The sequence below is a fragment of the Ponticaulis profundi genome (genome assembly GCF_042659465.1).
In the GTDB taxonomy this organism is placed as follows: Bacteria; Pseudomonadota; Alphaproteobacteria; order Caulobacterales; family Hyphomonadaceae; genus Ponticaulis; species Ponticaulis profundi.
Window position 1 is genome coordinate 1 of the sequence record NZ_JBHSSW010000012.1, and the last position, 57,671, is coordinate 57,671.

33 protein-coding genes (1 of these 33 running past the window's edge) are annotated in these 57,671 nt (G+C 55.3%); 22 read left to right on the forward strand and 11 right to left on the reverse strand.

The genetic code is table 11. From position 1 onward, the window contains the following. The 7 genes from ACFQDM_RS09465 to ACFQDM_RS09495 all read left to right on the forward strand — a co-directional run. Positions 1 to 13,570: tandem-95 repeat protein (locus ACFQDM_RS09465; protein ID WP_377378416.1), on the forward strand; the 13,570-nt coding region annotated here is incomplete at its 5' end. Between the two features lie 71 nt (positions 13,571 to 13,641). Further along, positions 13,642 to 15,066: a TolC family outer membrane protein gene (locus tag ACFQDM_RS09470; protein ID WP_377378417.1), complete on the forward strand. Its 1,425-nt coding sequence runs from the start codon at positions 13,642 to 13,644 to the stop codon at positions 15,064 to 15,066. A 13-nt stretch (positions 15,067 to 15,079) separates the two neighbouring features. Continuing rightward, entirely contained in the window at positions 15,080 to 17,200 is a 2,121-nt protein-coding gene (locus ACFQDM_RS09475; protein ID WP_377378418.1) for a type I secretion system permease/ATPase, read from the forward strand. After that, positions 17,197 to 18,483, forward strand: coding sequence for an HlyD family type I secretion periplasmic adaptor subunit (locus tag ACFQDM_RS09480; protein WP_377378420.1), 1,287 nt, complete (start codon positions 17,197 to 17,199; stop codon positions 18,481 to 18,483). Before ACFQDM_RS09475 ends, ACFQDM_RS09480 begins: the two co-directional genes overlap by 4 nt. Before the next feature lie 154 nt (positions 18,484 to 18,637). Beyond that, on the forward strand, positions 18,638 to 19,840 hold the full coding sequence (locus tag ACFQDM_RS09485) for an MFS transporter (protein ID WP_377378421.1): 1,203 nt from the start codon (positions 18,638 to 18,640) through the stop codon (positions 19,838 to 19,840). Positions 19,841 to 20,094: 254 nt separating this feature from the next. Beyond that, positions 20,095 to 23,010: a TonB-dependent receptor gene (locus ACFQDM_RS09490; RefSeq protein WP_377378423.1), complete on the forward strand. Its 2,916-nt coding sequence runs from the start codon at positions 20,095 to 20,097 to the stop codon at positions 23,008 to 23,010. Positions 23,011 to 23,031: 21 nt separating this feature from the next. Then, entirely contained in the window at positions 23,032 to 24,921 is a 1,890-nt protein-coding gene (locus ACFQDM_RS09495) for a PhoX family protein (RefSeq protein ID WP_377378425.1), read from the forward strand. A gap of 76 nt (positions 24,922 to 24,997) precedes the next feature. Here ACFQDM_RS09495 and ACFQDM_RS09500 read toward each other — a convergent pair whose 3' ends face one another. The 4 genes from ACFQDM_RS09500 to ACFQDM_RS09515 all read right to left on the reverse strand — a co-directional run bounded on the left by ACFQDM_RS09500 (position 24,998) and on the right by ACFQDM_RS09515 (position 30,202). Continuing rightward, positions 24,998 to 26,530: an acyl-CoA synthetase gene (locus tag ACFQDM_RS09500; protein ID WP_377378427.1), complete on the reverse strand. Its 1,533-nt coding sequence runs from the start codon at positions 26,528 to 26,530 to the stop codon at positions 24,998 to 25,000. 107 nt (positions 26,531 to 26,637) lie between these two features. After that, positions 26,638 to 27,876 carry an acetyl-CoA hydrolase/transferase family protein gene (locus ACFQDM_RS09505; RefSeq protein ID WP_377378428.1) on the reverse strand — a complete coding sequence of 413 codons (1,239 nt, stop codon included), beginning with the start codon at positions 27,874 to 27,876 and terminating at the stop codon, positions 26,638 to 26,640. Positions 27,877 to 27,880: 4 nt separating this feature from the next. Beyond that, complete coding sequence (locus ACFQDM_RS09510) at positions 27,881 to 29,080, reverse strand: acetyl-CoA C-acetyltransferase (RefSeq protein ID WP_377378430.1); 1,200 nt, start codon at positions 29,078 to 29,080, stop codon at positions 27,881 to 27,883. A 288-nt stretch (positions 29,081 to 29,368) separates the two neighbouring features. Beyond that, positions 29,369 to 30,202, reverse strand: coding sequence for an IclR family transcriptional regulator (locus ACFQDM_RS09515; RefSeq protein ID WP_377378432.1), 834 nt, complete (start codon positions 30,200 to 30,202; stop codon positions 29,369 to 29,371). Between the two features lie 652 nt (positions 30,203 to 30,854). Here ACFQDM_RS09515 and ACFQDM_RS09520 point away from each other — a divergent pair. From ACFQDM_RS09520 to ACFQDM_RS09590, 15 genes are all read left to right on the forward strand, one after another. Next, complete coding sequence (locus ACFQDM_RS09520) at positions 30,855 to 32,024, forward strand: acyl-CoA dehydrogenase family protein (RefSeq protein WP_377378433.1); 1,170 nt, start codon at positions 30,855 to 30,857, stop codon at positions 32,022 to 32,024. A 96-nt stretch (positions 32,025 to 32,120) separates the two neighbouring features. Further along, positions 32,121 to 33,029, forward strand: a complete 909-nt coding sequence (locus ACFQDM_RS09525; RefSeq protein WP_377378435.1) for an SDR family oxidoreductase — start codon at positions 32,121 to 32,123, stop codon at positions 33,027 to 33,029. A 274-nt stretch (positions 33,030 to 33,303) separates the two neighbouring features. Next, the gene (locus ACFQDM_RS09530; RefSeq protein ID WP_377378437.1) at positions 33,304 to 35,709 is read left to right on the forward strand and encodes a TonB-dependent receptor; all 2,406 of its coding nucleotides are present in this window, start codon (positions 33,304 to 33,306) and stop codon (positions 35,707 to 35,709) included. 176 nt (positions 35,710 to 35,885) lie between these two features. Beyond that, a complete protein-coding gene (locus tag ACFQDM_RS09535) occupies positions 35,886 to 37,049 on the forward strand; it encodes an acyl-CoA dehydrogenase family protein (protein WP_377378438.1) in 1,164 nt (387 codons plus the stop codon). Next, positions 37,049 to 37,882, forward strand: a complete 834-nt coding sequence (locus ACFQDM_RS09540) for an HpcH/HpaI aldolase/citrate lyase family protein (RefSeq protein WP_377378440.1) — start codon at positions 37,049 to 37,051, stop codon at positions 37,880 to 37,882. The genes ACFQDM_RS09535 and ACFQDM_RS09540 overlap by 1 nt, the downstream gene beginning before the upstream one ends. Beyond that, complete coding sequence (locus ACFQDM_RS09545; RefSeq protein ID WP_377378442.1) at positions 37,879 to 38,706, forward strand: FAS1-like dehydratase domain-containing protein; 828 nt, start codon at positions 37,879 to 37,881, stop codon at positions 38,704 to 38,706. Before ACFQDM_RS09540 ends, ACFQDM_RS09545 begins: the two co-directional genes overlap by 4 nt. Before the next feature lie 87 nt (positions 38,707 to 38,793). Next, complete coding sequence (locus ACFQDM_RS09550) at positions 38,794 to 40,788, forward strand: alkyl/aryl-sulfatase (RefSeq protein WP_377378444.1); 1,995 nt, start codon at positions 38,794 to 38,796, stop codon at positions 40,786 to 40,788. A gap of 69 nt (positions 40,789 to 40,857) precedes the next feature. Next, positions 40,858 to 42,213 carry a spinster family MFS transporter gene (locus ACFQDM_RS09555; RefSeq protein WP_377378446.1) on the forward strand — a complete coding sequence of 452 codons (1,356 nt, stop codon included), beginning with the start codon at positions 40,858 to 40,860 and terminating at the stop codon, positions 42,211 to 42,213. Between the two features lie 6 nt (positions 42,214 to 42,219). Beyond that, positions 42,220 to 43,233, forward strand: coding sequence for an NADPH:quinone oxidoreductase family protein (locus ACFQDM_RS09560; protein WP_377378448.1), 1,014 nt, complete (start codon positions 42,220 to 42,222; stop codon positions 43,231 to 43,233). Between the two features lie 53 nt (positions 43,234 to 43,286). Further along, positions 43,287 to 44,336: an alcohol dehydrogenase gene (locus ACFQDM_RS09565; RefSeq protein ID WP_377378450.1), complete on the forward strand. Its 1,050-nt coding sequence runs from the start codon at positions 43,287 to 43,289 to the stop codon at positions 44,334 to 44,336. Between the two features lie 274 nt (positions 44,337 to 44,610). Further along, entirely contained in the window at positions 44,611 to 45,570 is a 960-nt protein-coding gene (locus ACFQDM_RS09570) for a pectin acetylesterase-family hydrolase (protein WP_377379117.1), read from the forward strand. 185 nt (positions 45,571 to 45,755) lie between these two features. After that, a complete protein-coding gene (locus ACFQDM_RS09575) occupies positions 45,756 to 46,298 on the forward strand; it encodes an RNA polymerase sigma factor (protein ID WP_377378452.1) in 543 nt (180 codons plus the stop codon). Then, positions 46,285 to 47,319 carry a FecR family protein gene (locus ACFQDM_RS09580; RefSeq protein WP_377378454.1) on the forward strand — a complete coding sequence of 345 codons (1,035 nt, stop codon included), beginning with the start codon at positions 46,285 to 46,287 and terminating at the stop codon, positions 47,317 to 47,319. Before ACFQDM_RS09575 ends, ACFQDM_RS09580 begins: the two co-directional genes overlap by 14 nt. A 97-nt stretch (positions 47,320 to 47,416) precedes the next feature. Continuing rightward, the gene (locus ACFQDM_RS09585; protein WP_377378456.1) at positions 47,417 to 50,776 is read left to right on the forward strand and encodes a TonB-dependent receptor domain-containing protein; all 3,360 of its coding nucleotides are present in this window, start codon (positions 47,417 to 47,419) and stop codon (positions 50,774 to 50,776) included. Further along, positions 50,776 to 51,975 (forward strand): M14 family zinc carboxypeptidase, encoded by a 1,200-nt coding sequence (locus tag ACFQDM_RS09590; protein ID WP_377378458.1) that lies wholly within the window; start codon positions 50,776 to 50,778, stop codon positions 51,973 to 51,975. The genes ACFQDM_RS09585 and ACFQDM_RS09590 overlap by 1 nt, the downstream gene beginning before the upstream one ends. A 113-nt stretch (positions 51,976 to 52,088) precedes the next feature. Here ACFQDM_RS09590 and ACFQDM_RS09595 read toward each other — a convergent pair whose 3' ends face one another. The 7 genes from ACFQDM_RS09595 to ACFQDM_RS09625 form a co-directional block, all read right to left on the reverse strand. Beyond that, positions 52,089 to 53,456, reverse strand: coding sequence for an MFS transporter (locus ACFQDM_RS09595; RefSeq protein WP_377378460.1), 1,368 nt, complete (start codon positions 53,454 to 53,456; stop codon positions 52,089 to 52,091). 8 nt (positions 53,457 to 53,464) lie between these two features. Beyond that, positions 53,465 to 54,148, reverse strand: a complete 684-nt coding sequence (locus tag ACFQDM_RS09600) for a dihydrofolate reductase family protein (protein WP_377378462.1) — start codon at positions 54,146 to 54,148, stop codon at positions 53,465 to 53,467. 135 nt (positions 54,149 to 54,283) lie between these two features. After that, a complete protein-coding gene (locus ACFQDM_RS09605) occupies positions 54,284 to 54,937 on the reverse strand; it encodes an NADPH-dependent F420 reductase (RefSeq protein ID WP_377378464.1) in 654 nt (217 codons plus the stop codon). A gap of 9 nt (positions 54,938 to 54,946) precedes the next feature. Then, entirely contained in the window at positions 54,947 to 55,726 is a 780-nt protein-coding gene (locus ACFQDM_RS09610; RefSeq protein WP_377378465.1) for a carboxymuconolactone decarboxylase family protein, read from the reverse strand. 102 nt (positions 55,727 to 55,828) lie between these two features. Beyond that, positions 55,829 to 56,725: a LysR family transcriptional regulator gene (locus tag ACFQDM_RS09615; RefSeq protein WP_377379119.1), complete on the reverse strand. Its 897-nt coding sequence runs from the start codon at positions 56,723 to 56,725 to the stop codon at positions 55,829 to 55,831. Positions 56,726 to 56,869: 144 nt separating this feature from the next. After that, on the reverse strand, positions 56,870 to 57,325 hold the full coding sequence (locus ACFQDM_RS09620) for a (R)-mandelonitrile lyase (RefSeq protein WP_377378467.1): 456 nt from the start codon (positions 57,323 to 57,325) through the stop codon (positions 56,870 to 56,872). Positions 57,326 to 57,483: 158 nt separating this feature from the next. Next, positions 57,484 to 57,671, reverse strand: the 3' end of a protein-coding gene (locus ACFQDM_RS09625) for a (R)-mandelonitrile lyase (RefSeq protein ID WP_377378469.1). 271 nt of this gene lie beyond the right edge of the window; 188 of the gene's 459 nt are visible here — the last part of the coding sequence; the start codon falls outside the window, past its right edge — the gene reads right to left on this strand; it ends in the stop codon at positions 57,484 to 57,486.

A 57,671-nucleotide genomic window follows, 5' to 3' on the forward strand; every position in this document is an offset into this window, starting at 1 on the left:
CGCACCGGTCGGTACGGATGGCTCTGCTTCTGGTGCTGAAGACAGTGTTATCACTGGCGCAATCAGTGCCACCGACATGGACGGCGACACCCTCAGCTACACGCTGGCTTCTGGTCCGGCGAATGGCTCTGTGACGCTGACTGGGAATGGCTATACCTACACGCCAGCAGCCGACTTCAATGGCACGGATAGCTTTGATGTTCTGATCGATGACGGCAATGGTGGGACAGACACCGTCACGATTGAGGTCACGGTGACACCGGTGAATGATGCGCCGGTTAGTGTCGCCGACGGCTATTCTATCGATGAGGATGGCGTGCTGAGCGTGGCTGCGAGCGGTGTCCTGGCCAATGACACAGATGTGGATGGTGATGGGCTGACGGCTGCCTTGGTCTCCGGCACGTCGAACGGTTCTCTGAGCTTCAATGCGGATGGCTCCTTCACCTATACGCCGGATGCCAACTTCAATGGGACGGACGGCTTCACCTATCGGGTGAATGACGGCACGGATGACGGCAACACTGTCACGGTGACGCTCAATGTCGGCGCGGTGAATGACGCGCCGGTCGCTGTGGCTGACGCCGTTGCGACAGATGAAGACAGCAGCACGATCATTTCTGTATTGGCAAACGACGCGGATGCCGACGGCGACACGATCACTGTTGTCAGCGTAGACGCAGTCAGCGTCTCCGGCGCGACAGTCACGCTGAATGGCGATGGAACAATCACCTATGATCCGACCGGCTCTGCGATTATCCAGGCGCTGGCTGTCGGTGAGATGCTGACAGACACCTTCACCTACACGATTTCAGACGGCAATGGTGGCACGGATACGGCGACCGTCACTATCACTGTGACCGGCGCCAATGACACACCTGTTGTATCAGTGATCGACGCCGGCAGCGCAACCGAAGACGACGCGGCTCAAATTGTCGATCTGCTATCTGGTCAGACCGACCCTGATGGCGATGCCCTGTCCGTTTCGAACATCGCGGTGCAGGACGATCTCGGAAATCCGGTCGCTTTCACCAATAATGGCGATGGGACGATCTCGATTGACCCGAGCCAATATAACTCACTCGCTGTTGGCGATAGTCGGACGATCACAGTCAGTTATGACGTGTCTGATGGCACAGCCACAACAAGCAATACGGCAACCCTGGTCATCAATGGTGTGAATGACGCCCCGGTTGCAGGAGATGATAGCCTGACGCTTGGCGAATTCCAGGGGAATGAGTTCGAGCAGACCAGCCAGTATCGACCGCATGTGATGGCCCTCACCAATGGCAATTTCGTTATGGTGTGGGAATCTCGGGACGGTCAGCAGGAAGACCTCGACAATTACACGGTCAAGGCGCGTATTTTTGATCCGAATGGCAATGAAATTGTCAGTGAATTTGTCGTCAACAGCCTGACGACCTTTAGTCAGCAAGGGCCCGACATATCCGCACTGTCTGACGGTGGCTTCATCGTCACATGGTTCACGACCGACCCAACGCAGGATGGTGACGACAGAGCCATCAAGGCGCGGGTGTTCAATGCCGACGGGTCTGAGCGGGTCGCAGAGTTCCTCGTCAATCAGGTGCCGGATAATGATCAGATCTTTCCTGAAGTTACAGAACTTACCGACGGCGGATATGTCTTCACCTGGACATCGGCGGACGGGGGAGCCGATCCCGACGGCTTCAGCGTCAAATCGCGGGTGTTCAACGCGGACGGCACGCCACGAGACAATGAATTCCTGGTCAATCAGTTCGATGTGCGCGATCAGCAGGACCCCGACGTCGCTGCCCTGAGCGATGGTGGCTTTGTCATCATCTGGGCATCAAATGACAGGCAACAATCTGACACCGCTGGCGGCGCGATCAAGGCCAGAATCTTCAATGCTGATGGCACAGAACGTATCAGCGAATTTGTGGTGAATTCCGCCACCGCTTTAAACCAGCAGACACCGATCATTCATGAGCTGGCATCGGGTGGTTTTGTCGTCACCTGGGCGTCGAATGATGGCCAACAGGGCGACGCAAACGCCGCGATCAAGGCGCGTGTTTTCGACAATAACGGCAATGAAGTCATCGCCGAATTCCTGGTCAATCAGGTCACCGATAATGGCCAGGGGTATGCGGATGTTACCGAGCTTGCCGATGGCGGTCTGGTCTTCACCTGGGAGTCTTCGGACGGGATCTCTGACACAGATGCAAAAGGCATCAAGGCGCGGGTTTTCAATGCAGATGGCTCTGAGCGCATTGCAGAGTTTCTGGTCAACGAACTGATCACAGACGATCAGGCTCTACCGAGTGTCACCGGTCTGACAGATGGCGGTTTCGTGATCAGCTGGACGTCTGAAAGCGGTGACAGTGATGGCTTTGCAATCAAGTCACGTATCTTCAACGCAGACGGAACGGAGCGCTTTTACGGCGAAGACAGTGCACTCACATTTGCGTCCGAAGCACTGCTTTCAAATGACACGGACGTCGACGGCGATACGCTCAGTGTGACAGCCGTCAGCGGCACGAGCGCCAATGGCGCAACGGTCACGCTGAATGGCGATGGCACGATCAGCTATGATCCGACGGGCTCAACGACCATTCAGGCGCTGGATGATGGCGAGACACTCGACGATACCTTCACCTACACCGTGTCAGACGGAAATGGCGGCACGAACACCGCGACCGTGACGATTACAGTGACGGGCGCAAATGATGCGCCGGTGGCGTCAAGCGACAATTACGTTGTGGATGAAGACACGACCGGCAACGCAAGCGCCGCACTTGGGGTTCTCAGAAACGACACCGATATCGACGGCGACACATTGACGGCGGAACTGGTCAGCGATGTCTCCAACGGGACGCTGACACTCAATGCAGATGGGTCCTTCTCTTATACGCCTGATGCTAATTTCAATGGACAGGATACGTTCACCTATCGGGTATTTGACGGCTCAACCTACAGCAACACTGAAACGGTCACGATCACCGTCCGACCCGTGAGCGACGCTCCGGTTGCAGGGAGTGATACAATCGCAGCCGGGAGCGAATTTCTCGTCAACAGCCTGACGAATAATAGCCAGAGTGATGTCAGCGCCATCTCTTTCGCTGATGGCAGTTCATTCTTTGTCTGGCACTCGCGCGACGGCCAATCCGCAGACACTGATGGTGCCGTGAAAGGACGCTGGCTGAATGCCGATGGCACGGAACGCGTCACAGAGTTTCTGATCAACGACGAAGTTGATCAATTGCAGTCCGTTCCGCGGATTCTGCTCTTGCCCGATGGCGGCTTTGTCATCTCCTTGGTTTCTCAGGATCCGACACAGGACGGCGCTGGCAGCTCGATCAAAGCAAAAGTTTTTAACGCTGACGGATCCGAACGGGTCGGCGAGTTTCTGGTCAATTCGGTCACCGGCGGTAATCAGTCAATGGCGGAACTGACCGCCCTGGACGATGGCGGGTTCGCCATTGCATGGCAATCAAACGATACCCAGGCTGACCTTGATGGCTGGGGCATCAAAATGCGCGTTTTTAATGCAGACGGCAGCGAACGGATCCCAGAATTCCTCGTCAATTCCACGATGACGAATGGCCAGGAACTTCCAGACATCGCAACTCTGTCTGATGGTAGCATCCTTGCTGTGTGGCGCTCGGCTGATGGTCTCAACGACACTTCAGATACAGGCATCCTTGCGCGCATCTTCAATCCAAATGGAACAGAACGGGTTGCTGAGTTCCGCGTGAACACAGAGACTTTGAGCGTTCAGCAATCTTCTGTGGTCGCTGCCCTTTCCAATGGCGGCTTCGTCGTGGCCTGGAGCTCCTACGATCAACAGCAGGGCGACACTGAATTCTTCGCGATCAAGGCACGCATTTTCGATGCAAATGGCAGTGAAACTGTCGCCGAATTTCGTGTAAACGCCATCCCGGATGGAAGCCAGACCAATCCGGACATAACAGCTCTGGCGGACGGCGGTTTCGTGGTCGTCTGGGCATCGACTGATGACCAACAAGGCGATGTCAGCGGCTCTGGCATCAAGGCTCAGGTCTATAACGCTGACGGCACAGTGCGGGTTTCCGAATTCCTGGTGAATGAGGAGACGTACGATACGCAGTCCCGCCCAGCCGTCACGACGACAGCGGATGGCGGGTTTCTGGTGACCTGGCAGACACGCGATGGCGCTGACGACACCGACAACCTCGGTGTTAAGGCGCGCTATTACAACGCCGATGGCACACCACGCCACTCTAGCGAAGATGTCGTAACGACACTCGACGTCGACACACTGCTTGCCAATGATACGGATGCTGATGGCGATACGCTGACCATAACAGGCGTGAGCGGTACCAGCGCGAATGGCGCGACCGTGACACTGAACGGCGATGGCACGATCAGCTATGACCCGACAGGCTCTGCCACCATTCAGGCGCTGGCATTCGGCGAAACCCTGGACGACACCTTCACCTACACGATCTCTGACGGGAATGGCGGCACAGACACGGCAACCGTGACCTTCACGATAAGCGGCCAGAATGACGTACCCGTTGCCGTTGATAATTTGCTCGCGCTCGCACCCGAGGCCACAAACGAATTCCTGATCAATAGCTTCACAGGTGGCGATCAGGTTTCACCGGCTGTCGGGCAACTGGCCGATGGCGGCTATGTTTTTGTCTGGACATCAGCGGACGGCGCACAGGGCGATAACGATAACGCCATTAAAGCGCTGATTCTGAATGCTGATGGTACCGTCCGCGTCAGCGAGTTTTTGGCAAACAGTCTGACGAACAACGCACAGACCGCCCCCGATGTGACCACGCTGGCCGATGGCGGATTTGTCCTGTCATGGCAGTCGCGGGATAATCAGCCTGACGCTGACGGCATTAAAGCACGCATTTTCAACGCTGACGGCACCGAACGCGTGGCAGAGTTCCTTGTCAATGAGACGACGCGATATCTGCAGACCAGCGTTTCCATCACCGCGTTGGCAGATGGTGGATTTATTGCCACCTGGTCGTCTGACGAACGCGCCGGAGACCCCGACTTCGGTATCAAGGCACGGATTTTCAACGCTGATGGTTCGGTTCGGATCAGCGAGTTTCTGGTCAATGATGAGGTAGCTGGAAATCAAAGCGCGCCCGACGTTTCAGCGCTCGATGATGGCGGCTTCATCATCACCTGGACAACGCAAAACGCCAGCGATGATGGAAGTGGCTCGGCCATCAAGGCAATGGTCTTCAACAATGATGGATCGGTTAGGATTTCGGAATTCTCTGTCAATGACAGTGCCACCGGCGACCAGATCAACCCGACGATCGCAACACTTCAGGATGGTGGCTTCATCGTCACCTGGACAACCTTTGACACCTCTCAGGATGGAAGCGGATCGGCCATCAAGGCGCGGGTTTTCAACGCAGACGGCAGCGAACGTATCGGCGAGTTTCTGGTCAATGAACGAGCATCGGCTGGACAGGAGACATCTGATGTCACGGTTCTGGCTGATGGCGGGTTCGTTATCACCTGGCTGAACGGTGATACCACGCACGATGGTTCATCTTCTTCGATAAGTGGACGTGTTTTCAACGCAGATGGCAGCGTGCGTGTTGCTGAATTCCTGGTGAATGATGCCGGGCTGAACACCCAAGCCCAGCCAAACATTACCGCGCTAAGTGATGGCGGGTTCGTGGTCACCTGGTCATCCAATGATGGACAGGCGGATACCGATGGCTACGGCATCAAAGCCCGTATCTTCAATTCAGACGGCACGCAGCGAAACTATAGCGAAAATAACGTCACGACGATCTCAACAGCGGGCCTTCTGGGCAATGACACAGATGCGGATGGCGATACGCTGACAGTGACGAGCGTGAGCGGGACGAGCGCGAATGGCGCAACCGTCACGCTGAATGGCGATGGGACGATCAGCTACGACCCGACTGGTTCGGCCACGATCCAGGCGTTGGCTGTTGGCGAAACGCTGGATGACACCTTCACCTACACCATTTCAGACGGAAATGGCGGCACAGACACCGCGACTGTCACGATCAGGGTGAATGGCGCGAATACGGCGCCAGTTGCCAATGATGTGACGCTGGCTCTGATACCTGAACGAACCGGCGAGTTTCTGGTCAATGAAACAATAGCAGGGGGCCAGTATGAGCCGTCAATGGTCACACTAAGTGATGGCGGCATGCTCTATATGTGGACTGATAACCTGCTGGATGGCAGTTCGTACGGGATTGCGGCACGCGTCTTGAACGCGGATGGCAGCGTTCGTGTTGCTGAATTTCTGGTCAATCAGAGCACTTTCAACTCGCAGGGCTACCCGACAGCCAGCACGCTGAGTGATGGCGGCTTTATCATTTTCTGGGAAACGATTGATGGCTTCAATGTCATGGGCCGCATCTTCAACGCTGACGGCACTGAGCGTGTCAGCGAGTTTGTTGCTACTGAAGTGTCTTCCGGCATGCAGTCCTATCCGGATGCAATAAATCTTGATGATGGCAGCATTCTTCTGACATGGAGCTCCTCCGACGGTCTTGCTGACCCGAGCTCATTCGGCATCAAAGCCCGGATTATCAATCCTGATGGCACGACGCTTGTCAGCGAATTTTTGGTCAATCAGGAAACCGATAGCGCTCAGCTCTACCCGTCTGCGACGGTGCTTGCGGATGGTAGCTTTATTATAACCTGGCAGTCTGCTGATGGCGCCGATCCTGATCAGGCTGGCATAAAAGCTCGCCTCTTCAACACAGATGGCAGTGCGCGCAGCGATGAGTTTCTGGTCAATTCCCTCACAGATGGAAACCAGACCACCCCCGTGGCAACGGCGCTGGCGAACGGTGGATTTGTTATCACCTGGGAGTCTACCACCCCACAACAGGGAGATAATGACGGAACGGGCATCAAGGCGCGCGTGTTTGATGCCGATGGCAATGAGATTGTGTCTGAGTTTCTGGTCAATCAGTTCACGACCTCAGCGCAGAACTACCCCAGCGTAACCGCGCTGGCCGATGGCGGTTTCGTGATCACATGGTTTTCGTCAGACAGGGAACAGTCCGACCCGGATATTGGCATCAAGGCGCGGATCTTCAACGCAGATGGAAGCGAACGCGTCAGCGAATTCCAGGTCAATAATCTGACGAATGATGTTCAGATGGACACGCATGTCCAGGCGCTGGCTGACGGTGGTTTCGTAATCACATGGTATTCTCAGGATCGCATCGACGATCCAGATGTTTCGGGCATTAAAAGCCTGATCTTCAACGCAGATGGCACGCAGCGAAACTATAGCGAAGATAACGTCACAACGATCTCAACAGCAGGTCTTCTGCGCAATGACACCGACATTGATGGCGATGCGCTGACAGTGACGAGCGTGAGCGGGACGAGCGCGAATGGCGCAACCGTGACTCTGAACGCCAATGGCACAATCAGCTATGATCCGACAGGGTCGGCCACCATTCAGGCGCTGGCTGCTGGCGAAACGCTGGACGACACCTTCACTTATACGATCTCCGACGGAAATGGTGGCACAGACACCGCGACGGTGACGATCACGGTGAATGGTGCGAATGATGTACCGGTCCTCGCAACCGTTCCGACAGGTGGTACGTTCACTGAAGTCGCAGATGCCTCCGCGCAGGATTTGTCGACGACAGGGAGCCTGACTGTATCGGACGCTGACATCGGCGACACGCTGAGTGCGAGCGTCAACGGTACGCCGACGATAAACTGGAATGGCGGCACGCTGACAGCTGGCGAGGAAGCTGCACTGCTGGCTGCGCTCGGGACAGGAAGGCTCACATTCGACGGTAGTATCACGGCGGACGGGATGTCCCAATCGCTGGGTTGGACGTGGGATCCTACGGCGGCTGACCTCGACTTCCTCAATCAGGGTGATCAGCTGACGATTACCTATAATCTTTCGGTCAGCGACGGCACTGCGTCGGCGGCTGGCGAGTCCATCGTTTTCACGATTATCGGGGCCGACGACACCCCGACCGCCGTTCAGGACAATGCCAGCATGACCGAGGACGACGGAGCCACAAGCTTCGATGTCCTCGCCAACGACACACTGGATGCTGACGCAGCGGCGTCAAACGCATTGTCGATCAATTCAGTCTCTGTCTCAGCGAACAGCTTGGGCATAGACGCGAGTGATCTCTCGGTCACAATCGGCTCAAATGACCAGATTTCTGTCGAATTGCTCGGCTCTGACTGGGATGCGCTTTCTGTCGGACAAAGTCTCAATCTCACGGTCCGGTATGACCTTGCAGGTGACAATTCGACATCGACCAACGCGCTCCGTCTGACCGTGACCGGGGTGAATGATGCCCCGACAGTAAATCAGGCAATTGCACTGACCCAAAGCGTAGAAGAAGACGCCGGGCCGCCTTCGGGCGCCGTTGGTTTTCTCGTTTCAGATATTGCGGACCTTTCGTCTGGCGGCGGAACCAACAATATCGTCGATGCGGACGGTCTGATTACAGGTATCGCCCTTTCCGGCACTGATACGAGCCAGGGAACCTGGTATTGGTCGCCGAATGATGGCGCCAACTGGATCTCTGTAGGGTCCGTCTCCGAAGCAAATGCGCTGCTTCTAATTGGGTCTTATCGTCTCTATTTCGAGCCAAACTCTAATTATTCTGGTACGTTGGCTGATGCATTGACCTTCCATGCCTGGGACCGCAGCAGCGGCACACAGGGCCAGAAAGTTGATGTGACCACAAATGGTGGCTCAACACCATTCTCGAGCAATACCGGCTCGGTTGAGATGGTTGTGAATGCAGCGAACGTCGGGCCGGTTGCGAGCGATGATATGCTCGGCAATGCCCCTGAAGGCGAATTCCTCGTCAACACACAAACTTACAGCACCCAGCAATATCCGCTGACCGCAACTCTGGCAGACGGACGTTTTATCGTCGTCTGGGCAAGCCTGGACCTGGTGGATGACAATGACGGCCTTGGCATCAGGGCGCAGATCTTCAATGCTGACGGCAGCCCGTCCGGCAGTGAGTTCCTGGTGAACACCCTGACAGGTGGCGCTCAGAGCTACCCTTCTGTCGCGGCGCTGCCAAATGGCGGCTTCGTGATTGCCTGGGACAGCGAAGACGGGGTGGACGACACCGACAGCGAGGGCATCCGAGCCCAGATCTTCGGTGCGAGCGGCAATCCGGTCGGCAGCGAATTCCTCGTCAATACCGAAACGACCAGCTTTCAGTACGCCCCCAAGATTGCCGTGCTGTCCAATGGCGCTTTCGTCATCACCTGGGAAAGTGAAGACCAGGTGGATGATATCCATGGCTATAGCATCAAGGCGCAGATGTATGATGCCAGCGGCAATACAGTCGGCGGCGAATTCCTCGTCAACAGCCGGATGATGGATGACCAGACGGATGCAGAAATCACGGCGCTTGACGGGGGTGGCTTCGTTGTCGTCTGGGAAACCTATGACGGTGTCGATGACCTTTCCAGCTCCGGCGTCCGGGCACGGATTTTTGATAATTCCGGAAACCCTGTCGCCAATGACTTTCTGGTCAACACGGAAACCTATAGCGCACAAGGCTCTCCGGATGTCACAGCCCTGGCGAGCGGCGGCTTTGTTGTAACCTGGCAGAGCTACAGTACACTAGATGATAGCAGCTCCGGCGGCATCAGCGCCCAGATGTATGATGCCAGCGGCAATACCGTAGGCAGTGAATTCCGGGTCAATACCCAGACAACGAATAACCAATCTGCCCCGCGCACAATAGCACTCACCGGTGGCGGCTTTGTCATCGTGTGGTCAAGCTATGATGGCGTGGAAGACGCCTCGAACTCAGGCATCAAGGCGCAGATGTTTGATGCCAGCGGCAATACCGTAGGAAGTGAATTTCTGGTCAATACACTGACGGATAACCTGCAGATGCAGCCGGATGTTGTGGCCCTGAATACTGGCGGCTTCGCCATCGTCTGGACCAGCCTTGACAATGTCGACGATACGTCGGGCTCTGGTATCAAGGCGCAGATTTTCGACGCCAGTGGCAACCCGGCATCCCCTTCAGGCTTTGATGAGGACACGCCGATCACGATTGCGGCCGCCGACATCCTTGGCAATGATACCGACGCTGACGGCGATACGCTATCGGTTACGGGCGTCAGTGGCACGAGCGCAAATGGCGCGACGGTGACGCTGAATGGCGATGGCACGATTAGCTATGACCCGACGGGCTCGGCCACGATCCAGGCGCTTGATGACGGCGAAACGCTGGACGACACCTTCACCTACACAATCTCCGACGGAAATGGCGGCACCAGTACAGCGACCGTCACAATCACGGTGAACGGCGCGGATGACAATACGGCACCTGTCGCCAATGATGACGCCATCGGTACATTTTACAGTGGCGATTTTCTCGTCAATCAGGCGGTTGCAAACAATCAGATACGGTCTGAATCCGTTGCCTTTGCAGATGGGAGCGTCCTGTTTGTCTGGCAGTCTGGCGATGGTGAGGCGGATACCTCCGGCGATGGCATCAAGGCACGCTGGATCAACGCCGACGGCACGGATCGGATGGGTGAATTTCTGGTCAATCAGGAAACTGACGCAACTCAGGAGCTTCCCGAAGTCACCCTGCTGGCCGATGGCGGTTTTGCCATCGTCTGGGAGACCGAAGATGCGGCTCAGGATGGAGATAGCGGCGCAATCAAGGCCCGAGTTTTCAATGCCGACGGCAGCCAACGCAAGGCAGAGTTTCTGGTCAATGAAGAAGCGGCCAGTGGACAATTCTGGCCAACGATTACGGCGCTGAATGACGGTGGGTTTGCGATTGTCTGGCATTCCAGGGATGGCCAGGATGATCCAAATGGCTTCAGCGTCAAAATGCGTATATTCAATGCAGATGGCTCAGAACGCGATGGGGAACTCCTCGTCAATGATGTCACCACTGGCCATCAGGATTATGCGGACGTCGCAACCCTGAGCGATGGCCGGCTCATTATCATCTGGCGCTCAGCCGACGGCACAACCGATGCCGACGGAACAGGTATTCGAGCCAGAATTCTGAATGCGGACGGCACGGAAAGCGTCGCGGAGTTCCAGGTCAATCAATTCACCAATACAGACCAGCGTTCGACTTATGTCACCGCGCTGGCAAATGGCGGATTTGTTGTAAGCTGGACATCGAGCGACCAGCAGCAGGAAGACACGGCCGCAGATGGCATCAAGGCACGCGTGTTTGACGCCAATGGCAATGCTGTCACAGCCGAGTTTCAGGCCAATAGTCTGACGGCTGGGAGCCAGTACAGTTCCGAAATCACCGCTCTTGCGGATGGCGGCTTCGTGATTGCCTGGGAATCTTCAAACCCTCAACAGGGCGACACATCAAGTGTCGGCATCAAAGCGCGCATTTTCAATGCTGATGGAAGTGAGCGCGTTGCAGAATTCCTGATCAACGCAACGATCGAAAGCATGCAAGCCGACATTAACATCGTAGCGACACCAGATGGTGGCTTCGTGGCCAGCTGGGGATCCTATGATGGTATAGACGATCCGAGTTCAGGCGGAATTCGCGCCCGCTTCTTCAACGCGGATGGGACGCCTCGCGGCTATAGCGAAGACAGCGTGGCGACGATCGATACAGCAACACTGCTGGCAAATGACACAGACAGCGATAGCGATACGCTTGAAATCACGGCGGTCAGCGGCACCAGTGCGAATGGCGCGGCAGTCACCCTGAATGGCGATGGCACGATCAGCTATGACCCGACCGGCTCTGCAACCATTCAGGCGCTCGGCGTTGGTCAGACTCTGGACGACACCTTCACCTACACGGTCTCTGACGGCAATGGCGGCACAGACACCGCCACGGTGACCATCACTGTAAATGGCGCAAATGATGCACCTGTTGCGACGCCCAACGGCGAGTTGACGAGCGAGGATAATTCCGTCGTCATAAGCGTGCTGGACAATGATTCCGATCCTGATACGGGCAGCACACTCACCATTTCCGACATAGCTGCCATAAGCCCGAACGGCGCGACGATTACCGTCAACGGCGATGGCACCATCACCTATGATCCGTCCACGTCTCTGACGCTTCAATCACTTGCCACCGGCGATATAACCGTGGACAGGTTCGACTATACGATTTCGGACGGAGATGGCGGCACGGATACCGCAACAATCTCGGTGGCGGTGACCGGCGTGAACGACGATCCGGTGGCGGTAACGGACTTGAGCGCCACGGATGAAGACAGCTCGGTCATCATCAGCGTTCTCGGCAATGACAGTGACATCGACTTCGGCGATAGCCTGACTGTGACTTCAGTCAGCACCACGGGCACAAACGGCCTAGTCACGCTGAATGGTGACGGCACGATCAGCTACGACCCGAATGGCGCATATGACTATCTGGCGACCGGTGAGCAGGCAACAGACAGCTTTACTTACACAGTCTCAGACGGGAATGGCGGCACCGATATAGGCACCGTGACAGTCACAGTAACTGGCCGGAACGATGCCCCGAGGATCACCTTCGGTGGAGGAGGAATTTCGGCAGATGTATATGTCGTTGAAGGGACGACTGCCGTTGACACAATCACCGCGTCGGATCCTGACGATAGCGCAATAACCTGGTCCATTTTTGCGGGGCTGGATGGATCACGCTTCACAATCAACCCCTCCAACGGATATCTCAGCTTCGTTTCCACGCCGTCATATAATCTGCCGAGCGATTTCGACGGTGATAACGTCTATGAGGTGACCATTGCAGTTGAAGATGGCAATGGCGGATTTGACACCCAGAACATCGACGTCATCGTTCAGGAGTTCGTGACGCCGACACCTTCCATGTCATCCAGTTCTGCGCCAACGCCATCACCTGTGTCAGACAGTTCAGACACGATCTTCGCACCAGAGACACGATCTTTGCTGATGGAAGTGGAGCTTAACGGCAGTGGCGGGCTGAATGTGTCGGGCGAGGGTGAGCAGAACCTGTTGGAAGCTACGCCAATGCGTGAGCCGGATGCGTCCAGAGATGGGCAGTCGGCTATGGCCAAGCCGGGATCGAACGACGCATCCTTTGGTGTTGCTGTCACGCAAACCGATGTTGAACCTTTGATCGAGGCACCTTCTGATCCAACCGAGCAAACTCATGCGACGCTGAGTATTGATCTCATCGAAGATGATCTCTCCGATCTTCTGCCAAACGACGATGCTGCGTCTGATATCGTCATCAGCGGCACGAGCTGGCAGCGGGATGGTTCGCGAGACGATAGCGGTGCATCAATGCTCGAAGGCGAGGAAGGCCTGTTATCGGGTCACAATCACGCACTCTTCGATGTGGCAGTTGGAGAGCTCCTCACGGGTGATGAAATCGGCGGTGGCGACGATGTGGATGCGTCGGACATCACAGCACTGCTTGATGCCTTTCTGGGGGCAGAATCTGACGTCAGTGCTACATCATCCGAACCACTGGCCTCACCTGGCTACGTCCAGGGGGAGGAGCCGGGCGTCGGCGATGTGCAGAGCCCGCAATTCACTATAACCGGCCTAGAGCTCCTTTACTCAGATGCCGATGAGCCAGTGGAGGCGTCTCTATGATGCGTCGGCCCGATTTCCAGAGCGCTTTTCGGCGCGCATCCCGTAATTCAGTCTTAGGAAACAGTATCAGCATGTCCAAGATCTCTTCTCTATTCCTGACCTGCGCATTGTCTGGCCTTGCTGCTGCAGCGCTTCCATCTTCTGCGATGAGCCTGACTGAGGCCGTCGAAAAGACGCTGACGACGAACCCGGAGATTCTCCAGGCTGGAGAGAACCGCGAAGCAACCGAGTTTGAGCTTCGGCAGGCAAGAGGGGGCTATTTGCCGAGTGTCGGTCTCGAAGCCGGTTATGCCAAACGTCGCCTTAAGAGCCCGACCACAGGTGGTCTCTACCGCAATCTTGAGCCGGCTTATGCGTCGGCAACACTCAGTCAGACACTGTATGACGGTGGCGTGTCTCAGGCCGAAATTCGGCGTTCTGCGGCTCGCGTTGATAGTGCTGCCTTCCGCGTGCAGGAGCGTTCAGAAGTGCTCGCGCTGGAAACCGTTCAGGCCTATCTTGAGTACCTGCTGCAGTCCGAAGTTGTTGCGATATCGGAAGAGAACAGAACCTTCCACGAATCGTTCCTCTCAGATATTGACGCCGCGATTGAAGGCGGCGCGCTCACGGACGCAGATCGTCTTCAGGGGCTTGAGCGTTATGAAGCGGCAAATTCGCGTCTGGTGCAGGCACAGGAGGACCTCGATAGTGCTGCTATTCGTTTCGCGACGCTGGTCGGCGAGCCGATCGGTGAAACAAGCATGCCTGTCTCGATCTCCGGTGCGATCCCATTCACATTGGAAAATGCGATCGCCGTGGCGCATCTCAATAATCCGTCTGTGAAGGCAGGGCGCGCTGATATCGATGCAGCTGATGCCGCCGTCAAAGGCGCGCGCAGCGCATATCTGCCGACAATCGGTCTGAAACTGAGTGCTACTGCCGGTGAGGACACCACCGGTTTCGAGGGTGACAATGAATCGTTTGAAGCGGGAATTGTTGCGCGCTGGAAACTCTATGACGGCGGCGTTCGCGCAGCCAATGAGCAAGAGAAAATCCGCCGGGCCAGTGAAAGTCGCTTCGGGCTTGAGATCGCATATCGTGAAATCGAACAGTCTGTCCGCATGGCCTGGAGCGAACGGACAAATCAGAAAGAGCTCAGCGAGACCCTGCTGCGCCAGTCCAATGCAAATGACCGGCTTGTTTCGTCCTATCAGGAACAGTTTCGTGTTGGCCGTCGCTCACTTCTGGATGTGCTCGATGCCCAGAATGCACGCCTGAATACCGCAACGCTCGCAAAGACGTCTGAATTTTCAGCCATGTTTGCAGAGTACAAGATCCTTGCGGCGATGGGGGAGCTGACAAATATTCTCGAAGGCCAGATGATTTCTCAGGCTGAGCCTTATGCTCGCAAGGCCTTTAATGTCGCTGAGACCGATGAGGACAAGATCTACAAACGTAAGTCGTCTGAACAGGCACCACTTCGCTTTGGCCTTCAGCCAAAAGCGCAAGGGGAATAGGACGAGCTAACGCATGGATGCCACTCTTGTCGTCCCGCCAGTCCCGGACGCGCCAAAAACAGACGGTTTCAAGACTGCTTTTCAACAGGTTGCGCGGTGGTTTGAGCGGCCGACATCTGAAACGGTCCTGTTCTCGGGTTGTCCAGAAGAAACGCTGACAGGACAATCGACTGAAGACGTCGAACGTCTTGCAGAGCGTATTGGGTTGGACGTCGAATTTCTGACGGCCCGCGACTGTCAATCCGGGCGGTTTGAGGCGCCTGCGATCTTTCTTTTTGAAGACGGCGACGCCGCCGCGTTTCTCGAAGACGAAGCTGATGAGGTAGCTGAAACAACGCAAATTCCCGAGGGACGCAAACCAACGCACGGGTTCGCGTTTCGCAAGCATTATGCAGATCACGCCGAGGATATGACTGTCGGGCAAGCGGGCCGTATTGACCGTCGGCACTGGCTCGTTGCCTGCCTTTTACCTTTCTGGCGCAACTACGTGAGAGTGGGCATAGCCGCTCTGTTTATCAACCTGATCGCGCTTGGCTCACCTCTGTTTGTGATGAATGTGTATGATCGCGTCTTGCCAAATAACGCTATTTCTACGCTCTGGGTTCTAACAGCCGGCATCTGTATTGCCTTCCTGTTCGATTTTGCTCTCAAGACAGCCCGTGCAGAGCTGATCGATCACGCCGGACGCCAGGCAGATCTGCGGCTTTCGCATGTGCTGTTTGAAAAGGTGCTGAACACATCGCTGAGCAATCGCCCGCTTTCTACCGGGGAGTATGCGAGCCGCATCACGCAGTATGAGTTTGTGCGGGAGTTTTTTACGTCCAACACCATCAGCGTCCTTATCGACAGCCTGTTCATTTTTATCTTTCTGGCGGTGATATATCTGATCGGTGGATGGTTGGTCATTATTCCGGTCATCGCACTTATCATTTCAATTCTGATTGGCTTTGTCGCACAGGCTCGCATTGGAAAGCGCGTCAACGCAGCAGCAAATGAAAGTGCCCGCCGTCAGGCGCTTCTGGTCGAATCGATCTCGACGATCGAAACGCTCAAGAGTCTGCGTGCAGAGAAGCTGATGCTTCGGCGTTGGCGTGAGCTGTCTTTGAATGCGAGCAGGACATCTGAACAGATCAAACAGATTTCGTCCAATGCGACCCATGCGACAAGTTTTGTTCAGCAGATGACGCGCATTGCCATCATTATTGGGGGCGCTTACGCCTTCGCGGAAGGCAATATGGCGATGGGCGCAATCATCGCGACAGTGATGCTGGCCAGCCAGGCGAGCGCGCCAATGTCACAGATTGCCATGACGCTCGCACGTCTGCGTCAGGCGCTTCTTTCGCTGCGTATCATGAACGGCATTATGGAACTCGAAGAAGACACGCCGACGACAACGGGTTTTGTTAATCGTGAGGTGAGGCAGGGCGGTTTCCGGTTCGACAACGTGTCTTTTGAATACCCGGGCGCAGAACACGCCGTCATTGATGGGTTTTCGTTGTCGGTGTCACCGGGCGAGCGTGTTGGTATTATTGGCAGGATCGGCTCTGGTAAGACGACCATTGGTCGCCTGCTGGGAGGGCTTTACGTTCCAACCGGGGGGCATCTGCTGATCGATGGCGTCGACAGTCGCCAGTATCATGTTGCGGAAATCAGGTCTGCTGTGTCGATTGCGGGGCAATCTTCGGATCTGTTTTCCGGAACCGTGAAGGACAATCTGGTCCTCGGACGCGCAGATGTCAGCGATGAGGAACTTCTGGAAGTTTGCGCAAAGACAGGTGTGGACCAGTTGATTGAGTCCCATCCGCGCGGCTTCGATATGCCGGTTGGAGAGCGGGGCAATAATCTGTCGACCGGGCAAAAGCAGAACCTCACCATCGCGCGGCTCTTACTGTCGCAGCCTAAGATCGTCTTCCTTGACGAACCATCCGGCGCGATGGATCTGGCAAGTGAGCAGCAATTGATCCGATGCCTGAAAGACGCCTTCACGCCTGAAACAACCCTGATTATGGCGACGCACCGCCATTCCATGCTGGAACTGATTGACCGGCTTGTGGTGATGGATCGTGGCAAAGTGGTTGCTGATGGACCGAAGCGGGATGTCATTGCCGCGATGAAGCGGGGAGGGAAGGGATGAAGAAGCCTGAGCCTGCTCCGTTTTTTGCGCGGTTTATTCTGGTGTTCGCAGGCCTCGCGATCACCAGTTTTCTGCTCTGGGCTGCCTGGGCGGAGGTCGATGAGATCGCGCGCGGCGCAGGGAAGGTCATTCCCGTTTCAAAAACGCAGATTGTACAGACATCTGAACCCGGAATCGTTCAGGAAATTTCAGTGCGCCTTGGCCAGGCGGTCAGCAAAGGTGATTTGCTGGTGCAATTGGAGAACGTCACCACACAGTCCACATTGGGCGAGGCCGCTGCCAGGGGCAGGGCTTTGGAAGCTCAGCTCGCGAGATTGTCCCTGAAGGAAGCGGGTCAGTTGGATGCGGACTTTAAGTGTCCGGAGCAGATTGAGGCTATTGATCCATCTGTATGTTTGAATGAAGCCCAGCTCTATAACGCAGACCGTGAAGCCTATTATAACGACGTTGGGGTGCTTCGGACGCGTGTTTCTCAGAAACGCAGCGAGCTCTCCGAGGTCCAGGCCAATATCACGCGCTTGCAGGACAATATCGCCGGCGTGGAGCGCCAATTGGAACTGTTCGCTCCTTTGCAGGCCAAACAGCTTATCGCGGAAAGCGAAGTCCTTCAGACAGAGCGGGAGCTGACCGACCTCAAGGGCGAACTGAGCGTCTATCGGGAAAGCCTGCCGCGTATTCGCGAAGCTATCAACGAAGCTCAACTGACTGCCAACAATGTGATGATTGAACTGCGTCAGGAAGCGCTGGCTGAAAAGGCTCAGGTCCTTGCTGATCTGTCCATTGTGAAGAACACAATTGAGGGCGCTGAAGATCGTGTGCGTCGAACCGACATCCGCTCTCCGGTGGACGGGGTGGTGAACACTTTGGACATCAATACGATTGGTGCCTATGTCGAGCCTGGCTCTGTGTTGGCCGGTGTCGTTCCAACGGCAGATACCTTGCTTGTTGAGGCCCGCATTTCACCGCGTGATGTTGCTTTTGTACGTGCCGGTCAGAAAGCCATTGTGAAAATCACGGCATATGACTTTTCGATTTTCGGCGGCCTTGATGGCGAAGTGTCCAATGTCTCTGCTGATAGTCTCGTTGATAAGGAAAGCGGTGAAGCTTTCTATATCGTGCAGATCGAGACAGACCGGTCTCAATTGATGCGAAACGGACAGGCATACCCGATTATCCCGGGCATGATTGCTCAGGCTGAAATCCTCACCGGGCGCAAATCAATCCTGTCCTACCTCCTGAAGCCGATCAACAAAGCCCGTCAGGAAGCCCTTACAGAGCGATGATCCTTTAGGCTTCCAGCTAACTGAAATGCTTCAATCTGAACGTGCCCACTCAGGCTAGGTCGTTAGAAAGTGTGTCGACAACTGACTGGTGCATCGACATAAGCCATACTAAAGGGGCGCCGGTGAGGTCGCAGCAATTTCGGGGATCAGGGTCGTGGCATCAACGCACCGTTTCGAAAGAACCCTGATTGCGTATTTTCTGCACGTCTTTTGCTATGACTTCATGTTCGGTTACGCAATTTTCCCGGCCTACTTTCAACTGAAGGGCACAGCCCCGGAACTCATAGGCATTATTCTGGCGCTCTGGGCTGCGGGTATCATCCTCTTTGAGATTCCTGCGGGTCTGTTGTCCGACCTTGTCGACCGCCGTCTGTTGCTCACGCTTGCGCCTTTGTTGAAAGGCACATGCTTTGTGATCTGGATTCTGGCGGGGACACAGGGCGTTCCCTATCTCTTTTTCGTGGGGATCATCTTCTGGTCCCTGGCCTCGGCGCTTCGCTCGGGGACAAAGGAAGCTTTGCTCTATGAGCAGGTTGCAGCTGCGGACAAACTGCATCGCTACAGCAATATACTCAGCAAGGAGCGCGCTCTTCAGGATGGCGCGACTTTATCAGGTGCGGCAATAGGCGGGCTTATCGCAGGCTATAATCTGGAGCTTGCCTTCTGGGTGTCGCTTTTGCCGCTTGCCGTTTGCGCGGTCGCTGCATTGTTTCTTGTCGACGTTCGAAAGCAGAAAGGCCTGTCAGGCGGGGGCTCTTTCAGCGGTGTGCCGGGCCTTATCTTTGATACATGGCAGGAGTACGCCTCAAAACCAGAACTTCGGTACGTGACACTTTACGTCGTTCTGGGCGTCACTTTCCTAAGCACGCTGGAAGACTTCAACCAATTGTTCCTGCTGGCCATTGGGCTTCCTGTCTGGTCGATTGGCGTCGCTGTGGCGGTCATGGGAACAGCCCGTACGGCGCTTGCCTATTTCGCCAGTCATCTCGAACGGTTGCCCTGCATATTCTGGCTCATCCCGTTACTGAGTGGCTGTGCACTTGCGGTTTCAGGTGATCGCTCAGGGCTGGTTTCGCTTCTGTGCTTATCCTTTTCCTATATCTTGCTCGCGCCCTTGTTCGTGCTGACCATGGCACGTTTTCAACGCGCGCTTGACGGCGGCAGCCGGGCGACCAGCACTTCCGTCATGAGCGCTGTGATTGAGAGCTTCTCGGTCCTGTTCAATATCGTGATCGCCGTATTGCTCAGTAGGCTGACAGTATTGGAAGTCTATCAGGTGTGCGGCCTCTATCTCATTGCTTTTGCGCTTTGGGAACTTTGGCAGAAACGACGTTCATCCCGGCCAAAACGAGCCTGAAGGACCGCCAAAAAAGTTTCACATAAAAAACATTGTTCGCTGAGAGCAGCTTGCGTAATCAGGCCTTGCTCGGCTTACCGGCAACTTCTTTTTGCAGAGACGCTCCAATGCGTTCGTTCAAATCTGCAAGAGACCAGGGCTTAGAAGTTCGAGGCAATATCCAGTTTGGATGATGCCCGAAGGTCTTCTGTAGCTGTTGCTCTGCCTGGGACGTCTCCAAACACCTTGCGGGAATGCTAAGTGGGAGACGGAAGATGGTGGACAGAGTATTCGGAAATTCATTCAGGCAGGTCTTGCGCGCCAGCGTGTTCGCACTTGCCTCTATGCCCTTGGCGATGGCGGGACTGGTGCCAGGTGCTGCCTATGCGCAGGAGCAACAAACCGGTCAGGTGCGCGGGCGTCTGATTGACGGTGAGACCGGAACTCCGCTGACGGGTGCGCAGCTGATGATCGTTGAGACCGGGGATGTGTCTGCAACGGAAAACGGAGGACGCTTCGAGTTCAAGAATGTTCCAGCGGGGGTCTATACACTCGCCGTCTCCTATATTGGTCTGGCCGACTATGCGCAGGAGGTTGTTGTTTCGGCAGCCGAAACCACAGATCTTCGCGTGGTTATGCCGAACACCATGACACTGGAAGGTATTGTTGTCGTAGGGCAGCGATCGTCTCAGGCATCTGCCCTGAACCAACAGCGTATGGCGTCCAATCTGTCCAACGTGATCTCCGCCGACCAGGCCGGTCGGTTTCCGGATTCAAACGCAGCTGAAGCGATGCAACGTGTGCCTGGCGTGGCGATCAACCGGGAAGAAAAAGGCGGCGAGGGCCGCTATATTTCTATTCGAGGGCTCGACTCCGGTCTGAACAATTTCAAGCTTAACGGTGTGAATGTCGCGCAGACAGACACAGACACACGTCGTGTCCCGCTGGACGTGGTTCAGGCAGGCGCACTGTCCAAGATCGTCGTCAACAAAACCCTCCTGCCGGATATGGACGGGGACGGCATTGGTGGTTCCGTTGAGCTTGAAACCGGTTCGGCATTTGACCTGAATGAACGTCTGATCCGTTTCAATCTTGAGGGCAATTACAACGATTTCGCGGAAGATCTCGGTGGCAAGGTTTCCGCGACATTCGGTGATACATTTGGTGCGCGTGATGAGTTTGGTGTGCTGATCTCCGGCACGTACAACAAGCGCCAGACAATGGGTTACAACAACCTGCAGGATGAGGAGTATATTCCTTATTTTGAGCAGGATGAAGGTGAACCGATCGATATGAGCGGCGATAATACGCTCATTCCCTGGTGGTTCGGTCTTGGTAATTTCGACAATGAACGCGAGAATATCGGCGCATCAATCGCACTCGATTATCGTCTGGATGAAAACACCAGCCTGTATCTGAAAGGCAGCTATAACCGTCTGGAAGATATCGAGCTGAGCAGCGGCTTCTTCATCATTGCTGACGATGACGAGCTCTATCAGAATGGTGTCTTCGATCCGGAAGGCGGCACAGTCTATCAGGTCCGCAGTGAGTACGAAGAATCGGTCTTTACGAACAGCACGCTGACCGTCGGTGGTACGACGTCGCACAACAATTTCACATTCGACTATTCGGTCGGTTATGCCCGGGGGATTTTCGAAGAACCGAACGATTATGAAGTCGCTTTCGAATACGAGTTGTCTGGTCCCGTTCTGTACGACTACTCGGATAATTACTTCCCGCAGCCAATCCTGAGCGAGGAAGATCAGGCTGCCATCCGTGATCCATCGAACTTCGTGCTGGGTGGGAATGATATCGATCTCGACGATTCCAAGGACGAGAAATACATCGCTCAGTTCGATACGACGTATGAACCAAACTCCACATGGCTTTCCTACATCAAGGCCGGGGCAAAGTATCAGAGATCTGAGCGTGAGCTCTTTGAAGCAAACGTACTCGAAGCGGAAGGTGATCTGGCGCTTGTCGGCTCCGGCTTCGAGGGTGGTTATCTGGATACGTCAGATGTTGGCTCGCCTTACGGGCAGATTCTACGGCTGAACCCGGGTTACATCCGCAATTGGCGCAACATCGGTCAGCAACTTGTTGCTGATGGCATTCTTGAGAATGCTTATGATGGAGACCCGCCGGATGAGGATAGCTATGAGGCGGAGGAAGATCTCTATGCGGCTTATCTCATGGCTGAGGCTGTTCACGGTGATTTTGAGTTCATCGGCGGTGTTCGCGTAGAATACCTGGATTTCACTTCAAATGGCTTTGAGGTCATCGAAGATGAGGACGGAGAAACCGTTCAGGCACGCACATCCACTTCTGACAACACGCAGATTTTGCCGCGTATACAGGTGAACTACCGTCCGACTGACAAATTCGTGGTCCGTGGTGCTGCTTTCACATCACTTGCACGTCCGGAGTTCGTATTCCTGAATGCGGCAACGGAAATCGAGATCGAAGATGACAACTCGCTGGAAGCATTCCTTGGAAATCCGGATCTGAAGCCGGCTTACGCCTGGAACTTTGATCTCAGCGCAGAATATTATCTCAGCAGTATCGGTATGATTTCGGGCGGTGTTTTCTACAAGTCGATTGAGGACTTCATCTTCATCGACTCCGCACCGGAAGGTGAAACCACGAGCGCCGAACTCGAAGCGCGCTTCCCGGGTTACAACATCGAAGTTGAGACTGTCTTTAACGGGAACCGAGCCGAAGTTTACGGCCTTGAGCTGGCTTACATGAACCAGTTCACGGGGCTGAAAGGACCATTTGGCGGCCTCGGCGTTTATGCCAACCTGACGCTGCAGGAAACATCAGCCGATACAGGCCTTGAAGGACGCGATGATGTGCCATTCTTCAATGCGCCTGACTATGTTGGCACCGTGGCGCTGACCTACCAAAAATACGGTGTAGAAGCGAACCTGGCTTACACGTTTCGCGGAGATTCCCTGGAAGAGCTCGGGCCATATCTCATCGATAAATACCAGCAATCTTATGAAACACTGGATGGTCAGTTCAAATACGCCCTGACCGAGAAAGTCGATCTCTATGTGAATGCCATCGATATTCTGGACGATGGGCTTGATCCGGTCGTTCACAAAACGCTCGGAAAAGGGGGTCGATATCCGGAGGATATCACCTTTAACGGTCGCACAGTGACCTTCGGCGTCACATTGGAATTCTAGGCGATTTAGGGGCGGGATCGCATGTTGGCTTCAAATGATCGCGGGCTTTCCCGCCCATATCAAAAACGAACAGAGGCTGAACCGTTGGGCAGCCTCGTTTCCCGGCGACGATTGCTACAGGGCGCTGGTCTCGGTGTGATGGGGCTAGCGCTCGGTGGCTGTGCGGTGCCAGACGCAAGATCCAGTCTGACCTTTCGCGAAATTGAGTTACTCAAGACGCCGGGTGAAGTTCTCCCCGAAGGCTACCGGTCGCAGCGTATCATAAGCTGGGGTGACCCGCTTTTCGACGATGCGCCGGCATTTTCGCCATCAGCGCTGACCGCCGAGATTGCGGCTCGGCAATTCGGTGTGAACAATGATTTTCTGGCATTTTTGCCGCTCGATAATTCAGATGACCACGGACTTCTTTTTGCAAACCATGAATACCCAAATCCGCATCTGATGTGGCCGGGACTGACCGAAGAAACCGCTGCAAGAGATATGAGCGACGAGCAGGTCGCCGTGACCATCGCGAGTGTGGGCGCTTCGGTTGTTGAACTGCGAAAACAGGATGGTTCCTGGACTGTGGTGAAATCCGAGCGGTTCAATCGGCGGATTACGGCGAACACGCCAATGCGTATCTCTGGTCCTGCTGCGGGGCATCCGAAGCTGCAAACCGGGTATGATCCCAAAGGTCTGACAGCGCTTGGTACGCTATCCAACTGTAATGGCGGCGTGACCCCCTGGGGAACAATCCTCACATGCGAAGAGGGGGCCGGTTGGATCTTCCATGGCAAGGTTGATGGTCTGCCGGATGAAGCGCTTCTGCGTCGCTACTATTATGATGAACCGGAAAATGATCGCTGGGGATGGGCAAGGGTTGAGCCGCGCTTTGATCTCGCGAACGAGCCAAATGAGCCCAATCGCTTTGAGTGGGTCGTCGAAATCGATCCGAACGATCCTAACTCGGTCCCGGTCAAGCGAACAGCTCTGGGGCGGTTTGCACACGAAGGCGCTGCGACGGCGCTTGCACCTGATGGACGCGTCGTTGTGTATCTCGGCGATGACTGGGAGTTTGAGTATTGCTACCGATTTGTCAGCGACAAGCCGGTCCGACCGGGTGGAGCGACGGAAAACGCAGACATTCTCGATGAAGGTGTTCTTTCCGTTGCACGGTTTACCGACAGCGGATTGCTGCAATGGATCCCGCTTGTTTTCGGGAAGGGACCGTTCACGCCGGATAATGGTTTTCACTCTCAGGCTGATGTTCTGATCAACACCCGACACGCAGCAGATCTGGTTGGTGCGACGCCGATGGATTCGCCAGAGGGCTTTGCCCCTAATCCTGTGACGGGAACGGTGATCGTTGCGCTTACAAGCAACGCCGATCGCAGCGAAGCCGTGCCTGGCAATCCGCGCGCCAATAATCGCTACGGCCATCTTCTGGAACTGAAGCCGCCGCAGACCGGGGGCGGCTTGGATCATGCTGCTGATGTCTTCGATTGGGAGGTGCTGGCGCTATGCGGGGATCCTTCGAATGCGGGGCACGGCGCTCAGTTTCACGGGCAGACATCAGCGAATGGCTGGTTCACAGATCCGGACAATATTGGGTTTGATCCGGGCGGACGGCTCTGGGTATGTACAGATGGTGTTCAGCCTTCCGGTCATGATGGTCTTTATGCGATGGATCTGGTGGGGGATGCGCGCGCATTGCCGAAGCTTTTTTATGCGCCGCCGTCAGGAGCTGAATGCTGCAGTCCGACGTTTATCGAAGAAGGAAGAACGCTGCTGCTGGGCATCCAGCATCCCGGTGAGGATTCAGCTTCCCTAAGCCATGTGTCGACACGCTGGCCCGACTTTGATGATGGTCTTCCGCCGAGACCGTCTATCGTTGCGATTTCGCGTCCGGATGGACGTCTGGTTGGCGACTAAGGGGGGCGCTGACACATAAAAAGAGCAGAGAGCGTTTGCCCTCTGCTCTTTTATGTTCAGCTGACATTCTTGCTGGTTACTTGGCGTCTTTCCAGTACTCATCGCGCAGCAGGCGCTTGTAGAGTTTTCCGGTTTCAGCGCGAGGCAGTTCCTTTCGGAAGTCGATCTGACGCGGCGTCTTGATGCCAGACAGGCTTTCGCGGCAATACTTCGTCAGTTCCGTGCGTGTCTCGTCATGATCCTGATCGTGATCATGCAGTTGGATGACTGCGACCACTTTTTCACCCATATCCTCATCCGGTGCGCCAATGACTGCGGCATCCGCGACCTTCGGGTGGGTGATCAGATGGTTCTCAATCTCTTGCGGATAGACGTTTACGCCGCCGGAGATGATCATGAAGCTCTTGCGATCGGTCAGGTACAAGAAGCCGTCCTCATCCAGTCGGCCAACATCCCCCAGTGTGGTCCAGCCGCGGCTGTTTGTTGCCTCAGCCGTTTTCTCAGGATCGTTGTAATAGCTGAACTGATCGCCCTTTTCGAAATAGATCAGACCTTCCTCGCCCTGTGGCAGGGGATCACCATTCTCATCGCAGATGTGCATGATGCCTTTTATGGCTTTGCCGACTGATCCCTTGTGGGTCAGCCAGTCTTCAGAGTTGATGAAGGTCATGCCATTGCCTTCGGAACCGGCATAGTATTCGAAGAGGATCGGGCCCCACCAATCGATCATTTTCTCCTTGACCGGAATCGGGCAAGGCGCTGCAGCGTGGACTACCGCTTTTAGGGACGAGACGTCGTACTTGGCTCGGACATCTTCATCGAGAGCCAGCAGTCGGTTGAAGTGGGTCGGGACAAATTGAGCGACATTGATTTTATGCTTCTCGATCAGCTCAAGCGCATTTTCGGAGTCGAATTTTGACATCACGACCACAGTGCCACCCAGTCGGTGAATGGATTGCGACCATCGCAGAGGGGCTGCGTGGTAGAGTGGTGCAGGGCAAAGATAAACCGTCGAGTCGTCAGCGCCAAAGAAGGTTTTGATCAACAGCGCCAGCTTGTCTTCCGTCATCAGGGGTGTGTCTTCGGGCGGCAGTGCTGGCAGGACGCCTTTCGGCTTACCCGTCGTGCCCGATGAATAGAGCATGTCGAGGCCGATGCTCTCATGCTCGACTGGCGTGGTTGGTTGGGCGTCGAGTGCCTCAGACCAGGATTTGTACGCCCCGTGAGCGCCGTCCTTTGTAAAGTAGGCCAGACCAGGCAGTTTTTCAGGCACTTTGTCCAGTGCTTCACCGATATAGTCTGAACCGAGGAAGAGCTTCGATCCGCTATCATCCAGAATATAGGAAATCTCGTCTGCGGTCAGGCGGGAAGAAATCGCGATATAGAGTGCACCAATACGCTGTGCGCCCCAGGCGAACTCAAACACTTCAAGGCAGTTCTCCAGCGACATTGCGACCTTGTCGCCGCGCTTGACGCCAAGTGACTGGAAGAGGTGTGCAGCCTGATTGGCGCGGGCCTCGAGCTCACCATAGCTGAGCGTCGGGCCGCCATTTGCGATCACAACCGCTGGCTTGTCGGGGGTCTGTTCGGCAAAAATACGAGGGTGCATCTATTTCCTCCGGGCTTGTATCAGTTTTTTCTGGTCAGCAGCTTTTGACTGTCTGTGGCCTTGCGGCAGTTTGGTTCGAGCCTGTCATCAGCAAAACGCCCTCTTGGTCAGAGCAATCCTGCATCGAGATCAGATTGAAAATCGGGGTGCGCAATGGCCATTAGTCTGTCCCGTCGTTCGCTGAGCGATGCGCCGCGAAGGTCGGCAATGCCATTTTCCGTCACAACAAATCCGACATCGCTGCGAGCCGTGCTCACAGGGCCGGACAGCTTGTTGACGATGCGGCTTCTGGTTTTTGCTGTTGAAGGAAGCGCAATGATGCCCAGACCACCTTTCGACTGCGCGGCGCCTCTCATGAATGCGGGCGCACCGCCGACAGCCCCCAGATAGCGCCCGGCAGCGAGTTCGGCATTCACCTGTCCGGTCAGATCGACTTCAATGGCTGAGTTCAATGCGACGAAACGATCAATCTGTGACAGCACACCAACGTCATGCGTGTAACTGACGGGCCGCAACTGCAGATCCTTACGATCATGGCACCAGTCGAGCAGAGACTGGTCTCCGCTCAGAATGCCGGCAGTGCTGATGCCGGTGTCCAAACGCTTGCGCGCATTGTTGATGATGCCTGAATCCATCAGATCGGCCACTTCCTGAACGAAGACGCCGGAATGAAACCCGAGGTCCTTGTGGCTGCGCAGCGCATGCATAATGGCAATTGGCAGAGAGCCGAGACCAATCTGGAGCGTTGAGCCGTCTTCAATCATGCCTGCAATCAGGCTTGCGATTTTGGCTTCATCGTCTGTCGGAGATACGGCCCGTGGGGCAAGTAATGGCGTATCGGTGCGCACGATGAAATCGATCTGGTCGCGCCGAACATCATTGCCTCCGCTGGTCCTTGGCGCTTTCGAGCTGACCTCGGCGATGACGAGATGGGCGGAGTTGATGAGATCTGCTGTAAAATCAGCTGCCGGTCCGAAACTGAAACTGTTTTCGTCCTGCCCTTCTGCAAGCGACAGCAGTAAAACCGGCTTACGTTGTCCGAGTTCAGAAGAGAGCTCCGAATAATGGATCGGCAGGATATCCAGTTGCTCACGGAGCTTACTGTTGTTGGCGGTGCCGCAATATGACTGGAAGGAAACGCGGTCGGTGTGATCGGGACTGACAGAATTGCCAAAGGAAAATCCGACGAAGGCTGAAAACGACCCGATACGCTCACGCGCGGCCATCAGGTTTTGCGTCAGCGTGACCGGTTCTGCGGTTCCCTGCGACCAGACAACCTGACGGCCTTCACTTATCAGCGAAGGCCAATCGAGATCTGCAATCTGGACTTCCTTACCGGGGCGCATGAGCTTAGGCGCGTTCGAAAATAGCAGCCATGCCCTGTCCGCCGCCAATGCACATGGTCTCGAGACCGTACTGAACACCGCGCCGGTTCATCTCATGAAGCAGCGTTGTCATGATCCGCGTGCCTGTCGCGCCAACCGGGTGGCCAAGCGAAATGCCTGAGCCATTCACGTTCAGTTTGTCCTGATAGTCATTCCATTCGAGCGCTTTCAGGCAAGACAGAACCTGAACTGCGAAGGCCTCGTTGATTTCGACAAGCCCCATATCCTTGAGCGACAGGCCTGCCTTTTGCATCACTTTTTGCGTTGCTGGCACAGGACCAATACCCATACGGGAGGGCTCACAACCAACTGCAGACCAGCCAACCAGATAGGCGAGGGGCTCAAGGCCGAGCTCTTTGGCTTTTTCTTCAGAAACGATCAGGCATGCGGCCGCAGCATCATTTTGCTGCGCGGCGTTGCCGGCCGTCACGGTGCCGTCTTTAGCAATGGTGCGCAGCTTTGCCATGGCTTCCAGCGTGCTATCTGAGCGAACGCCTTCATCCTTGCTAAAGATGATCGGGTCACCTTTTCGCTGCGGGACAGCGACTGGTACGATTTCGTTGGCAAATTTGTCGTCAGCTTGTGCTTTCGCCGCATTCTGATGGCTACGGATAGCAAAGGCATCCGCTTCTTCGCGGGAAATGCCGTAATCCTTTGCGAGATTTTCAGCAGTCTCGATCATGCCGGAAATGTAACCAAAGCGCTCGACGGGTTGTGAGCGCTCGCGGCCCCGATCCAGGCGATCATAAAGGGTGGCATTGCCTGCGCGTGATCCCCAGCGCTGCGTTGTCGAATAGTATTCGATATTCGACATGCTTTCGACACCTCCTGCCAGAACGACGTCACATGCGCCGGACTGAACCATCATGGCCGCCGTCACAATCGACTGAAGTCCGCCGCCGCAACGGCGGTCCAGCTGTATGCCGGGCACCTCAATCGGCAGCCCAGCGGCGAGCGCAATCCAGCGTCCGACGCAAGGTGTTTCACTATTCGCATAAGACTGAGCAAAGACGACGTCTTCAATGAGCGCAGGATCGAGCTTGGTTTCTTCCAGTACGGCTTTGACAACGGTTGAACCGAGCAATTCCACAGGTGCGTCACGCAAGGACTTCCCGAAGCCACCCACGGCGGTTCGTTTCGGGCTGACAATAGCTGCTCGGCGCATGGCTCAATCCTCTCTATGAACCTCCCGCCGTTATCGGGCAAAAGGCTTCGTTATCGTCTGCAAGAAGAGCGAAGTGGAAGTTGAGCTGGCCATTTACCGACATTGCATTGTCGGAAGGCTTGCTGTCGCGATCCTCCCCGTCTCCTTTCCGGAGTTTCTTTTTGGGATGGCTATCATGCGAAAACGCTGGCCGCAATACCGCAGAGTAAAATCTTTGTTGCGGCTAGCGAAAGCTTGTGGAGTCCTCGCGTGGTCAGCCTGAGCACCCGAGGCGCTCGTTAAAATCAACTATCGAAGTGTCTGAGCGATATGAACGAGGCGTGGGCCGTACTGGTTCTCCATCTCCTCGATAGAGCTGTTATAGACGGGGGCGCCGCAATTGAGTCCGAGATAGGTTTCGTGGCGACGATCATAAATCGGAACTGCGACGGTTCGGACGTTCGGGCGCCATTCTCCGTCCACCAGGCAAAAGCCGCGCGTGTTGACCTCGTCTATGGATTTCAGAATGCGGTCCTTCAGTGCGGGCCAGTCAGCGCCGTAAAGGACAGACCAGCGATCGAACTTTTCATCGAGTTGGTCTTTGGGAAGTTTCGCGAGTACTGCGCGTCCGGTGGCTGTTTTGGCCATGGACACACGCGTACCAATATCGAGCAGGTGAGAATCCGAGGCTGTCGCTGTGTTTGCGGCGACGTAGATCATCATGTCGTCATCCGGCCAGGCGAGCGCGACTGAGGCGCGAGAGATATTGGCAAGCTCCTGCATCTGGCCTTGTGCGAGCTGGCGAATATGCAGATTTCCCAGGACGGAATAGCTTAGCGATAAGAGCCGCGGGCTTGGGAAGTACTTCCGAGACGCGTCTTTCTTTAGATAGCCGAGTTCAGTCAGGGTGTAGGTGATACGTGTCACGGTCGCCTTGCTGATGCCTGACCGTTCCGACAATTCATTGTTTCCAAGCGCGCCATGGCCGGGCCGAAACGCCTGGAGAAGTTTTAAAGTCCGCGCAACAGACCAGATGAACTTTCGATCGTTCTCATATTTCTCTTCAAGTTCAGAAAATGATTCGTATTGGCGTGCCTCTGGCGAACGTTTATCTTTAATTTTTGACGTCTGCGCCTCTGACATCTTGCGAGATCCCCTTCAATGCTGCCTCTATAAAGTCAGCTTTCTATCGATTTGGTGGTCGTTTATCGTCGACATCTTGCTATTCTGAATGCGTCGAGCGTTTCTCCCCGCAAACATTCTGACAATGACAGCACAACTACACAAGCAATTTTGTAATTTTAAACACGCACGGCAAAAAAGAAATTTTGTCAGGCGAAACTGATCTGCGCGGCCTCGTTAGCTTCGCTGGCTGTCTGCTCGTCGCTGAACTGCTTCATAGAACAATGCCTTCACCGCGCTCATTAGAGCAGGTGATCCTCACGCGCTCAAGCGGGACAAGATCTCCGCAATAACAGATAGCCATTTAGGCGTGTATCTCCAGTGCAACATCGTGCATCGAATAAAATGAAATAAAAATTTTGCTCTGCGGTATTGCGGCCGACTGCTTTCGAAGCTACCAAGGCAAAAAAAATTGGGGAGTTGAAACTGGAAAACCGAAAATCGGCTGTCTGAAAGCCGGTGGTTTCCGTTCCAAACACCGAACGCATTTCAGGAAACGCGTGGCCAAGGCGCTAGCTGCCGCGCCTCGCAGGACCTGACAGATGAGCACCGGACCGAAACGAGCTGCCGTGAGGCATCTCTTTCGGCAAAATGGAGTGAGAAGGTAGTAGCTATGAGCAATCCTGGAATTGACGACGATATTTTCCAACAACTGCTGGATACGGTCGATCGATATACGCGCGAGCGTCTCATTCCTGCCGAGGAGCAGGTCGAAGAGAATGACGAAATCCCTGAGGAGATTGTTCAGGAAATTCGTGAGCTCGGTCTTTTCGGCATTTCCATTCCGGAAGAATATGGCGGGATCGGCCTTAGCATGAGTCAGGAGACGCAGGTTCTTGAGAAGCTTTGCTATGCGTCGCTCGCTTTCCGTTCGCTGATTGGTACAACAGTTGGCATTGGCTCGCAGGGTATCGTTATGGACGGTACAGAAGAACAAAAGCAGATGATGCTGCCAAAGCTTGCGACTGGTGAGATTATCTCTTCCTTCGCGCTGACGGAGCCAGACAACGGATCGGATGCAGCTCATATCAAGACGGTTGCGGTTCGCGACGGATCTGACTTCGTCATCAACGGCACGAAGCGTTACATCACGAACGCATCTCGCGCAGGCATGTTTACGCTGCTTGCCCGGACAGATCCGGACAACAAAGGCGCGGGCGGCGTTTCCGCTTTCCTGCTGCCAGCTGACACGCCGGGCATTATGCTTGGCAAAACAGACAAGAAGATGGGGCAGCGTGGTACGCGCACCTGTGACGTTATTCTGGAGAACGTAAGACTGCCGGAAACGGCAATCATCGGTGGTCCGGAGAATCTCAATAAGGGTTTCCGCACTGCGATGAAGGTGCTCGACCGTGGACGTATCCACTTGTCTGGCTGTGCCACAGGTACCTCGCAGCGCATGGTTGATCTGTCAGCGAAATATGCTGCTGAGCGTCAGCAGTTCGGCGTTCCAATCGGCCAGCATCAGCTTGTTCAGGGGCTTCTGGCGGATAGCCAGGTTGAGCTGCTTGCCATGCGCAGCCTGACGAAAACAGCTGCTGAGAAATATGATGCAGAAGGCAGTGCAGTTCTGGAAGCATCTGCAGCGAAGCTCTTCTCCAGTGAGGCGGCTGGTCGGATTGCGGACCGCGCGGTGCAGATTCATGGCGGTGCTGGCTATATCGCGGAGTATCCGGTTGAGCGGCTTTATCGTGATGTGCGCCTACTGCGCATCTATGAGGGTACGACCCAGATTCAGCAGATGATCATTGCTCGCAACATGTTGAAAGCGGTCGCCTCTTAAGCGCGCCTCTCTCGACACGAGTTCACAACAACACAGTCCCCCGGTTTCACGTTTCACGCGTGAAAGCGGGAGGTCTTTATCCAGCGGAGACTTCAGATGAATTTGGACGGAAAAGTCGTTCTCGTAACGGGCGCAGGTGGCGGCATCGGCAAAGCGCTGGCGATTGGTGCAGCGAAGGCCGGGGCTTCGGTCGTTGTAAACGATATCGGTGCAACCTTGTCCGGGACATCTGAAAATGTCGGCGCAGCACAAGCAGTTGTGAATGAAATCGAAGCGTTTGGTGGCAAGGCTGTCGCCAGCACCGATAGCGTCAGCGAGACAGAAGGCGCGGAAGGCATTGTGAAAACCGCAACGGATCGTTTCGGTCGTCTGGATGCCATCGTGAACAATGCGGGCATTCTGCGCGATGGTTTCTTCCACAAAATGTCGTTCGAGGACTTTGACGCTGTTATCAAGGTTCACCTCTACGGCTCCTTCAATGTAGCACGTGCTGCTGCGCCGGTTTTCCGGGAGCAGAATGGTGGATCGATGATCCACATGACATCGACTTCAGCCCTGATCGGTAACCTCGCTCAGGCAAATTACTCGGCCGCGAAGCTCGGCATCATGGCGCTGTCCAAGTCCATTGCGCTTGATATGCAGCGCTGGAATGTGCGCTCGAACTGCATTGCGCCGTTTGCGTGGAGCCGCATGACATCGAACATCAAGGCTGAAACGCCAGATCAGATGGAGCGTGTTGCCAAGCTGAAAGAGATGAAGCCGGAGAAGATTTCGCCGCTCGTCAATTATCTCGCATCAGATGACGGTAAAGACGTCAACGGGCAGGTCTTCTGTGTCCGGAACAATGAATTGTTCCTGATGAGTCAGGTGCGTCCGGTTCGTTCTGTGCAGATGTCAGACGGCTGGACCGAAGACAAAATTGCAAGTCATGCCATGCCCGCGCTGCGGTCCAGCTTCTTCCCGCTGGAAGTTTCAGCCGACGTCTTCTCGTGGGACCCGGTCTGATCAGTCAGGTCGGTTACCGAAAGACGTAAGCAAGTGGCTCTGCCGGATGCGCGTATTGGCGTGCGTTTGGCAGGCTACGCAAAGTGAAAAGGGAAAGAAACCGCACGCCGCAATTCGATAACAAAAGGCGATCTTCGAATTCCACTAAATACAATTAAAATTTCGCACAGCGATATTGCGGTTTTATTTATAGCGTGCTACTCGACGTCCATAATGATCAACCTCGACGTTGATCTCTCGATAAAAGACTTAGTGTCATAGGGGAAAATTAGACATGAATCTGAAGTACCTCCGCGCCTGCACTGCGCTTGGCGCCATCCTGTTTGCCGTTCCAGCACTTGCTCAGGAGCAAGCATCGGAAGCAGGTTCTGAACCCGCTGAAGAAGTCGTTGAAGATGAGCGCGCCGTTCTGAATACGGTTCAGGTCTTCGCGCGTAAGCGTCAAGAATCGGTTCAGGATATTCCAGTCGTTGTTCAGGCTTTCGATGCTGGCACGCTCGAGCGCAACGCGGTTTCGACTATCGAAGACATTTCTTTCATGACACCGGGTCTGACGACCAACGTTCAGGGTAACAACGTTCAGAACGTTCTGAACATGCGCGGTATCGAGTCCGGTAACGTCGGCGTTGGCTTTGATCAGGCTGTTTCCGTCAACATTGACGGCGTTCAGTTCAGCAACTCCGAATTCCTGCGCGTCGGTCAGTTCGACCTGGAGCGTGCGGAAGTCCTGAAAGGCCCGCAGGCGCTTTACAACGGTAAGAACAGCACGGCCGGTATCATTGCTCTGAAAACGGCAGATCCGACCGACGAGCTCTATACAGAAATCAAAGCGGGTTATGCTTCAGGCGCAGACCGCTGGTTCGCTGAAGGCGTTTTGTCCGGACCGATTTCCGATACGGTCGGTGGTCGACTTGCCGTGTCATACACGGACGCCGACGGCTGGTGGGAAAACCAGGTTCCTGGTGTGGCTCACAAGAAGCTTCCGAACTACAATGAAATGATTGCGCGCGGTACGCTGAAATTCGAGCCAACCGACAATTTTGATGCAACTGCCAAGCTGACCTACCACCGCAACCGCGGTGATGACCACGCGTATCAGGAGCTGGTTGAATGTACGCCCGCTGTTGAAACATGGTCTCCGTATTCTGATTGTAAGCTGAACGGCAAAGGCGCGTCTGTCGATCCGGATGCTCTGCCAGGTTTCGATCCTTCGCTCTCCCCATTGTGGCGCGATGAGCCGTACTCAGAGTACAACACGACCATTTTCAGCGTTGAAGCGAATTATGACATCAATGATGATCTGACTCTGTCCAGCGTCACCGGTTATAGCGACCTTGATAACCAGCGCTTCGACAACATCATTGTTGGCGGCACAATCCCGCTCATCACGCTCGGCGAAGCTCAGAAACAAGAGACTTTCTCTCAGGAGCTGCGCCTGTCCGGTACGTATGACCGCTTCAACTTTATGGTCGGCGCGTATTACGATGATCGTACGATCACACAGGATTCCGCTGTGGTCCTGGCTGGTGGCATCACGCCATTCAACACGCAGGAAATCACGGCCGATTCCTGGTCTGCTTTCGCTCAGTTCGAGTATGACGTAACCGACGAGTTCTCTGTGTCTGTTGGTGGTCGCTACACCGAGGAAGACAAGTCTTTCCGTGGTGTGATGACTCAGGGCAACGGCTTTTCAGTCGGCGGTGTGCCGGTGAATGCGGGCGACCCATTCTTGATCGTCAATCCGGATATCAGCGCCGACGACTTCTCGCCCGAAATCACGCTGAGCTATAAGCCGCAGTCAAACATCAACCTGTTTGCGTCTTACAAGGAAGGCTTCAAGTCCGGCAGCTTCTCGATGTCTCAGACAGCTTCTCGCTTCCTGTCTGTCATTCCGACTGCAACGGACTTTGCGCCAGAAGAAGTTGATGGCTACGAGATCGGTGCGAAAACAGAATGGCTGGACAATCGGCTGCGTCTGAACCTCGTCTGGTTCGACTATGACTATTCTAACCTCCAGCTGTCTGCGTTCGATTCAGAGCTCCAGACAACACGTGTCTTTAATGCGGGTGCTGCAAAAACGCGCGGTATCGAATTTGAATCCATGTATATTCCGGAGAATTTCGACGCTCTGACACTGTCGGCCAACATCGCCTATCTCGACGCTTATTACGAAGAGTGGGACGCAGACTGTACGGCTTACCAGATCACGGTTGATCCTGCGGGCTGTAATGTCGACGTGGACAACAACCCTGCAACGGACGTTGGCGGTCTTCTTGCCGGAACGGGTTTTGAAGCTCAGGACCGTAATGGCGACGAACTGCGGAATGCTCCGGACTGGACGTTCCAGCTGGGCGCTGTCTATGACGAACGTCTGACCGAAACGCTCCGCATCCGTGCGAACGGTGCAGCGGTCTGGACGGACGAGCACAATGCTGACCCGATCGGCGATCCGCTCATGGTCAATGATGCACATTGGAAGCTCAACCTCGGTGTGGGCATCTATGCAGATGACGACAGCTGGGCGCTCGACCTGATTGCGCGCAACATCACAGATGAGCGCATCTATAACTGGGGCCAGACTGCGCCTCTGGGTGGACGCCGTGCGTACGCTGTATCGCCGAATCCACCACGTGACGTCATGATCCGACTGACAGTTCGTCCATCAGAAATGATGAAATAAGTTCCTCCCTGACTGCATAGAGGGTCTTCCTGTCCTGCTGGGAGACCCTCTGCTTTTTTAGGGTGAAACGACATGAAGATGACATTCGAAGGATAGCTCAACGTCTGGCTGGCTAGGAAGATTGGATCAGAAAGCATACGATTTTCGAAGCAGCCAAACTGACAGGAGAATCAAAGTTGAAGACCAGCGCACCTGATACACACAATGAACTTCGCGAAGCCCTCCGCTCACTCTGCGCAGAGTTTCCTGCTGAGTATCATCGCAAGCACGGCGCGGCTGAAACCTATCCTGAAGAGTTTATTGATGCGCTGACAAGCGCTGGCTGGCTGGCGGCGATGATCCCGGAGGAATTCGGTGGATCTGGTCTTGGCCTGACAGAAGCTTCCATTGTTATGGAAGAAATCAATCGCAATGGTGGCAACGCCGGACATTGTCACGGTCAGATGTACAATATGGGTACGCTTCTGCGCCACGGATCGGCGGCACAAAAAGAGCTCTACCTGCCGAAAATCGCGTCCGGCGAGCTGCGCTTGCAGTCGATGGCTGTCACCGAGCCAACAACCGGCACAGACACCACGAAGCTGAAAACAACAGCCGTCAAAAAGGGCGATCGTTACGTTGTTAACGGTCAGAAGGTCTGGATCAGCCGGGTTCAGCATTCCGATCTGATGATCCTGCTTGCGCGGACAACGCCGCTAAGCGAGGTGAAGCGGAAATCGGAAGGTCTGTCTGTCTTTATCGTTGAGCTGAAAGATGCGCTCGGCAAAGGCATGGAAATCAAGCCGATTGACAACATGGTCGGCCACGAAACCAACGAAGTCTTCTTCGATGAGCTGGAAATCCCTGCGGAAAACCTGATTGGTGAAGAAGGCAAAGGCTTCCGTTACATTCTGGATGGTCTGAATGCGGAGCGTACGCTGATTGCCGCAGAATGCATCGGTGACGGCTACTGGTTCATTGATCGCGCTGTCGGTTACGCGACAGATCGCGTCGTTTTCAATCGTCCGATTGGGCAGAACCAGGGCGTTCAGTTCCCGGTTGCGCGCGCTTTCGTCGATATTGAAGCGGCCAATCTGATGCGTTTCGAGGCCTGCCGTCGCTACGATGCCAATGAAGACTGTGGCGCTCAGGCCAACATGGCGAAACTGCTGGCAGCAGACGCAAGCTGGAAGGCCGCCAATGAGTGTCTGCAGGTGCATGGCGGATTTGGTTTCGCTCAGGAGTATGATGTTGAGCGTAAATTCCGCGAAACACGCCTCTATCAGGTTGCACCGATCTCAACCAACCTGATCCTGTCATACGTCGCCGAGCATATTCTCGGACTGCCGCGGTCATTCTAATGACGGGCGGGACGAAAAAAGACGACAGCCTCGGCAGGTATTCTTTTCCACTTTTCGTCCCTGCCACGCGCCCGGAACGGTTCGCCAAGGCGGCTGCGTCCGGCGCGGATACGATCATCATCGACCTGGAAGATGCGGTCGGTGCTGCTGATAAAGAGGCAGCGCGTTCAGGCCTCTCTGACGGAATGGTTGGTTTGTCCGGCGCGTCTGTCTGGATCCGGATCAATGGTGTTTCAACGCCATGGCACAAAGGCGATCTGGAGGCTCTGAACGGTCTTCCAATTCAGGGTGTCATGGTTCCGAAGGCCGAAGGCGCAGACATGTTGTCGGCGATACGATCGACACTTCCGGACCATGTCGCCCTTATTGCACTCGTAGAGACGGCTGCAGGGATTCATAAAGCGACTGAAATTGCTGCTCATTCAGACCGGATGGCATTTGGCTCGGTCGATTATGCGCTCGATATGAATTGCGCTTCTACGCGAGAGGCCTTCCTGTTTGCGCGTTCGGCTTTGGCGCTTGCAGCGCGGGTCTCGGGTCAGCTTGCGCCACTCGACGGCGTCACAACCAAAACCGATGATCCCGATCTCGTGGCAGCAGACGCAGAGCATGCTCTGGCGCTCGGTTTCGGCGGGAAAATGCTGATCCATCCTCGACAACTGGACCCGGCAAAGCGGGCCTTCGCACCATCAGAAGCGGATATCATCTGGGCTCGGAAGGTTGTCGATTCGACAAAAGACGGAACCGCGGTCGCCGTCGATGGCGAGATGATCGATGCGCCTGTGCTGGAGCGCGCACGCGGTATTCTGGAACGACAGGGAGTAGCCTCATGAGCGAATTGAACATGGCGAAACTCCAGGAGTGGATTGGAAACACAGAAAGCCGCACGGATATCGTTTCCGAAGACGCTCTGAAGCAGTATCGCGGAACGCTGGAATCCTATCTCGTTTCTGAGGACGTGGCGGTCGTGCCTCCCGGCTTTCACTGGACAATGTATCAGCCTCTGAATGCCAGTAGCGAGCTGCGCGAGGACGGTCATCCAAAGCGGATCACTCTGTTGCCGGAATTGCCTTTTGCAACACGAATGTGGGCAGGTGGCGAGGTCGCATTTCATGCGGCGCTTAAGGTTGGTGACCGCATTGAAAGAACCTCCACTTTAAAGTCGATCGACCTAAAAAGCGGTTCTAGCGGGGACCTGCTGTTCATCGAAATTGCGCATGAGTATCAGCGCAACCAGCAGGCCGTGATAAGTGAGACGCAAACGGTGGTTTATCGTAACCCGCCACCGCCAAAAGAGGTCCAGCCTCTGGAAGAACAAGAGAAGGCTGATGAAGCCTTTCAGGCCGACAGCAGATTGCTGTTTCGCTATTCTGCGCTCACCTTCAACACGCACCGGATTCACTATGATCGCGACTATGCGATGCGCGAGGAAGGTTATCCGGGACTGGTCGTTCATGGTCCCATGCAGGCGAGCCTGCTCATGAACCACATCGCCGGGACGCTGGGGCATACCGATTTCCGATTTTCCTATCGAGGAACGGCGCCGCTGTTTGCCGGGCAGAACGCTTATCTTCGACTATCTGATGACGCCGCGTGGATCGAGCGCGGCGAAGGTGATGCGACCATGAAGGGAAAGTTTCAGCTTTTGGAGCAATGAGCGAACAGGTCGCTCAGCCTCGGTCTGTGTGCCGGGCGAACGCATAAAATAATGATTGGCAAAAGCCATTTGTAAGGGAGTAGCGAGATGAAGCACACACTCAAGGGCGCGGTTTCCGCCGTCATTCTGTGCACACTGATGCAGCCTGGATATGCTCAGGATGTCACGGCGTCTGAGCTACCTTCGCCGTCTTCAAAAGGTGAGGCGACACAGGCGACGGCCACCGCCAATGCGGCGGTTGCGAGCCGCCTTCCGATTGATGATCAGCAAGACTATGAAGACGCAAAGCGTGGTTTTCTGGCGAGCGAACCAGACCTCGAAGCGATCTATGATGAGAACGGCAAGGTCGTTTGGCCAATGGCGAAGCTCTCATCCTTCACCGGTGAAGCGCCGGACACGGTCAATCCATCTCTTTGGCGCCAGGCGCAATTGTCTGCCATGCATGGCATCTTCGAAGTCAAAGATGGCATCTATCAGGTTCGCGGCTATGACATCTCGGTGATGACGGTCATTCGCGGCGAGACGGGCTGGATCATTGTTGATCCGTTGTCGACGCGTGAGACGGCGGCCGCTGCGATGGAGCTCGTTACGAAAACGCTTGGCGAACGTCCGATTACCGGTCTGATCTATACCCATGGACACGCAGACCATTATGGCGGTGCGGCCGGTGTGATCGATCCGGAAGAGGCAGAAGCCCAGGGTGTGCCGATCATTGCGCCGCTCGGTTTCGCGGATTCCATTTCAGCGGAAAGTGCGGTTGCTGGCATTCACATGTCGCGCCGGGCGGTGCCAATGCTTGGAACCGCTCTGGAAGTCTCCGAGATCGGGCATGTTTCATCCGGTCTGGGGCCGCGCTTCCCGAATGGCAAGATCGGCATGATTGCTCCGACGGAGGAGATCGGCGGCGACGACTACAAACGAACGATTGATGGCATCGAGTTCGTGTTTGTCGATGCAGCTGGCACAGAGGCACCTGCCGAATTCATGTTTTACCTGCCGCAGTTTGATGCGATCTGCACCGCTGAAGTGGCCACACGAACACTCCACAATGCACTGACACCGCGCGGGGCTAAGGTGCGCGACTTCCTGCGCTGGAGTGAAGTGCTTGATCATATGCTTCTGGAATATGGCGATAAGGTTGATGTGTCATTTGCATCCCACCACTGGCCAGTCTGGGATCAGGAAAACATCCAGGACTATCTGCGCCGCCAGCGTGATGTTTACCGATACACCCATGATCAGGTGCTGCGTCGTGCCAACAAAGGCCAGACGATGATCGAGATCGCCGAGGATATTCCGGAACCGGAAATCCAGCAGCAGAACTTTGATACGCGCGGCTATTACGGCACGAACAATCACAACACCAAAGCGGTCTATCAGTTCTATTACGGCTGGTGGGATGGCAATCCGGCCAACTATTACCAACATCCACCCGTTCAGAAAGCGGAGCGCTTTGTGGATGCGATGGGCGGCATAGATGCGGTCATTGCCGAAGGCATTGAGGCATTCGAAGCCGGTGACTATCGCTGGAGTGCCGAAGTTCTCAACCATGCGGTGTTTGCTGCGCCCGATAACAAGCTCGCACGCGAATGGCTGTCAGCAACCTATGAGCAGCTTGGCTTTCAGGCGGAAAGCGGCACATGGCGAAGTTATTTTCTGACGGCTGCCCGCGAAGTCCTCAATGGACCGCCGGGACAGGGCTCCATCAGCCGCAATGCGTCTTACTTTGCGAGTCTGCCGACTGCGCGTCTTCTGGATCTTCTGGCGGTTCAATATGCGCCGGAGCGGATGAGCCGTGAGCCATACGATCTGAACATCGTGTTCACTGACACAGAAGAAATGGCGACCATTCAGGTCGGCAAAGCGACAGCTTTCCCACGCACGGGTGTGCAATCGGATGAGGCTGCAGCCACCATGACGACCACCAAAAAGGCTTTCGTCACACTGTTTTCCGGCAGTGCGACCGTCCCGGACCTGATCGCGTCAGGCGATGCATCTGTGTCCGGCGATGAGGCGGCGTTCAACGCCTATATCGAAACGCTGGATGGTCCGGAGTTCTGGTTCAACATCGTTGAGCCCTGATGAATGCGGGCGTGGGCGGCAGGTCTGTCGCCCCGGTCAAAGATAAATGAAATTGGCGAGGAAGCCTCAATGACTGATCAAAATATCGAACAGGATCGTCCTGCAAAATCGAAAGGCAGCGCTGCCTTTCCGATTGGCCTCGTCCTGACCATGGGCGCAGCCTATACGCTCAGCTATCTCGACCGTCAGGTCGTCAACATTGTCGCTGAACACATCAAGCATGATCTTCAGCTCGCCGACTGGCAGCTTGGTGCTATCTCGGGTCTTGCCTTCGCCCTTCTGTATGCGACGCTTGGTATTCCGGTTGCGCGCATCGCAGAACGGACAAACCGCAGTGCTCTGATCAGTGTTGCGCTCATTGTCTGGAGTGCCTGTACGACCGTCATTGGCTTTGCGCAGAACTTCTGGCAGCTCGCGCTGGCCCGCTTCGGTGTTGGTTTTGGTGAGTCCGGCTGTACGCCGCCTGCCATGTCTCTGATCGCTGATGTGACCAAGCCGGAGCAACGCTCCAAGGCGCTTTCCATCTACAATCTCGGTGTGCCGGTAGGTGCGCTGCTCGGTATGATGCTCGGTGGCTTTCTCGTCGATATCGTCGGCTGGCGCGCGGTGTTCTTCATCGTCGGTCCGCCCGGCATCCTGCTCGCAATCGTGATCTTCCTGTTCATCAAGGACCCACGTTCGAAGAAGAAAACGGTCAATCCGCTGGAAGACCCGGCAGCCGCGCTGGAGCCTGAAGACCATGTGCCGAAAATGTCTGAAGTCGCGAAAAGCCTGGCTTCAAAACAGGCCTTCATCTGGATGACACTCGGCACTTGCCTCACGGTATTCGTTGGCTACAGCATGCACGCGTTCCTCGCGCCATTCTTCCTGCGCGTCCATGCCGAAGGTCTGGCAGAGCTTGCGACCAGCATGGGCCTGCCAGGTCCAACGTCGCTTGTCGGTCTGGGACTCGGTATTGGTCTTGGCCTTGGCGGTGCACTTGGTACTTTGATTGGTGGTCACGCAGGTGATTTCTGGAAGTCCAAAAAGGTCTATGCCTTTACGCCGGGCATTGGCGCTTTGCTTGCCGCGCCGACCTATGCGCTGACATTTGTTATTCCATCTGCCGGATGGGCCATGCTCTTCCTGATCATTCCATCTGTTCTGTCGAGCATGTGGTACGGACCTGTCTATGCGAGCATTCAGGGCCTTTCTCACCCGCGTTCGCGCGCCACTGCGATTGCGATTTTCCTGTTCCTGCTCAACGCGATCGGTCTGGGCCTTGGCCCGCTTTCCGTTGGTCTCGTCAGCGACACGCTGGCTGCTAGCCTGGGCGCAGCAGATGGCTTACGCTGGGCGATGATTATTGTCTCAGGTGTGAGCGCGATTTCAGCGCTTTGCTACTGGTTTGCTGCCAAGCCGCTTGAGAAAGAAATGATCGAGTAGGCCGATATGAAAACGATCCAGTCTTCCAATACCGACTCCATTGATAACTATGCCATCGTGGAAGCCCCCCGGCCGGAACCGCGCAGGGGAGAGGTCCGCGTCCAGGTGGAAATGTGCGGCATTGGTTATGTGGACTCCCTCGTTGCGTTGGGTCGCTACCAGGTAAAGCCAAAGCTCCCGCATACGCCGGGTGTCGAGGTCGCAGGTGTGATCGATGCCATAGGCGAAGACGTGACCGCTGTGGCGGTGGGAGACCGTGTCCTTGCTACGGTCGGCGGGGGCTTTGCCGAATATGCTTTGAGTTCGGCGCAGACGGTGAAGCGTATTCCGGAGACGATGAGTTTTGCTCAGGCGGCTGGCTTTCAGGTGAACTATGTCACCGCCATGCATGGACTGCGCGACCGAGGCGCTCTGAAAGCCGGTGAGACATTGCTCGTTTTTGGTGCGGCAGGCGGCGTCGGACTTGCAGCTGTCGAGGTCGGCAAAGCGCTTGGTGCCCGCGTGATTGGTGTCGCATCGAGTGAAGAAAAGCGTCAGCTCGTCCTTGATGCCGGGGCTGACCTCGTTATTGATCGTGAGGAAGATGGCTGGCGTGACCGCCTGAAAGCGCTTATTCCTGATGGTCTGGATGTGGTGTTTGACCCGGCCTGCGGCGCTCTGATGGAGCCTGCTTTCCGTAGCCTCAGCTGGCGCGGCCGTTACCTGATCGTTGGGTTTGTCGGCGGCGACATTCCATCCCTTCGTGTGAACCTGCCTCTGATGAAAGGCGCTGCATTGCTTGGCGTTGATTATCGGCAGTTTTCGCAGGTTTTCGAACCGGGTGAAGCTGATGCCATGCTGACCGACCTGCTGGACCTTGTTGCATCCGGAAAACTGGCTGTCCCGACAGGGCGTGTCTTCGACTTCGAAGATTACAAACAGGCTCTGACCTTCGCTTTGTCAGGCAAAGGTGTTTCGAAAACACTCTTACGAATTCCGTCTGATGGCGAGGCGCCGCAGGCGAATGATCCGAACAACTGATACCGACATTCACCCGATCCGGAGTGTATGTCTCACCGAACAGGAGACCTCTGATGAAAAGCTACAAGTTTGAAGAATTCGGTGCACCGCTTCAGCGCGTCGAAGAACCAACCCCTGAACCAACCGGGAAACAGGTTCTGATCCGCATGGCGTCCTGCGGTGTCTGCCACAGCGATATTCACATTCACGATGGCTATTTCGATCTTGGCGGTGGGCGCAAACTGCCACTCGATCAGACCACGAAACGCCCTCACACGCTTGGTCATGAAATTGTCGGCGAAGTCGTGTCGACCGGACCGGACGTCGAAGGTATTGAGCCGGGCTCAAAATGGCTCGTTTATCCATGGATTGGTTGCGGAAAATGCAGCCTCTGCGTCAATGGGGAAGAGCATCTCTGCCCGGTCGGAAACGTGCTTGGCCTGTCTGCGCCGGGCGGTTTCAGTGATCATGTCATGGTCCCTGATTCCAAATATCTGGTGGATTACGGCAATGTGCCAGATGCGATTGCCTGCACGTATGCCTGCTCTAGTCTGACAGCTTTCAGTGCACTCAAGAAAGCACAACGCGTCACGAGTGAAGATCCGATCCTCATCATCGGTGCTGGCGGTGTGGGCCAGTCTGCGATTGCCCTGTGCACCGCACTTTACGGCGTTGCGCCAATTGTGGCTGAGATCAACGAAGACCGCCGCGCTGACGCTCTGAAGCTCGGCGCCTCAGAAGCGGTCGATCCTTCCGACAAGGCGTCCCGCAAGGCATTGCTGAAATCGACGGGCGGTGGGTTTGCAACCGTGATCGATTTTGTCGGTGCGCCAGCAACAGCCGAATTTGGCATGTCGGTGCTGCGCAAAGGTGGCAAACAGATCATGGTCGGCCTGTTTGGTGGCTCGATCGAAATGCCACTGGCAACCATTCCGATGCGCTCGATCACCCTGTCTGGTTCCTATGTCGGCTCTCTCGAAGAGTTGAAGGAGCTGGCTGAGCTCGGCCGCGCCGGAAAGGTACCGGAAATCACGATCTCGACCTGCAGTCTGGATGCTGCGGACGAAACGCTCAAAGCGCTTCGCGAAGGCAAGATCACGGGCCGTGCCGTCCTGCAAAGCTAGTTGATATCCATAGCTTTGGAGCGAATGCCTGGCGTTCGCTCCAGGGATACTTGTTAAAACGCTGGCCACTGTCTCGCCAGATGTGCACACTCCCAGACAGTATTTGGCTGAGGTAGAACACATGCGCAGTGAAACCCTTTCGATTTTCGTGAGTCTGGCGTGTCTGACAGCTTGCTCAGACCCCTCAGTTGGCAATGCCCCCACATCCACGACAGAGCCAACTGCTACAAAATCGGAGGCTGTCTGGGACAGAGTATCGCCAGGTGGTGACACGATGTGTTCGGATGGCTCGGAATTTTTCTTCCTGACGCATGCAGGTGATCCCGACAAACTGGTTTTCTTCCTGGAAGGTGGCGGAGGTTGCTCTGAAAGCAGTTCATGCGATCCGGAAGGCCAGCCAACCTATAAAATGACACTGCAAGATCAGCCGATGCCGGCAACGGGTATCTTCGATTTCGATAATTCCGAAAATCCATTTTCGGACTACAGCATGGTGTATGTGCCTTATTGTACCGGCGATGTGCATATTGGTGATAACGACGCTGTTTATCAGCGTCCCAATGGTGAAACCTTCACTGTTCATCACCGAGGCTGGCTAAATGCAAAGGCGGCGTTGGATTGGGTGTTTGATCGGTCATTTGCGCCGGACGCGATTTTTGTAACAGGTGAATCCGCTGGTGCGATCCCGACGCCTATTTATGCGAGCCTGCTTGCAGACCAATATGGCAATGCGCGTATCGTTTCTCTGGGCGATGGAGCAGGTGGCTACCGTTACGAGAGTCCCGTCACATCGCAGCAAGACCGCTGGCAGATGTTCAACTTTGTCACCCAGGTGCCAGGTTTTGGTGACCTGACGCCAGAAAACTGGAGCTTTGAGCAACTCTATATTCAGGCCGGACAGGCTTTCCCCGAAATGACATTGGCCCGTTTTGATTTTGCTTCCGACGCAGCTCAGTCTTGGTTTCTGGGATCAAACAGCGAGAACGAAACGCTTCTGGAAAATCTTCATGAAAACAATGCGGATATTTCAAAAAGCCTTTCAGATTTCCGGACATTTATAGCCCCCAGCGATACGCATACAGTTCTTGGTAAGCAGGCTTTTTACAGTCTGAGCGTCAACGACATTCGCTTGCGTGACTGGGTCGCAGATCTGGCGATTGGCGAAGGCGTTGATAATATCCTCTGCGAAGGGTGCCAGGCCCCTGAACAAATGCCATCAGCTGAAACGGAGTGATATTCACGGGTGCGACTAAGGCGCTGGTGAATTTTCGGGCAGTTGCCCGCTTCGTACTGCTTATTGACTGTCATGTGTTGCATTTGCGAAGAAGCTGAACTGCAACCCTTACGAGCTCCATTCTTTCATTTCGGCCTGTCATGTCATCTTCTGACACTGGAAATTCGTGTGCGGACCAATGGTTCATGACAGAAGTTCTCCCACTAGAGGCAGAACTTGAGAATTTTATTCGTCGGCACTGGCGCCAGTCTGATGAAGTTGCAGACCTTCGACAGGAAGTCCTGACCCGTCTCTATCGCTTTGCGCTGGAGAACCGCCCGACGCAGCCTCGCGCACTGATGTTTCGTATCGCACGTAATCTGATGATCGACCGGATTCGAAAAAAGAGTGTGGTAACGATCGATGCTGTGATGGATTTTGAAAGCTTGTCCGTCTCCACAGATGAAGCTGATCCTTTTGAAACGACATCTGCGAGACAGGAATTGCGAATGCTGCAAGACGCGCTGGACGATCTTCCTCAGAGGACACGGGACGTGATTTTCATGCGCCGTGTGCAGGGGTGTTCGCAGAGAGAAACCGCGAAAAAGCTCAAAATATCAGAGCCGACTGTCGAAAGACATATCAGCAAGGGCGTAACTTTGTTGATGGAATATTTCCGCAGACATGGCGTGGTCAGGTCAGCAGGCAAAACAAGAAAGTCTGAGGCCCGCCGAGATGATTTCGCCTGAAACACAAGGGCCCGATCGTCAAACCTCTTCGACAGATACTGAAGCGGAAGCGGCCCATTGGATTGCGCAGTTCGATCGGGAAGGACATCTCGATGCGGAGCTGGATATCGAAAACCTGTGCTCGATCTCCGCTGAGTTTGAACACTGGATCAGCGAGAATCTGGCACACCGTGTGAGTTTTCTGCAGACGTTCTCAGCCTGGCAGCGCACTCATCGTCTGGCGGCACTACGATCCGATACTGTGGATGTTCCTGAGCATGCGTGGCCGCGACGTGCGCGGACGGCGCTTGTCAGTGCTGCCATTGCCATGGCGGCGGCCATCTGTGTGGCTGCTTTTCTGCCTCTGTCAGGCTGGCTGGCTCCAACGCCTGTTGATGAGCCCGTCGTTTACTTCAGCCAGCTCGGGGAGACGCGGACCGTTACGCTGGAAGACGGCAGTATCATCACACTAAACACGAATTCGCGCGTTGATGTCCACTATAGTGACGGTTTCAGAGACGTTGAACTCGTCCGCGGTGAGGCCTTGTTTGAAGTGGCGAAGAATCCGGACCGTCCTTTCCGGGTCGATACGCCGGATGGCAACATTATTGTCCGCGGAACCGTCTTTGCCGTTGAAATGAAGGTGGATGCGATAGAGGTTGCGGTGTCCGAAGGACATGTCTCTCTGACCTCCGAGACGGCAAGCCCTGATGCGTCAGTTGAACTGACCGCTGGGATGATCGGCTATTCCAACCGACAGGATGCGATGGCGGAAACCGTTGGTATGGCAGAGGTCGAAAACCGTCTTTTATGGCGATCCGGGCGATTGCGTTTCAGCAATATGCCTTTGTCCGACGTCGTCGCTGAATTTAATCGATACAGCCGCCTGCAGCTGACGGTCGAAGACGGGCAGGCCGCAGATGTGCGCATTGGCGGGACGTTTGCGACCGACAATGTTGAAGGGTTTCTGCGACTGGCCGAAACCGGTTTGGGGCTCACCGTCAAAAGGTCCGGTGAGCGCGTCCAACTCAGCGACAGATAATTTTTTTATCCAGACACTGATGGATTTTTATCAATCGTCCGTCAGCAGGTACAAACGGGGTAAAACCAAGATCTCAGCCAATTGACGGGGAAATCCAATGGCACAACTCAAAACCGGATTGCTATCCAGTGCGGCGATTGCTGCGGCGACGACCTTTCTCAGCTTTGGCGCAGCGCACGCGCAGGCAGGGCAGAACTTTGATATTCCAGCAGGACCACTCGATCAGGCATTGAACGCCTGGAGTGTTCAGTCCGGCAAGGATTTGATTTTCAAATCAGATCAGGTTCAGGGCATGAAGGCACCGGGGGTTGATGGTGCGATTACCAGCGAAGAAGCGCTTGACCGTCTCCTGTCCGGCTCCAACCTGAAAACCCGCTCGGACCGCTCTGGCGCGGTGATGATCCTGGCGAGTGCTGAAACCAAGCCGGTCCGCAAACCAGCGCCGCGCCGTTCTCCTGAACCGATCCAGCTTGCGCAACTGGATACGCCAACCGCCGCTCCGGTCTCTGACGTTGAGCCTGCTGACGAAGAACGCGTCTTTGACAGCATTCAGGTTGTCGGCTCTCAGATTGTTGGCGCTCAGATCGATGGCGCGCTTCCTGTGACTGTACTTGGCGAAGATCAGATCGACGGTGTTGGTTCGATCGACGGCGATGACCTGTTTCGTTCCATCCCGCAAATGGGTGACGTAAACTTCAATACGGCAACGGATCTTGTGGGCGGTGTGAACTCCGCACGCGGTGATGTGGCCAGCATCAATCTGCGCGCCATTGGCACTGGCAACACGCTGGCGCTTCTGAATGGCCGACGCATGGTCAATCACCCGGGTACTCAGTCTGAAAATCTGGTTCCGGTCACGACTGTGAACTCGAACGCGATCCCGGTCACGGGTGTCAGCCGCGTTGAGGTCCTGCTCGATGGCGCAGCCGCGCTTTATGGTTCTGATGCCGTTGCCGGTGTTGTGAACACGGTTCTGGATGATGATTTTGACGGTCTGACCGCGTCATTCCGCTATGGTCTCGAGCCTGACATTGATGGCGGCGAGGAAATCAATCTCAGCTTCCAGGCCGGCAAGAACTTTAACAATGACCGCTCCAACATCGCACTGTTCGGTTCCTACACCGACCGTGATGCAATTTTTGCATCAGAGCGCGATTTCGCTGCGAATGAAGACCTGCGTGACCAGTTGCCAGACGACTGGGCCGGGGACACAGATTTTCGCAACACCTCGACCAATACGCCGTGGGGTGCGTTCATTCTCTACGACCCGACCACCGGTCAACAGGTGGATTCGCCAGCGCTTGGTCGCGAGGATTTCCACATTCAGCCAGATGATATGGCCGGATGCCTGATCGATCTCGGCAACGGTATTTGTATTGATGACAATGATGCATCATCAAATATTCCAGAGCGCTATAACCGTAACTCCGACCGGACAATCAGCTCAGCAGTTGAGCGCCTCAACCTGTTCGGTACCTTCAACCACGATTTCACCAACGGTGTTCGTTTCTTCTCTGAAGCAGGCTTCTATCGCGCGATTTCCAAATCTCAGCGCGAAGGCTCGGCTAACCTGACAGCTGACCGGACCATCATTCCGGCGAATAACTACTGGAACCCGTTTGGTCCGGTCGGATCTGCAAATCGCATTGATGGCATCGGCACACCTGATGAAGGGTATGACGTTGAATTGCGTCGGTACCGCGTTGTGGATGCTGGCCCGCGTGAAATCCAGGTTGAAAACACAAACTGGCGCCTGCTTGGTGGCCTGCGTGGTGAATTCAAGGACTGGAACTGGGAAACGGCACTGCTTTATTCAGAAGCAGAAACCGATGATACGACGACGCGTATCTCAAACACGCTGTTCACCGAGGCCCTCAGCTTAACAACGCCTGATGCGTACAACCCATTCAATGGTGGCGGCCTGCCACTGTCTGATTCAGGTGATGGCACGCCAAGCAATGCTGACACAATGGCCGGCTTCATCGTTCCGGTTTCGCGTATCAGCAGCACAAGTCTCGCGCTCTGGGACTTCAAGCTCAGCCGTCCGGATCTGTTTGAGCTGCCAGCCGGTCCACTTGGTGTGGCGCTGGGTGTTGAGGCTCGCCGCGAAACGTATGAGGATGACCGAGATCCACGGCTTGATGGCACGATTGAGTTCATCTCACCGCGTACGGGCGAAGCGACCAGCGATGTGATGGGCTCCAGCCCAACGCTCGATTCAGAGGGTGATCGAGATGTCTTCTCCGCCTATGCAGAATTTGCAGTACCTCTGATCTCCGAGGATATGAACATCCCGCTGGTTCAGTCACTCGATGCGCAACTGGCTGTGCGGTATGAGGACTATGACCTGTTCGGCAGTGTGACCAAGCCGAAGATCGCACTGGCATGGCGTCCGGTCGAGCCGCTGCTCTTCCGTGCGGCATGGTCAGAAGGCTTCAAGGCTCCAAACCTGCAGCAACAGTTCAACCGCGCGCTTCGCCGGTCCAACTCACGGACGGACTATGTGCAGTGTGAGTATGATCTGCGCACAGGCGTCATTGCAAGCTTCTCTGATTGTGATCGTTCAGAATCCGTTGTCAGCGAACGCCAGGGCTCGACGGAGCTTGGACCGGAAGAGTCCGAAAACTTCTCTGCCGGTATGGTATTCGATGCGCTCTTCATCCCGCCGAAATTCGGTGAGCTCCAGCTGACTGTCGATTACTGGTCGATTAAACAGGAAGATGTGGTCGGCATTTTCGGTGACGACAATCACATCCTGTACGACTATTTGCTTCGGACGATGGGCGAAACCAACCCAGCGGTCGTGCGTGAAACGTTGTCTGATGAAGAAGCGCAGGCTTACATCGATGCTGGTCTGGTTCCTGCTGGCGAGATCATCCAGGTCAATGACAACTATTACAACTTCCTGCCGCGTGAAGCAGAAGGCCTGGACTTCGGTGTCTACTATTCCATCGATGATACGGCTTGGGGTGACTTCTCGCTTCGTGCCAATGTCGCCCAGCTTCTGACCTTCTATCAGGACATTTCGCCGATTGAGCAGCGTATCCTGGATGCTCAGGAATCTGGTCAGATCAGCGAAGTTGTTTCCATTGAGGGCGTGGGTGATCTGATCCGTCAGGATGGCCTGCCAGAATGGCGCTGGAGCGCATCAGCAACCTGGCGCAAAGGGCCGTTCGGAGCGGGCTGGTTTACGAGCTTCGTCGATGACGTGCTTGATACCAGCGCGACGAATGATGAGACAGGTGACTACTGGGTCGTGGACTCTGCCATGCGCCACAATGCCTACATCCAGTACACACTGGCGGACGAAACCGAGACACCAACCCGTGTCCGTCTCGGCATGCGAAATGTCTTTAACGAAGAGCCACCGCTCGCAGATGAGTCTTATGGCTATATCGGTGGACTGCACTCTTCACGAGGTCGTTTTGTTTATCTGAGTGTTCGGAAAACTTTCTAATGAACCTAACCCCAATCAACTTCAGACAGCGCCGGCTTGCCGGCGCTGTCTTTGTCTGTGCGCTCGGTGCATGTTCAACCGTTTCGGATCCTCAGACGCAAACTGCTGCGCGCACAGAGGCGCTTTGTGTGCGTGATCAGGTATCAATTCGAACTGACTTCCCCGTCGGCGGGCAGCATGGCTGCGCGCTCCGGGAGGATGGCTTCGCTCTGACAGTCTGGCCGGAAGCGGCTGTCGATGCGCGTATCAATCCAAGTCCCTGGTATGCTTTTTCGGTCGAGGGAAATGAGGAGGCTGAGGTCAACATAACGCTCGATTATGGATCACACCGCCACCGCTATTCCCCCTGGATAAAGTCAGGGGACAGTGACTGGCGGAAGATGAAAGACGCGCAGGTCGATGTGCGCGACGAGGGGCGTATCGCTGTGCTCACTGTGCCTGCCTCGGATCATAATCAGATTATTGCAGGTCTGCCGATTGTTTCTGTAGCGGATACGGATGTCTGGACGCGGGAGATTGCAGAACATCACGGGCTTGAGGTCGTGGAATACGGGCAATCCATTGAGGGGCGTTCGTTAACAGCACTTACCGCTGGTCCTGAGGATGCCGGGAGTGTGGTCATCGCCATGACGCGGCAGCATCCACCGGAGCTGAATGGAGCAATCGCCTTTGAAGCTTTCGTCGAGAAGGTTGTCGCGCGATTGGGCGAGCCATCCTTTGCGAACACGCGGTTTGTGTTTTTCCCGATGTTGAATCCGGATGGCGTCGAGAATGGCTATTGGCGCCACAATATGGGTGGTGTGGATCTGAACCGTGACTGGTTCAGTCTCAAGCAGCCGGAAATTCGAACAGCTGAACAGCTCATCCAGCGCGAAGCCGCCGGGAAAGATATGCTGGCCTTTCTGGATTTCCATTCAACCTGGAGCACGTTGGTCTACTTCCATCCATTCAGTACGCCAAATACGGATTCTACGTTTCCCATGGCTTTGAAAGCGGCGTTGGACGAAGCCTTTGAGCCGTCACCTGACTGGATTTCCAGCCATAATGACGGAAAGGGCACGTCGAAGAACTGGGCGCTTCAAACCTTCCGGACACCGGGCATGACGATTGAGCTTGGCGATGGCGCTTCACGTTCAGAGGCAGAACGTGTCGGCGAGATCACGGCCGACACGCTCTTTGAGGTGTTTTTCACTGAGTGAGTCTTCGTAAAAGATCAGGATTTCGGGCCCTGCGTGCGTGTCAGCGCTGGCAGGGCTTTTTGTGACTTGGTCGTCGTCTTTGAGGGCGCGACGCTCGACCTCTGGTAAGCCAATCAGGATCCGGACAGCCTGGTCCGACGCCTTGCCATCAGTATCATTGCGATCGCGCCGACAATGCTGAATGCCGTCGTTGCGAGAACAGCTTCGTGCCAGCGTAGAAAGAGGGTCTCTCCACCTGTATTCGCAATGAGGATGGAGATGAGCGCAATCCCGAGTGCGGAACCAAGATAGCGCGCGGTGTTGTTCGCAGCAGACCCCATCGCGGAGCGGTCGTCTGGCACGCTTTCGACGGCAGCGTGGCCCAGTGAAGCGTTCAGGACCCCATTGGCAATGCCTGCAATGAACAATCCCGGCAACACCCATAGCCAGCTGGTTCCGGGATTTATCACCAACAAAAGGAGTTGACCGACTGCGCATCCAAAAATTGCCAGTATTACTCGGTTTCGCGGGGTTAAGCCTGCAGGCAGATAGTTTGCGCCAATGGCTGAGAAGACGGTGACGCCAGACCAGGCAAGAAGGATGACAGATGTCATCATCGGCGCAACGTCATTCCCACGTACCAAAACGGTCGGCACCATCGACATGAGCGCGAGCACTCCGGCGCCGGATGCGAATGCAGCCAGCGTCGCCCCCGAAAAGTCAGTCCGCGCAAACAATTCGACCTGAAGAATTGGATTGGACAGACGTTTTTCCAGGACGAAGAAGACTGCGAGCAAAACCAGCCCGACACACAGTAAGCTCCAGACAAGAGGTGTCAGACCGAAGCGAACTTCGGTGAGTGCGGATAGCAGACATCCCAACCCGATGATCAGTAACAGGCTGCCGAGCAGATCTACCGGTTCCTCTTTCCGTGGGCTCTCGGGCAGTCGGGATTGAGCTGCCAGGGCGAGGATCGCAGAGATGATAGCGATCAGAATGTGAATGGTGGGCCAGCCAGCTGTCATCATGGCAAGCGATGCGAGAATTGGGCCCGCCGCAACGCCGCCTCCGAGTGACGCCGCCCATATGCCAGCTGCTTGCTGTCTGGCCTGGCCGGTGTGGATTTGCCCGAGCAGGCCGAGGCCACATGCCATAAGACCGGCGCTTCCAAGCCCCTGAATGATCCGCATGAGGATGAGGATCAGACCGTTCGGGGCAAAAGCAGCACCGATGGAAGAGAGAACCGTGAGCCAGAGGCCACCAACAAACACTGCCCGTCGGCCCAATGTGTCGCCTAGCGCTCCGGCCGTCAGGAGGCCGCAGGCTGCTCCGAGGGGCATACCGCTCATGACCCAGGCCTGACCGCTTGCAGAAAGCGCATGCGTTTCCGTCATCGCGTCAAGCGTGGTGAGGGGTGCTGTGAACACGACAAGGGCGAGAAAGGTCGCGAATGCGATGATGAAAAGCGGCCCGGGTAAAAGCGCTATTTTTTCGTTGGACATAGTACCGTCTAAACCTCTTTGATGAGGCGATGACGTAACCACACCGTGCCATCAGCCAGTGTCTCGGAAGAAATCAATCCGGTCTTTCGGGCTTTGTGACCATCCGGTTGCGCGACAATGGCTGGCACATCCTGTCCGCCGTCCAGGACAGGCAGGATCAGTATGCTGGTTTCATCGATGAGATCCTTGGACAGAAAGGCGCCATTCATCTCGCCGCCGCCTTCCAGAAGGAGCCTTTTTACATCAAAGGACGCGGCAATGTCGCAAAGCGCCGTCTCGATGTCTTCGCCATCCGGCCCGGAGAAGAAGACAGAGACACCAGATTTGACGAGGCGATCGATATGGCGCTGACTGACTTTGTCCGACACAACGATGACGAGATGATCGCCATCGATATCGCCGCTCTCCGGGCGGAGGCGCCCGAGACGGTCAAAACAGATCCCAATCTTTTCGGCGTCCGATCTGGCAACAATGGGCTGGCGTGAGCGGGGCGCATCCAGAAGGTCCGGTTCACCTTCATCAACATAGTGAAGCATCGTGGCTCGCCCGACCGCCCATCCGCTCGCATCGAGCTTCGCAGCGGTTGCTTCGTACATGGACATGATATGGTCTTCCGAAAACGGCCACCGGTCAGGCAAAAGGCGTCCATCAAGTGACGTGACCATGTGGCAGATGATTTCCGGGCGTTGCATGTGCTTGCTCATTTTCAAATACTGGTGGCGGTGCAAATCGCTGAACAGAGTGCGCGCTTCGCTCAGTCTTCATGTAACATGTCTGGCTGAGGAGATTAGCCCCGGACACGTCCTGTCATTGATGAGGAATCTTCATCAAATGCGATTGCCATCGCGATCGAGACGACTGAACTGATAGATCAGTTCAGCTCCACCCGGCTGACCGTAGGCGAGTTCTGCCGTGACCATGGCAAAAGGCTCTACAAAGCGTGCGGTATGCAAACCGCCTGCTTCCAGTGGTTCAAAGCCGATATCGCGTATCAGTGCCTTTGCCGTATCCTTGGCGCCAGGATCGTCACCATATGTCAGTAGATGCGGGCGATCTGATTGTTCCCGGCGGGAAAATACCACGTCCAGGCTTTCCGATGGACAGGTGTTGAAACAGGCAACCCATCGCGCTTCTGATCGCCATTCTGCCAGTGTTTCGGCACCGGAATTTGTCGTGCCAATCACCAATTCTGTGTCGCTGTCATTAAGCGGGACACAGCAGTTCAGAATGATCTTGCCGTCCAGATCGCCAGCCTGTTCCAGCACATCTTCGATCTGGGACCAGTGCACGGCAAGCAGCAAAACGTCAGCGCCCGCAACAGTCTCGGCGACTGAGGCATGCTCGCCGCCCGTTTCTCTGGAGAGGGTCTCGAGTTTGTTGGTGCAGCGAGAATAACTGAAGATCGGGACATGTCCGGCCTTGGCCCAGAGGCGCCCAAGCGTGGCGCCCATACGTCCAGAGCCAAGAATGCCGATCTTCATCCGGTTGTCCTATTCAGCTTCTTTTTCGGCGCGGCTCTCGAAGACATCTTTTGCAACTGGCATGGCCGAAAAGACCTTTGGCCAGCCCGCATAGAAGGCCAGGTGAGCCAGAACGCCGCTCGCTTCATCCTTCGTCAGACCATTGTCCATGGCGCGGTTGAGGTGGAACGTCATCTGCTCCGGCTGGCCTGCGGCAATCAGAGCTGCGACTGTGACCAGACTGCGGTCACGCGGAGCAAGATCCGGACGCAGCCACAAATCCCGGAAGAGAAGGTCTTCGGTATAGTCCACGACGCCCTGGCTCACATCGCCGTAATTGCTCTGAACATTGTTCTGGCGCGCTGCTTCAGCTTCTTCGTTAAGCGGTAAAAGTTCGACATCAGCAGCTGGGAGGTCGGCTGGATCAATCCCGCGTTCTTCAAAAATCGGGGCGGCGGCTTCCGCCGCTGCTACAGCGTTGCCCCAGCCTGTGTAGAAGGCGAGATGCGTAATGGTTTCTGAAAGCTCTGCAGGCGTGACACCTGAATCCAGTGCGAGCTTGATATATTGCGCAAGCTGGTCGGTTTCATGTCGCGTCATCAGAGCAGCGAATGTCACAAGGCTTCTGTCACGCTTGGAGAGTTGCTCATCATTCCAGACGGTGCCGAACACATCTTCCTTTGTATAGGCCTCGAGCGCTGGCGCCACTTTGGCGAGTGCCTCGGGGGCAGCGCTCTCAGATGCAGAGGCGGTGCCTGCCTGAGACATCAGGACGAGGGCGGATGCAGACGCGGCAATGTGGTTTTTCATTCTGAGCTCCTATTCTGGTGTCTCTACGTTCGATGTGGGACTTGGTTGCCAGTGGAGAAGGATCGGAATGGACAAGCCACCCATGAGTGACTTTCATGAATATCAGCCGCGTTCCCGTAAGGCATCCAGCACAACCTGAAATGCTGACGAAGGACGCTGCCGGCTTGGGTAGTACAGGTGAAAGCCGGGGAAAGACGGGCAGTAGGAATCGAGACATGTTTCCAGTGTTCCGGCTTCAAGGTGAGTCTTTGCCAGACCTTCCGGAACAAGGGCCAGACCATGACCATCCCGCGCTGCGGTCAAAACGGGTTGAATGGTGTTGAAACACACCTGTCCGCTGACTTTGACGCGGATTTCATGGCCGTTTTCGTCCTCGAATTCCCAGGCATAGAGTGCGCCATGGTTTGACAGGCGCAGATTGATGCAACGGTGTGTTTCCAGATCATGCGGCACGTCTGGACGTCCGGCTTGTTCGAAATACTCCGGGGAGCCAACACAGATCATGCGGTCATCCTGTGCGATGCGCATGGAGATCATTCCATCGCTGACCTGATCGCCATACCGGACGCCAGCATCACACTGCGAACTCGCAAGGTCTGTATAGCCATAGTCCATGACAATCTCGAGATTGACGGAGGGGTGTTGTTTCAGGACCGGAGACAGTTTGGGCCAGAGTATGGTGTCGGCGGCATAATCGGTAGCAACAATGCGAACGGTTCCTGTGGGCTGGTCGCGACTGTCATTCAGCGCTTTCAGCCGCGCTTCGATCTTTTCAAAGCACGGTGTGATGGTGGCTAGCAGATCTTCTGCTTCCAGTGTGGGAGCAACGGAGCGGGTGGTCCGGGTCAATAGCCGCAATCCAAGGCGTTCTTCCAGTCCCTTGATTGTATGGCTGAGTGCAGATTGAGATACGTTCAGCCGCGCTGCCGCGCGCGTAAAACTGCGCTCTTCGGCAACAGCAGCTAGGGCGATGAGGTCGTTCAGATTGTCACGGAGCATGAGGGGGCCTTCAGCCTTGGACGCAAGCGTCATTCTCGACCCCACATAATATATGCAAATTACTCATAAAGTCCAAGGATTATGCAAAACGCCCCGCCGCAGAGCATGTTGCGACGGGGCTGGCTTTGACGTCGAAGGAGTCGGTTAGTCGAGGAATTCTTCGTCGGTGACTTTGTCACCCCAAACGACCGCCTTGCCGTCTTTTGACGCCTGAAGGGCGAAGTGTGTCACGGATGTCTTGTCCGTGCCGCCATGCCAGTGTTCGACGCCCGGAGGACACCAGATCACGTCGCCAGCCTGCATGACGAGCTTTTCTTTACCGCGTTCCTGTACCCATCCTGTGCCAGACGTCACGATCAGTTGCTGGCCCAGCGGGTGGGTGTGCCATGCGGAGCGTGCACCCGGCATGAAGGTCACTTCACCGGCGCTCACATCATTCATGTTCGGAGGAAAGACCGGTGCAACATAGACCGTGCCTGTGAAGGTTTCATCCCCGCCGATATTTCCTGCGCGGTCTTCGGCTTTGGTAATCTCCATAGATTGAGCCAGCGCCGTTGGCGCGGCGAGCGCGAAGGCGAGTGTCGCGAGTGCATACTTCATGGATTGGGTCTCCTTTAGAGTTTCTTTGTTCGATCGGCAGGGCCGGAAATTCGCTGGTTGTTAAAGTAAGGCCGTGAGGCTGACTTCGTTCCAGGTGCGGGCATGGGTTTGCGTCTTACCGCGTTATTCGGAACAAAGTTTCTGGCGTGTCGGATCATTTATTCGCCAAGATAATCAACGTCGCTGACATGATCCTTCCAGTCTACGCCTGAACCTTCTGCGTTCGGAAAGATTGCCAGATGGGTCATGGAGGTTTTGTCTGTGGCGCCATGCCAGTGGTCTACATCTGGCGGGCACCAGATGACATCGCCCACTTTCATGACGACACGTTCGCCGCCTCGCACTT

Excerpts from the sequence above, each read along its gene's own strand:
- ACFQDM_RS09510 (WP_377378430.1), bottom strand. The coding sequence starts at position 29,080 with ATGCGCCGAGCAGCTATTGTCAGCCCGAAACGAACCGCCGTGGGTGGC.
- ACFQDM_RS09470 (WP_377378417.1), top strand. The coding sequence starts at position 13,642 with ATGTCCAAGATCTCTTCTCTATTCCTGACCTGCGCATTGTCTGGCCTT.
- ACFQDM_RS09595 (WP_377378460.1), bottom strand. The coding sequence starts at position 53,456 with ATGTCCAACGAAAAAATAGCGCTTTTACCCGGGCCGCTTTTCATCATC.
- ACFQDM_RS09515 (WP_377378432.1), bottom strand. The coding sequence starts at position 30,202 with ATGTCAGAGGCGCAGACGTCAAAAATTAAAGATAAACGTTCGCCAGAG.
- ACFQDM_RS09550 (WP_377378444.1), top strand. The coding sequence starts at position 38,794 with ATGAAGCACACACTCAAGGGCGCGGTTTCCGCCGTCATTCTGTGCACA.
- ACFQDM_RS09575 (WP_377378452.1), top strand. The coding sequence starts at position 45,756 with ATGACAGAAGTTCTCCCACTAGAGGCAGAACTTGAGAATTTTATTCGT.
- ACFQDM_RS09555 (WP_377378446.1), top strand. The coding sequence starts at position 40,858 with ATGACTGATCAAAATATCGAACAGGATCGTCCTGCAAAATCGAAAGGC.
- ACFQDM_RS09570 (WP_377379117.1), top strand. The coding sequence starts at position 44,611 with ATGTGTTCGGATGGCTCGGAATTTTTCTTCCTGACGCATGCAGGTGAT.
- ACFQDM_RS09605 (WP_377378464.1), bottom strand. The coding sequence starts at position 54,937 with ATGAAGATCGGCATTCTTGGCTCTGGACGTATGGGCGCCACGCTTGGG.
- ACFQDM_RS09490 (WP_377378423.1), top strand. The coding sequence starts at position 20,095 with ATGGTGGACAGAGTATTCGGAAATTCATTCAGGCAGGTCTTGCGCGCC.
- ACFQDM_RS09560 (WP_377378448.1), top strand. The coding sequence starts at position 42,220 with ATGAAAACGATCCAGTCTTCCAATACCGACTCCATTGATAACTATGCC.
- ACFQDM_RS09590 (WP_377378458.1), top strand. The coding sequence starts at position 50,776 with ATGAACCTAACCCCAATCAACTTCAGACAGCGCCGGCTTGCCGGCGCT.
- ACFQDM_RS09600 (WP_377378462.1), bottom strand. The coding sequence starts at position 54,148 with ATGCAACGCCCGGAAATCATCTGCCACATGGTCACGTCACTTGATGGA.
- ACFQDM_RS09580 (WP_377378454.1), top strand. The coding sequence starts at position 46,285 with ATGATTTCGCCTGAAACACAAGGGCCCGATCGTCAAACCTCTTCGACA.
- ACFQDM_RS09565 (WP_377378450.1), top strand. The coding sequence starts at position 43,287 with ATGAAAAGCTACAAGTTTGAAGAATTCGGTGCACCGCTTCAGCGCGTC.
- ACFQDM_RS09520 (WP_377378433.1), top strand. The coding sequence starts at position 30,855 with ATGAGCAATCCTGGAATTGACGACGATATTTTCCAACAACTGCTGGAT.
- ACFQDM_RS09620 (WP_377378467.1), bottom strand. The coding sequence starts at position 57,325 with ATGAAGTATGCACTCGCGACACTCGCCTTCGCGCTCGCCGCGCCAACG.
- ACFQDM_RS09610 (WP_377378465.1), bottom strand. The coding sequence starts at position 55,726 with ATGAAAAACCACATTGCCGCGTCTGCATCCGCCCTCGTCCTGATGTCT.
- ACFQDM_RS09500 (WP_377378427.1), bottom strand. The coding sequence starts at position 26,530 with ATGCACCCTCGTATTTTTGCCGAACAGACCCCCGACAAGCCAGCGGTT.
- ACFQDM_RS09540 (WP_377378440.1), top strand. The coding sequence starts at position 37,049 with ATGACGGGCGGGACGAAAAAAGACGACAGCCTCGGCAGGTATTCTTTT.
- ACFQDM_RS09615 (WP_377379119.1), bottom strand. The coding sequence starts at position 56,725 with ATGCTCCGTGACAATCTGAACGACCTCATCGCCCTAGCTGCTGTTGCC.
- ACFQDM_RS09525 (WP_377378435.1), top strand. The coding sequence starts at position 32,121 with ATGAATTTGGACGGAAAAGTCGTTCTCGTAACGGGCGCAGGTGGCGGC.
- ACFQDM_RS09545 (WP_377378442.1), top strand. The coding sequence starts at position 37,879 with ATGAGCGAATTGAACATGGCGAAACTCCAGGAGTGGATTGGAAACACA.
- ACFQDM_RS09480 (WP_377378420.1), top strand. The coding sequence starts at position 17,197 with ATGAAGAAGCCTGAGCCTGCTCCGTTTTTTGCGCGGTTTATTCTGGTG.
- ACFQDM_RS09495 (WP_377378425.1), top strand. The coding sequence starts at position 23,032 with ATGTTGGCTTCAAATGATCGCGGGCTTTCCCGCCCATATCAAAAACGA.
- ACFQDM_RS09585 (WP_377378456.1), top strand. The coding sequence starts at position 47,417 with ATGGCACAACTCAAAACCGGATTGCTATCCAGTGCGGCGATTGCTGCG.
- ACFQDM_RS09505 (WP_377378428.1), bottom strand. The coding sequence starts at position 27,876 with ATGCGCCCCGGTAAGGAAGTCCAGATTGCAGATCTCGATTGGCCTTCG.
- ACFQDM_RS09530 (WP_377378437.1), top strand. The coding sequence starts at position 33,304 with ATGAATCTGAAGTACCTCCGCGCCTGCACTGCGCTTGGCGCCATCCTG.
- ACFQDM_RS09475 (WP_377378418.1), top strand. The coding sequence starts at position 15,080 with ATGGATGCCACTCTTGTCGTCCCGCCAGTCCCGGACGCGCCAAAAACA.